Source organism: Streptomyces sp. NPDC050546 (assembly GCF_044457425.1).
Taxonomy (GTDB): domain Bacteria; phylum Actinomycetota; class Actinomycetes; order Streptomycetales; family Streptomycetaceae; genus Streptomyces.
Genome location: NZ_JBITGX010000001.1, coordinates 509,514 through 565,535, shown reverse-complemented (window position 1 = coordinate 565,535; position 56,022 = coordinate 509,514). Strand labels below are relative to the sequence as shown.

The 56,022-nt window shown below is 71.2% G+C and carries 50 protein-coding genes and 4 pseudogenes (2 of these 54 running past the window's edge); 29 read left to right on the top strand and 25 right to left on the bottom strand.

Translation table 11 applies throughout. The annotated features are described in order from the left end of the window. A protein-coding gene (locus ACIBK5_RS02545; RefSeq protein ID WP_399015347.1) for a ketose-bisphosphate aldolase crosses the window boundary here: on the top strand, positions 1-20 show its end. Its footprint begins 841 nt before the window's first position; 20 of the gene's 861 nt are visible here — the last part of the coding sequence; the start codon falls outside the window, past its left edge; its stop codon occupies positions 18-20. On the opposite strand, the gene ACIBK5_RS02540 is transcribed toward ACIBK5_RS02545, so the two are convergent. Further along, positions 10-1,152 (bottom strand): methyltransferase, encoded by a 1,143-nt coding sequence (locus tag ACIBK5_RS02540; protein ID WP_399015345.1) that lies wholly within the window; start codon positions 1,150-1,152, stop codon positions 10-12. The two genes, ACIBK5_RS02545 and ACIBK5_RS02540, sit on opposite strands and share 11 nt — an antisense overlap. 56 nt (positions 1,153-1,208) lie before the next feature. On the opposite strand from ACIBK5_RS02540, the gene ACIBK5_RS02535 reads away from it, so the two are divergent. Both ACIBK5_RS02535 and ACIBK5_RS02530 read left to right on the top strand, forming a co-directional pair. Next, on the top strand, positions 1,209-1,853 hold the full coding sequence (locus tag ACIBK5_RS02535; RefSeq protein WP_399015344.1) for an alpha-ketoglutarate-dependent dioxygenase AlkB family protein: 645 nt from the start codon (positions 1,209-1,211) through the stop codon (positions 1,851-1,853). 36 nt (positions 1,854-1,889) lie between these two features. After that, on the top strand, positions 1,890-3,128 hold the full coding sequence (locus ACIBK5_RS02530; RefSeq protein WP_399015342.1) for an ROK family protein: 1,239 nt from the start codon (positions 1,890-1,892) through the stop codon (positions 3,126-3,128). Here the strand turns inward: ACIBK5_RS02530 and ilvY are convergent. Next, entirely contained in the window at positions 3,121-3,999 is an 879-nt protein-coding gene (ilvY, locus tag ACIBK5_RS02525; protein ID WP_399015340.1) for an HTH-type transcriptional activator IlvY, read from the bottom strand. The two genes, ACIBK5_RS02530 and ilvY, sit on opposite strands and share 8 nt — an antisense overlap. Positions 4,000-4,086: 87 nt before the next feature. On the opposite strand from ilvY, the gene ACIBK5_RS02520 reads away from it, so the two are divergent. The 3 genes from ACIBK5_RS02520 to ACIBK5_RS02510 all read left to right on the top strand — a co-directional run bounded on the left by ACIBK5_RS02520 (position 4,087) and on the right by ACIBK5_RS02510 (position 7,016). Beyond that, entirely contained in the window at positions 4,087-5,559 is a 1,473-nt protein-coding gene (locus tag ACIBK5_RS02520; RefSeq protein WP_399015338.1) for a ketol-acid reductoisomerase, read from the top strand. A 113-nt stretch (positions 5,560-5,672) separates the two neighbouring features. Continuing rightward, positions 5,673-6,572, top strand: a complete 900-nt coding sequence (locus ACIBK5_RS02515) for an NAD(P)-dependent oxidoreductase (RefSeq protein ID WP_399015336.1) — start codon at positions 5,673-5,675, stop codon at positions 6,570-6,572. A gap of 21 nt (positions 6,573-6,593) precedes the next feature. Further along, positions 6,594-7,016, top strand: a complete 423-nt coding sequence (locus ACIBK5_RS02510; RefSeq protein WP_399015334.1) for a PPOX class F420-dependent oxidoreductase — start codon at positions 6,594-6,596, stop codon at positions 7,014-7,016. 18 nt (positions 7,017-7,034) lie between these two features. Here ACIBK5_RS02510 and ACIBK5_RS02505 read toward each other — a convergent pair. The 3 genes and pseudogenes from ACIBK5_RS02505 to ACIBK5_RS02495 form a co-directional block, all read right to left on the bottom strand. Further along, positions 7,035-7,927 (bottom strand): annotated as a pseudogene (locus tag ACIBK5_RS02505) (phosphotriesterase). Then, complete coding sequence (locus ACIBK5_RS02500) at positions 7,924-8,502, bottom strand: DUF4865 family protein (RefSeq protein ID WP_399015331.1); 579 nt, start codon at positions 8,500-8,502, stop codon at positions 7,924-7,926. Before ACIBK5_RS02500 ends, ACIBK5_RS02505 begins: the two are co-directional and overlap by 4 nt. 10 nt (positions 8,503-8,512) lie before the next feature. Next, positions 8,513-9,091 carry a TetR/AcrR family transcriptional regulator gene (locus tag ACIBK5_RS02495; protein ID WP_399015329.1) on the bottom strand — a complete coding sequence of 193 codons (579 nt, stop codon included), beginning with the start codon at positions 9,089-9,091 and terminating at the stop codon, positions 8,513-8,515. Positions 9,092-9,231: 140 nt separating this feature from the next. On the opposite strand from ACIBK5_RS02495, the gene ACIBK5_RS02490 reads away from it, so the two are divergent. Further along, positions 9,232-9,519, top strand: a complete 288-nt coding sequence (locus tag ACIBK5_RS02490; protein WP_399015327.1) for an SHOCT domain-containing protein — start codon at positions 9,232-9,234, stop codon at positions 9,517-9,519. 61 nt (positions 9,520-9,580) lie between these two features. On the opposite strand, the gene ACIBK5_RS02485 is transcribed toward ACIBK5_RS02490, so the two are convergent. Next, positions 9,581-10,117, bottom strand: coding sequence for an ATP-binding protein (locus ACIBK5_RS02485; protein WP_399015325.1), 537 nt, complete (start codon positions 10,115-10,117; stop codon positions 9,581-9,583). 183 nt (positions 10,118-10,300) lie between these two features. Then, the gene (locus tag ACIBK5_RS02480; protein WP_261682162.1) at positions 10,301-10,624 is read right to left on the bottom strand and encodes a hypothetical protein; all 324 of its coding nucleotides are present in this window, start codon (positions 10,622-10,624) and stop codon (positions 10,301-10,303) included. Positions 10,625-11,018: 394 nt separating this feature from the next. On the opposite strand from ACIBK5_RS02480, the gene ACIBK5_RS02475 reads away from it, so the two are divergent. Further along, on the top strand, positions 11,019-12,143 hold the full coding sequence (locus tag ACIBK5_RS02475) for a PLP-dependent cysteine synthase family protein (RefSeq protein WP_399015323.1): 1,125 nt from the start codon (positions 11,019-11,021) through the stop codon (positions 12,141-12,143). Positions 12,144-12,159: 16 nt separating this feature from the next. On the opposite strand, the gene ACIBK5_RS02470 is transcribed toward ACIBK5_RS02475, so the two are convergent. Further along, entirely contained in the window at positions 12,160-12,627 is a 468-nt protein-coding gene (locus tag ACIBK5_RS02470; RefSeq protein WP_399015321.1) for an SRPBCC family protein, read from the bottom strand. A gap of 58 nt (positions 12,628-12,685) precedes the next feature. Continuing rightward, entirely contained in the window at positions 12,686-13,516 is an 831-nt protein-coding gene (locus ACIBK5_RS02465) for a DeoR/GlpR family DNA-binding transcription regulator (RefSeq protein WP_382488087.1), read from the bottom strand. A 292-nt stretch (positions 13,517-13,808) separates the two neighbouring features. On the opposite strand from ACIBK5_RS02465, the gene ACIBK5_RS02460 reads away from it, so the two are divergent. Continuing rightward, positions 13,809-16,199: a hypothetical protein gene (locus tag ACIBK5_RS02460; RefSeq protein WP_399015319.1), complete on the top strand. Its 2,391-nt coding sequence runs from the start codon at positions 13,809-13,811 to the stop codon at positions 16,197-16,199. Here ACIBK5_RS02460 and ACIBK5_RS02455 read toward each other — a convergent pair. The 4 genes from ACIBK5_RS02455 to ACIBK5_RS02440 form a co-directional block, all read right to left on the bottom strand. Next, complete coding sequence (locus ACIBK5_RS02455) at positions 16,169-18,604, bottom strand: right-handed parallel beta-helix repeat-containing protein (RefSeq protein ID WP_399015317.1); 2,436 nt, start codon at positions 18,602-18,604, stop codon at positions 16,169-16,171. The genes ACIBK5_RS02460 and ACIBK5_RS02455 overlap by 31 nt on opposite strands. A 231-nt stretch (positions 18,605-18,835) precedes the next feature. Then, the gene (locus ACIBK5_RS02450) at positions 18,836-19,441 is read right to left on the bottom strand and encodes a hypothetical protein (protein ID WP_399015315.1); all 606 of its coding nucleotides are present in this window, start codon (positions 19,439-19,441) and stop codon (positions 18,836-18,838) included. Between the two features lie 176 nt (positions 19,442-19,617). Continuing rightward, positions 19,618-20,442, bottom strand: a complete 825-nt coding sequence (locus tag ACIBK5_RS02445) for an MOSC domain-containing protein (RefSeq protein WP_399015314.1) — start codon at positions 20,440-20,442, stop codon at positions 19,618-19,620. Between the two features lie 42 nt (positions 20,443-20,484). Beyond that, positions 20,485-20,913 carry a DUF6643 family protein gene (locus ACIBK5_RS02440; RefSeq protein ID WP_215123360.1) on the bottom strand — a complete coding sequence of 143 codons (429 nt, stop codon included), beginning with the start codon at positions 20,911-20,913 and terminating at the stop codon, positions 20,485-20,487. Between the two features lie 297 nt (positions 20,914-21,210). Here ACIBK5_RS02440 and ACIBK5_RS02435 point away from each other — a divergent pair, with 297 nt between their 5' ends. Then, positions 21,211-22,503 (top strand): TerD family protein, encoded by a 1,293-nt coding sequence (locus ACIBK5_RS02435; RefSeq protein WP_399015310.1) that lies wholly within the window; start codon positions 21,211-21,213, stop codon positions 22,501-22,503. 22 nt (positions 22,504-22,525) lie between these two features. On the opposite strand, the gene ACIBK5_RS02430 is transcribed toward ACIBK5_RS02435, so the two are convergent. Further along, entirely contained in the window at positions 22,526-23,719 is a 1,194-nt protein-coding gene (locus ACIBK5_RS02430; protein ID WP_399015308.1) for a glycosyltransferase, read from the bottom strand. A gap of 39 nt (positions 23,720-23,758) precedes the next feature. Between ACIBK5_RS02430 and ACIBK5_RS02425 the strand changes: the two genes are divergently transcribed. Then, positions 23,759-24,544 (top strand): glutamate racemase, encoded by a 786-nt coding sequence (locus ACIBK5_RS02425; protein WP_399015306.1) that lies wholly within the window; start codon positions 23,759-23,761, stop codon positions 24,542-24,544. Positions 24,545-24,659: 115 nt separating this feature from the next. After that, positions 24,660-25,211 (top strand): hypothetical protein, encoded by a 552-nt coding sequence (locus ACIBK5_RS02420; RefSeq protein ID WP_399015304.1) that lies wholly within the window; start codon positions 24,660-24,662, stop codon positions 25,209-25,211. 38 nt (positions 25,212-25,249) lie between these two features. Here the strand turns inward: ACIBK5_RS02420 and ACIBK5_RS02415 are convergent, their stop codons facing one another. After that, complete coding sequence (locus ACIBK5_RS02415) at positions 25,250-26,281, bottom strand: O-antigen ligase family protein (RefSeq protein WP_399016208.1); 1,032 nt, start codon at positions 26,279-26,281, stop codon at positions 25,250-25,252. A gap of 312 nt (positions 26,282-26,593) precedes the next feature. Here ACIBK5_RS02415 and lnt point away from each other — a divergent pair, with 312 nt between their 5' ends. From lnt to ACIBK5_RS02395, 4 genes are all read left to right on the top strand, one after another. Then, a complete protein-coding gene (gene lnt / locus ACIBK5_RS02410) occupies positions 26,594-28,201 on the top strand; it encodes an apolipoprotein N-acyltransferase (protein WP_399015302.1) in 1,608 nt (535 codons plus the stop codon). A 67-nt stretch (positions 28,202-28,268) separates the two neighbouring features. Next, on the top strand, positions 28,269-28,748 hold the full coding sequence (locus ACIBK5_RS02405) for an NUDIX hydrolase (RefSeq protein WP_399015300.1): 480 nt from the start codon (positions 28,269-28,271) through the stop codon (positions 28,746-28,748). Between the two features lie 54 nt (positions 28,749-28,802). Continuing rightward, entirely contained in the window at positions 28,803-29,603 is an 801-nt protein-coding gene (locus ACIBK5_RS02400; RefSeq protein WP_399015298.1) for a 3-hydroxybutyrate dehydrogenase, read from the top strand. Between the two features lie 79 nt (positions 29,604-29,682). Continuing rightward, positions 29,683-31,629 carry a helix-turn-helix domain-containing protein gene (locus ACIBK5_RS02395; RefSeq protein WP_399015296.1) on the top strand — a complete coding sequence of 649 codons (1,947 nt, stop codon included), beginning with the start codon at positions 29,683-29,685 and terminating at the stop codon, positions 31,627-31,629. 47 nt (positions 31,630-31,676) lie between these two features. On the opposite strand, the gene ACIBK5_RS02390 is transcribed toward ACIBK5_RS02395, so the two are convergent. The 3 genes and pseudogenes from ACIBK5_RS02390 to ACIBK5_RS02380 all read right to left on the bottom strand — a co-directional run bounded on the left by ACIBK5_RS02390 (position 31,677) and on the right by ACIBK5_RS02380 (position 34,716). Continuing rightward, positions 31,677-33,065 (bottom strand): MFS transporter, encoded by a 1,389-nt coding sequence (locus tag ACIBK5_RS02390; RefSeq protein ID WP_399015294.1) that lies wholly within the window; start codon positions 33,063-33,065, stop codon positions 31,677-31,679. Positions 33,066-33,726: 661 nt separating this feature from the next. Further along, positions 33,727-33,974: pseudogene (locus tag ACIBK5_RS02385) on the bottom strand (VOC family protein); the annotation flags it as partial. Positions 33,975-34,008: 34 nt separating this feature from the next. Beyond that, the gene (locus ACIBK5_RS02380; RefSeq protein WP_399015292.1) at positions 34,009-34,716 is read right to left on the bottom strand and encodes a TetR/AcrR family transcriptional regulator; all 708 of its coding nucleotides are present in this window, start codon (positions 34,714-34,716) and stop codon (positions 34,009-34,011) included. A 152-nt stretch (positions 34,717-34,868) separates the two neighbouring features. Between ACIBK5_RS02380 and ACIBK5_RS02375 the strand changes: the two genes are divergently transcribed. The 6 genes and pseudogenes from ACIBK5_RS02375 to ACIBK5_RS02350 all read left to right on the top strand — a co-directional run. Continuing rightward, positions 34,869-36,551: a CocE/NonD family hydrolase gene (locus tag ACIBK5_RS02375; RefSeq protein ID WP_399015290.1), complete on the top strand. Its 1,683-nt coding sequence runs from the start codon at positions 34,869-34,871 to the stop codon at positions 36,549-36,551. Then, positions 36,548-39,160 carry an ABC transporter substrate-binding protein gene (locus ACIBK5_RS02370; RefSeq protein ID WP_399015289.1) on the top strand — a complete coding sequence of 871 codons (2,613 nt, stop codon included), beginning with the start codon at positions 36,548-36,550 and terminating at the stop codon, positions 39,158-39,160. The genes ACIBK5_RS02375 and ACIBK5_RS02370 overlap by 4 nt, the downstream gene beginning before the upstream one ends. After that, positions 39,157-40,041: an ABC transporter permease gene (locus ACIBK5_RS02365; protein WP_399015287.1), complete on the top strand. Its 885-nt coding sequence runs from the start codon at positions 39,157-39,159 to the stop codon at positions 40,039-40,041. Before ACIBK5_RS02370 ends, ACIBK5_RS02365 begins: the two co-directional genes overlap by 4 nt. Further along, the gene (locus ACIBK5_RS02360; protein WP_399015285.1) at positions 40,038-41,045 is read left to right on the top strand and encodes an ABC transporter ATP-binding protein; all 1,008 of its coding nucleotides are present in this window, start codon (positions 40,038-40,040) and stop codon (positions 41,043-41,045) included. Before ACIBK5_RS02365 ends, ACIBK5_RS02360 begins: the two co-directional genes overlap by 4 nt. Continuing rightward, complete coding sequence (locus ACIBK5_RS02355) at positions 41,042-41,884, top strand: ABC transporter ATP-binding protein (protein ID WP_399015283.1); 843 nt, start codon at positions 41,042-41,044, stop codon at positions 41,882-41,884. Before ACIBK5_RS02360 ends, ACIBK5_RS02355 begins: the two co-directional genes overlap by 4 nt. Before the next feature lie 82 nt (positions 41,885-41,966). Next, a pseudogene (locus tag ACIBK5_RS02350) lies at positions 41,967-42,104 on the top strand (transposase); the annotation flags it as partial. A gap of 612 nt (positions 42,105-42,716) precedes the next feature. Here the strand turns inward: ACIBK5_RS02350 and ACIBK5_RS02345 are convergent. Both ACIBK5_RS02345 and ACIBK5_RS02340 read right to left on the bottom strand, forming a co-directional pair. After that, on the bottom strand, positions 42,717-43,181 hold the full coding sequence (locus tag ACIBK5_RS02345) for a hypothetical protein (protein WP_399015281.1): 465 nt from the start codon (positions 43,179-43,181) through the stop codon (positions 42,717-42,719). A gap of 40 nt (positions 43,182-43,221) precedes the next feature. Next, positions 43,222-44,196, bottom strand: coding sequence for a hypothetical protein (locus ACIBK5_RS02340; RefSeq protein ID WP_399015279.1), 975 nt, complete (start codon positions 44,194-44,196; stop codon positions 43,222-43,224). A 236-nt stretch (positions 44,197-44,432) separates the two neighbouring features. Between ACIBK5_RS02340 and ACIBK5_RS02335 the strand changes: the two genes are divergently transcribed. Next, complete coding sequence (locus tag ACIBK5_RS02335; protein WP_399015276.1) at positions 44,433-45,353, top strand: LysR family transcriptional regulator; 921 nt, start codon at positions 44,433-44,435, stop codon at positions 45,351-45,353. A 523-nt stretch (positions 45,354-45,876) separates the two neighbouring features. On the opposite strand, the pseudogene ACIBK5_RS02330 reads toward ACIBK5_RS02335, so the two are convergent. Continuing rightward, positions 45,877-46,264 (bottom strand): annotated as a pseudogene (locus ACIBK5_RS02330) (transposase). A gap of 493 nt (positions 46,265-46,757) precedes the next feature. Here ACIBK5_RS02330 and ACIBK5_RS02325 point away from each other — a divergent pair. Continuing rightward, positions 46,758-46,988, top strand: coding sequence for a hypothetical protein (locus ACIBK5_RS02325; RefSeq protein WP_399015274.1), 231 nt, complete (start codon positions 46,758-46,760; stop codon positions 46,986-46,988). On the opposite strand, the gene ACIBK5_RS02320 is transcribed toward ACIBK5_RS02325, so the two are convergent. Beyond that, the gene (locus ACIBK5_RS02320) at positions 46,960-47,775 is read right to left on the bottom strand and encodes an IS5 family transposase (RefSeq protein ID WP_399015271.1); all 816 of its coding nucleotides are present in this window, start codon (positions 47,773-47,775) and stop codon (positions 46,960-46,962) included. The two genes, ACIBK5_RS02325 and ACIBK5_RS02320, sit on opposite strands and share 29 nt — an antisense overlap. A 598-nt stretch (positions 47,776-48,373) precedes the next feature. Here ACIBK5_RS02320 and ACIBK5_RS02315 point away from each other — a divergent pair. The 4 genes from ACIBK5_RS02315 to ACIBK5_RS02300 all read left to right on the top strand — a co-directional run bounded on the left by ACIBK5_RS02315 (position 48,374) and on the right by ACIBK5_RS02300 (position 52,739). Further along, a complete protein-coding gene (locus ACIBK5_RS02315) occupies positions 48,374-50,353 on the top strand; it encodes a polymorphic toxin-type HINT domain-containing protein (protein WP_399015269.1) in 1,980 nt (659 codons plus the stop codon). After that, on the top strand, positions 50,354-50,860 hold the full coding sequence (locus ACIBK5_RS02310) for a hypothetical protein (protein WP_399015267.1): 507 nt from the start codon (positions 50,354-50,356) through the stop codon (positions 50,858-50,860). A 132-nt stretch (positions 50,861-50,992) separates the two neighbouring features. Then, complete coding sequence (locus ACIBK5_RS02305) at positions 50,993-51,385, top strand: hypothetical protein (protein ID WP_399015266.1); 393 nt, start codon at positions 50,993-50,995, stop codon at positions 51,383-51,385. 343 nt (positions 51,386-51,728) lie between these two features. Then, the gene (locus ACIBK5_RS02300; protein ID WP_399015264.1) at positions 51,729-52,739 is read left to right on the top strand and encodes an aldo/keto reductase; all 1,011 of its coding nucleotides are present in this window, start codon (positions 51,729-51,731) and stop codon (positions 52,737-52,739) included. 862 nt (positions 52,740-53,601) lie between these two features. On the opposite strand, the gene ACIBK5_RS02295 is transcribed toward ACIBK5_RS02300, so the two are convergent. Continuing rightward, a complete protein-coding gene (locus ACIBK5_RS02295) occupies positions 53,602-54,633 on the bottom strand; it encodes an SGNH/GDSL hydrolase family protein (RefSeq protein WP_399015261.1) in 1,032 nt (343 codons plus the stop codon). 417 nt (positions 54,634-55,050) lie between these two features. Between ACIBK5_RS02295 and ACIBK5_RS02290 the strand changes: the two genes are divergently transcribed. Then, the gene (locus tag ACIBK5_RS02290; protein WP_399015259.1) at positions 55,051-55,251 is read left to right on the top strand and encodes a hypothetical protein; all 201 of its coding nucleotides are present in this window, start codon (positions 55,051-55,053) and stop codon (positions 55,249-55,251) included. 189 nt (positions 55,252-55,440) lie between these two features. Here ACIBK5_RS02290 and ACIBK5_RS02285 read toward each other — a convergent pair whose 3' ends face one another. Beyond that, the gene (locus ACIBK5_RS02285; protein ID WP_399015257.1) at positions 55,441-55,662 is read right to left on the bottom strand and encodes a helix-turn-helix domain-containing protein; all 222 of its coding nucleotides are present in this window, start codon (positions 55,660-55,662) and stop codon (positions 55,441-55,443) included. Next, positions 55,662-56,022, bottom strand: the 3' portion of a protein-coding gene (locus tag ACIBK5_RS02280; protein WP_399015256.1) for a DUF2975 domain-containing protein. It continues 131 nt past the right edge of the window; 361 of the gene's 492 nt are visible here — the last part of the coding sequence; its start codon lies off the right edge, out of view; its stop codon occupies positions 55,662-55,664. Before ACIBK5_RS02280 ends, ACIBK5_RS02285 begins: the two co-directional genes overlap by 1 nt.

Here is a 56,022-nt window from a genome sequence, read left to right as displayed (position 1 = left end):
TCGGTCCTGCTACCGCCTGACGGCCTTCAGCACCACGAACTTCGAGTCACTGGCGACCAGCCGGCTGTTGCCGAAGATCCGCCGCAGCGTGACGTGGTAGCCCAGATGCCGGTTGCCGATCACCCACAGCTCGCCGCCCGGCCGCAGCGCGCGCCGCGCCCCGGTGAACATCCGCCGGGCCGTGGCGTCCGTCGTCGCCTGGTGGGAGTGGAACGGCGGGTTGTTGAGGACCAGGTCGACGCTGCCCGACGGCACGCCGGCCAGCCCGTCGCCGACCCGGAACTCGGCGTGCCCCGGCACCCCGTTCGCCTTGTACGTCGCCTCCGCCGAGGCCACGGCCTGGAACGACTCGTCCACGAACAGCACCTCGGCCTCCGGGTCGGCCAGCGCCACCGCCGTACCGACCACGCCGTTGCCGCACCCCAGATCAACCACGCGTCGACTCCGGCCGTTCGGCAGCTGCCCGAGGAAGAACCGGGTGCCGATGTCGAGCCGGTCGGCGCAGAAGACCCCCGCGTGGTTGACGACGGTGGCTCCCGACGCCGGGCCGATGCCGTCCGGCAGCGTGTAGACGTACGGCCATGGACTGGCGGGCCGCTCCAGCGCGGGATCCGGCGCGCAGAAGATCAGCCGCGCCTTCCTCTCGGCGAGCGAGGTGCGGGTCGGGCCGAGGATCCGCTCGAACAACTGGAGCGTCGAGGTGTGGATCTCCTTCACCATCCCCGTGCCCACGACAACGGTCCCCGCGTGCACGGCCGGCGCCAGCCGCAGCAACTGGTCCTCCAGCAGCGCCAGGCTCTTCGGCACCCGCACCACGAGCACGTCGACGCGGTCGGGCGGCGGATCCTGCGTGGTGAGCAGCCGGACCGCGCCGGGCTCGACGCCGTGCCGCGCCAGGTTGGCCCGGGTCGCCTCCTGGGTCAGATGGGAATCCGTGATCTGTGTCGGCCCGTGCTCGGCGAGCGCCGTCACCAGCGCGCCCCACCGGTCCCCGACGACCACGACCGTGCCCGACAGCGGGACCCGCTCCCGCTCCAGGTGCCTCAGCACGTACTCGTCGGAAGCGTCCCAGGCACGCAGCCTGTCACGCGGGTCCTCGGGGAAACGGGTCAGCGCGAACTCGCCCCACGGCGTCGTCATACGGTCGTTCATCGTGCGTCAAGGCTAGCCGAGCCGCAGCTCAGGCCGTGTCGGGCAGGATGGGAAGCATGGACGGCGAGCTGTTCCCCAGGGCCCGGACGCAGGTGGCACCCGGCGCGGTGCACCTACCGGACTGGCTGGACGCCGAGCGCCAGCGGGAGCTGCTGGACGCCTGCCGGGAATGGGCCCGCCCACCCGCCGGGCTGCGCACGGTCCGCACACCCGGCGGCGGCACCATGACCGCCCGGCAGGTCTGTCTGGGCTGGCACTGGTACCCGTACGCCTACGCCCGCACGGTGGCCGACGGCGACGGCGCCCCGGTCAAGCCGTTCCCCGAGTGGCTCGGTGAGCTGGGCCGCCGAGCGGTCCGGGACGCCTTGGGCGACCCGCTGACGGCTGCCCACGACATCGCACTGATCAACTTCTACGACGGCGACGCCCGCATGGGCATGCACCGCGACAGCGACGAGAAGTCGGACGCGCCGGTGGTGTCGCTGAGCCTCGGCGACACCTGCGTCTTCCGCTTCGGCAACACCGAGACCCGTACCCGGCCCTACACCGACGTCGAGCTGCGCAGTGGCGACCTGTTCGTCTTCGGCGGCCCGTCCCGGCTCGCCTACCACGGCGTTCCCCGGGTACACGGGGGCACGGCGCCGCCCGGACTAGGCCTGGCCGGACGGCTCAACATCACGCTCCGGGTCAGCGGTCTGTAGGCCGCGGGTCCGGCGGATCATGGGAGACTCGCCCTCATGAGCGGGAAGGCGGACCCCCGGCCGGCGGGGGACGGGAGCACCTCGAGGACGCGGCTGGACCGGGGGCGCGGAGCGCTCGGACCCGCGCTGGAACTCGTCCACACCGGACGCGCGCCGACCCGGGCCGTACTCACCGCCGAGCTCGGAGTGACCCGGGCGACGGCCGGCGCGGTCGCCGCCGAGCTGGAGGCCCTCGGGCTGATCCGCGTCGACGCCCGGCCCGGCGCGGCGGCCGGATCCCAGGGCAGGCCCTCGCACCGGCTGGCCGTCGCCGAGAACGGGCCCGTCGCCCTCGCCGCGCAGGTGCACGCCGACGGGTTCCGGGCGGCGCTCGTCGGGCTGGGCGGCCGGATCGTCGCCACCGCGCCCGGCTGCGAGGTCGTCGACGCGGACCCGGCGAAGGTGCTCGCGTCCGTCGTCACGGCAGGCGCCGAGTTGCTGCGGGAGACGGGGCTCCGCTGCGTGGGCGCCGGACTCGCCGTCCCCTCCGCGGTGGCCGAACCCGAGGGCCTGGCGCTCAACCCGCTCCATCTGGCCTGGCCCGCGGGCGCGCCCGTCCGCGACATCTTCGCCGAGCAGGTGCGCGCGGCCGGCATCGAGGGACCCGCCTTCGCCGCGAACGACGTCAACCTCGCCGCGATCGCCGAGCACCGGCACGGCGCCGGGCGGGGCGCCCGCGACCTGCTGTGCGTCGCCACCGGCCACCGGGGCGTCGGCGGTGCGCTCGTCCTCGACGGCCGCCTCCACAGGGGCAGTTCGGGCCTCGCCCTCGAGGTCGGACACCTCACCGTGCACCCCGAGGGCCGCCCCTGCCACTGCGGCAGCCGCGGCTGCCTCGACGTGGAGACCGACCCGCTGGCCTTCCTCACGGCGGCGGGCCGCGACCCGGGCCCCGAGATGTCCCTGCTCCAGCAGTCCATCGACCTGGTCCGCCACCACTACGACGACCCGGGCGTACGCTCCGCCACCGAGGCCCTCATCGACCGGCTCGGCCTCGGACTCGCGGGCCTGGTCAACATCCTCAACCCGGACCGCATCATCCTCGGCGGGCTCCACCGCACCCTCCTGGACGCCGACCCCGACCGCCTCCGCGCGGTCGTCGCCGACCGCAGCCTCTGGGGCCAGAGCGGCGGCGTCCCCATCCTGCCGTGCACCCTCGACCACAACAGCCTGGTCGGCGCGGCGGAACTGGCGTGGCAGCCGGTGCTGGACGATCCCCTCGGTGCGCTCACCTAGGGCCCAGGCCACTCGGCGCGCTCACCTGGGCCAGACTCCACAACGCCGCCACCGACGGCCGCCGCAGATCGGCCCGCCGAACGCACAGCCCGATCGGAAACGGCTCCGGCGCCGGATCGGCGGGCACCACCACCAGCCGGTCCCGCACCGCACTGTGCTCCAGCACCAGGCGCGGCACCACACCCGTACCGCAGCCCAGCGCGACCAGCGTCAGCAGCCCTTCGTGGCCGTCCGGTTCACAGGCCACGTCGGGTGCCGTACCCCGCGTGCGGAACCACCGGTCGGCCGCATCGCGGACCAGACCGCGCTGGGGGAGCACGAACGGACCGTCGAGTCCGGGATCGGGACGGTCCCTGGCCGTGACGAGGACCAGATCCGTGACCGCGACCGTACGGCTCACCAGCGCTTCCGGCAGCCTCGGCGGGATCCCCGCGACGGCCGCGTCCACCTCACCCTCGTCCAGCCGGGCCAGGGCCGCCGCCGCGTCACCCGTGCGCAGATCGAGCCGGACCCGGGGATGCGCGGCACGGAAGGGACCCAGCAGGTCCGGCAGCAGCGCCTGGCACGCCGTCACCGTGGCGAACACGGCCAGGCGGCCGGTGAGCCGGGCCGGGTCGGGGTGCTCCTCGCGGTACGAGCGCCACAACTCCAGGGCCTGGACGGCGTACTCGCGAAACCGGTGCCCCTCCGCCGTGAGCGACACCCCGCGCGGTCCGCGGTCGAACAGCCGGTGCCCGAGGCCGGCCTCGAGCCGCTGCACGGTCCGGGTCAGCGTCGCCGGGCTGACGTGGCAGTCCAGGCTTGTCCGGCCGAAGTTGAGCGTCTGCGCCAGATGCAGGAACAGCCGCAGCTCCCGATGATCGTCCCGCACGGGTGACCTGGCCCTTTCACTGGGTGCAACACCGCGCTGCACAAGTTGCGCTTGCTGCAAGGATCCGGCCGAGCCTACAACTCGACCATGACCTCGACGACCACGTACACCTCCCGCGTCTTCCCGCTCGACACCATGGACGTGCCCGGCGGCACCGAGACCGTCCTGCACGGCGGGCGGCACCTCTTCCCGCTCCTCCCGCAGGCATTCGCCGGTGTCCGCCGCATCGGCGTCATCGGCTGGGGCCCTCAGGGACGGGCCCAGGCCCTCAACCTGCGCGACTCCCTAGCCGGCACCGGCATCCGGGTCACCGTCGGGCTGCGCCCCGGCTCCGGCTCCCGCGCCGACGCCCGAGCCCACGGCTTCACCGAGGACGACGGCACGCTCGGCGACTGGCTCGAGGTCGTGGCGGGCAGCGACCTGGTGATCCTGCTGATCGCCGACGCCGCGCTCGCCGCGCACCACCAGGAGATCTTCGCCGCGTTGCGGCCGGGGGCCGTCATCGGCCTCTCGCACGGCTTCCTGCTCGGCCATCTCCGGGAAACCGGCGGGCAGTTCCCGTCAGGGCACGGGGTGATCGCCGTGTGCCCCAAGGGCATGGGCGACTCCGTGCGGCGCCTCTACGAGCAGGGCACGCACATCAACGGCGCCGGGATCAACAGCAGTTTCGCCGTGCACGCCGATCCCGACGGGCGGGCCGTCGACCTGGCGCTCGGCTGGTCCGTGGCGCTCGGCTCGCCCTGCACCTTCCGCACCACCCTCGACAGCGAGTACCGCTCGGACATCGTCGGCGAACGCGCCATCCTGCTGGGCGCCGTCCACGGCATCGTCGAGAGCCTGTACACCCGCTGCCGCCTGGCCGGCGACGACGAGGTGACGGCGTACGAGCGCTGCTGCGAGAACATCACCGGCCCCATCGCCCGCACCATCTCGCAAGCCGGGCTGCGAGCCGTGCGCGAGAGCCTCGACCCGGCCGGCCGGGACGTCTTCGACCGGGCGTACACGGCCACGTACACCCCCGCGCGCGAGATCGTCGCCGAGATCTACGACGAGGTCGCCGACGGCACCGAACTGCGCAGCGTGACGCTTGCCGAACGGCGGCTCGGCGCCCGCCCGATGAGCGGGATCGGGGGATCCCCGATGTGGTCGGTGAGCGACCGGGTGCGGGCCCGGCGCGGCACCCGTGACCTGCCCGTCGACCCGTTCACCGCCGGCGTGTTCGTCGCCACCATGACGGCCCAGGTCGACGAGTTCGCCGACCGCGGACACCCCTGGTCGGAGATCGTCAACGAGTCCGTCATCGAGGCCGTCGACTCCCTGCTGCCGTACATGCACGCCCGGGACGTGGCGTACATGGTCGACAACTGCTCCCGCACGGCCCGCCTCGGCGCGCGTCGCTGGGGTCCCCGCTTCCAGGCGGCGTACGAGCAGATCGCCTACCCGGCCGCCGGGCACCCGGCGGATGCGGCTCTCCTGGACGCTTTCGACAGTCACCCCGTGCACGAGGCGCTGGCCGCGGCGGCGAAGCTGCGGCCGTCCGTGGACATCTCGGTGAGCTGAACCGGCACAAAGGCGTGGTGGGACAGGCGTGCCCGCGCCGCTTCCGGGAAGGCTCGCCGCTGAGCGGGCAGGCTGGTTCGCAGGCAGTACGCCGCACCGCACCACCGAGGAAGTTGAGCGCAATGACCGACAAGCTCACCGTGAGCGTCCTGGGCACCGGCATCATGGGCGCGGCCATGGCCCGCAACGTCGCCCGGGCCGGACACACCGTCCGCGCCTGGAACCGCACGCGCGCCAAGGCCGAGCCGCTGGCCGCCGAGGGCGTGCGGATCGTCGACACGCCCGCACAGGCGGTGCGGGACGCCGATGTCGTCCTGACCATGCTCTACGACGGCCCGGCCGCCCTGGAGACGATGCGCGAGGCCGCCCCGGCCCTGCGCCCCGGCATCGCGTGGGTGCAGTCCACCACCGCCGGTGTCGAGGGCATCGCCGACCTGGCCGCCTTCGCCCGCGAGCACGGCCTGGCCTTCTACGACGCGCCCGTCCTGGGCACGCGTCAGCCCGCCGAGGCCGGGCAGCTGACCGTGCTCGCCGCCGGCCCCGCCGAAGGACGGGACAGGGTGACGCCGGTCTTCGACGCCGTCGGGGCCCGCACGGTGTGGGCCGGCGAGGACGGGGCCGCGGGCGGCGCCACCCGGCTGAAGCTGGTCGCCAACAGCTGGGTCCTCGCGGTCACGGCCGCCGCCGGTGAGGCCCTGGCGCTGGCCAAGGCCCTCGACGTCGACCCGCACAGCTTCTTCGACATCGTCGCCGGCGGCCCGCTCGACATGGGCTATCTGCGCGCCAAGTCCGAGCTGGTCCTCGGCGACCGGCTCACGCCGCCGCAGTTCGCGGTGACCACCGCCGCCAAGGACGCCCGCCTGATCGTCCGGGCCGGTGCGGACAACGGCGTCCGACTGGACGTCGCAGAGGCGGCCGCCACCCGAATGGAGCGTGCCGCCGCCCAGGGCCACGGCGACGAGGACATGGTCGCCGCCTACTTCGCCAGCTTCGACGAGAAGCCGTCCACCTGATCGACCACGGAGGTTCCCCGTATGTCCAAGCCGCCGCTGCCGCCCGAGGCCGACGCCCTGCTGAGCCGGCCCAACCCGTGTGTCATGGCCACGCTGCGCTCCGACGGGACGCCCGTCTCCACCGCCACCTGGTACCTGTGGAAGGACGGCCGCGTCCTGATCAACCTCGACGAGGGCCGCGTTCGCCTCAAGCATCTGCGCCGTGACCCGCGCGTCACCCTCACCGTGCTCGCCGGCGACGACTGGTACACCCACGTCACCCTGATCGGCCGGGTCACCGAGATGTACGACGACGAGGGCTTGGCCGACATCGACCGCCTAGCCCGGCACTACATCGGAAAGCCCTACCCCGACCGGGTCCGCCCCCGGGTCAGCGCCTGGATCGAGGTCGACCGCTGGCACGGCTGGGGCGAGCTGAAGGACAGTGACCAGGCCGGAGGCTGAGGCCCACGACCCCGCCGGTCAGCGCCACTCCACCGCGAACGCCCGGCCCGGGTTCTCCGTGAGGATGCGCCCCACCAGATCCTCGCCCACGGCATGGACCAGCCGGGGCCGCACCCGGCGCAGCAGATACGGCATCCCGGGGCCGCCGTCCACCGAGCGGGCGGCGGCCGTGGTGGTGTCGGCGCCCAGCAGCACCCGGTCGCCGAACCCGGCGTCGGCGAGGGCCCGTACGGCGTCAGGCATCCGCCAGTCCGTGGCGTGATGGGCGTGTGACGGCCCGTCGAAGGCCAGATAGCAGCCGGACTCCGCCGCCTGCCGATGCGTCACGAGGTCGGGGGAGCGGTTGAGATGCCCGAGCACCACACGGTGCGGCGGCACCCCCAACTCCCCGCACAGCAGGTCCAGTACGTCGAGCGCGCCCGTGCCCAGCTCCAGATGCACGGCGACGGCCGCCCCCGTGGCGTGATGCGCCTCGGCCGCCGCCGCCATGGTCCAGCGGGCATGGGCGTCCAGGGCGTGGAACCCGCCCGCGACCTTGACGAGACCCGCCCGCACCCCCGACACTCCGATGCCCTCGGTGAGTTCGGAGACGAAGAGGTCGGCGAGCCGGCCCCGCAGCCCGGCGAGTGTGTCCTCGTCGTAGTGCACGGCCTGGTGCAGACCCGTCGCGGCGACCATGTGCACGCCGGTCTCCCGGGACAGCGGCGGCAGATCGGCGGCCCGTCGCCCCAGCCCGTACGGCGTCCACTGCACCACGGACCCGCCGCCCCGCTCCCGGAACGCGGCCAGCTCCCGCTGCGCAGCTCCTGGCCGGGCAGCCGGGGGCTGCCGAAGAACAGATGGTCGTGGGCGTCGCACACGCCCAGGTCTCCAGGGGGTACGTCCCCCAGCACCGTGCGTATCGCGGTCACCACTGGCGCCCTCGGGGCAGCCGCTCCCGGCCCGGCGCCGACAGGTGCAGCACCTCGAAGACGTCACCGTCGGCCTCGGGCGTGTCGTGCTCCCAGAGCGAGAAGTGCACCAGCTCCCACCGGCTCGTGTCGACGGCGGCCGCGGCGAGCAGGACCCCGTCCTCCGCCGCCAGCCGCCGGGTCTCGCCCACCGCGTCCGCCACGACATCGGCCAACAGCCCTCCGTCAGGTACCCGTTGGCGGTTCCGCACCGCGAACCGCGCCCGAGACCCGCCCCCTTCCTCGTACGCGAGCCCCGTCCACTGCCGCACGGACGGCCGTCCGAAGTCGTCACCGAACCGCTGGAACCCACCGCCCCACAGGAAGGAGTTCATGCCTTCCACGGTGTTCCACAGATAGCAGGGCGCGTACTGATTGACCGGCGAGCCGCGCAGACCGCGCTCGCGCACCAGATAGGCCTTGAGGCCGAGCCCGTCCCAGTCGTCGAGCAGCCGCCCCACACGGGCGACCCGGGCGCGGATGACGCCCATGTCGTAGTCGGCCGGCAGGGTGAGTTCGTACTGCATGGCGTGCACGGAAGCCTCCTCAGGCGGGACGGGGTGCCAGCAGCGAGAGCAACCCCCGTACCCCCGCGTCGAACGCGGCGGGGGAGCCGGAGGCGCGGGCGAGGACATAGCCGCCCTGGACCGTGGCCACGACCGCCGCCGCGATCTCCTCGCCGTCCAGCGAGGACACGAACTGGCCCTGCTCCTTGCCCTCCTCGACGAGCCCGGCGATCCGCCCCCGGATCCAGTCCAGGGTCCCCTCGACCGGGGCGCGCAGTTCGTGGCTCGCGATCACGTCCGGGTCCATGGTCAGCCGGCCGATCGGGCAGCCCCGCAGCACGTCCCGCTCGCGGCGCAGATACGCCTCGACGCGTTCGTACGGCGTTCCGGGGCCGTCGAGTACTCCCTCGGCGGCAGCCCGCAGCTCCTCGGCGGTCCGCCGGATCGCGGCCAGTGCGAGGTCGGGCTTGCCCTTGAAGTGGTGGTACATGCTGCCCTGCCCGGCGTCCGCGCGCTCCAGGATCGCCTTGGGGCTCGTGCCCACATAGCCGCGCTCCCACAGCAGCTCGCGGGTGGACTCGATCAGCCGTTCCGAGGTGCTCATGCCCTGACTGTACATACTGGTAGTTACAGAGACCAGTACTCCCGGTGGGGTACGCGTACTGCCGCTGTCCGTACGACGACCCGGGGCCCCTCACGGGGCGATCCTCGGAAGCGCACACGGAACATCGCGGCAACGCATCCGAGGAGTTGGACGACATGCAGACCCTGGCGAACTTCGGTGACGGCGGGCCCGGCCCCTGGATCCTGTTCTTCCCGTTGATCTGGGCGCTGGTGATCGGCGGCGGCGTCGTGCTGCTGCGCCGCACCGTGTGGAGCGGACGCCGGGGCGCCCCCTGGCGGCAGCCCGCCGTCGAGAACGACTCGCCCATCGCCGTGCTCGGCCACCGCTTCGCCTCCGGCGAGATCGACGAGGACGAGTACTGGCGCCGACTGTCCGTACTGAACGAGGAGTTCGGGCGCTCGGCCAAGGGCGGTGGCGCCTGAGCACCCTGACCGAACACGTCGACTCGGAGTGACCGCCGTGCGAGGGGTGGTCACCGCCCGGTCAACCGGCAACGGCGGACCGGGCGGGAGTATGGTCGGGCCGCAGCCCGTCGGCGGAGGGCCCGACTTCCGCGAACCTGCGCGCGGGCTTGTCCAGGACGGCGCGGCGCGCCCGGCGCGACGGCGCCGCCACCACGGCGGTCGGCAGGGTGAACCACACGACCTTGCCGGACTCGCCGTCGGGCCGGACGCCCCAGCTCTCGCTCATGGCGGCCACCATCGCGAGCCCGCGCCCGCAGGTCGCCAGCGGCGCGATGTCCTGAGGATCCTCCACCACGGGCATCCGCGGATCGTGGTCGTGCACCGAGACCGTGAGCCGGTCGAGGAGCAGCTCTATCTCCACGGTGCAGGTCTTGTCGGGCTGGGCATGCCGGTGGACGTTGGACAACAGCTCCGTCACACCGAGCGAGGCCCGGTCGATCAGGGCGTCCAGATGCCAGTAGCGCAATTGCGCAGATACGATTCTGCGGACCTGGCCGATCCGCGACGGCAAAGCTTGAAGCTCCACCGTGCAGTGTCTGCTTGGGTAGCTGATCACGGCTGCGACTCCCCGACGTGAGGTCCGGAAGAACACGGAGTTCGGATCCAGCAGGGCGCCTTCATGGCACTGCCGCCCGCTGTCGTGGCCGGCGGGCTGGTTCGCAGCGTTATCGCCGGTAAACCCAGAGTGACGTGAGACCAGAGTGACGCAGGGGGTGAGGTACCGCAACTCGCGGACATCTCAGTCGCCACGCCCCGCCGCTCGGCGCACGGCCTCGATGAAGCGCCGTGCCGCGGGCGGCCCCGGCTCGCCCGGGGCGGGGTCGTGATCGCCCAGGGTGAGCAGGTATCGATTGCCGTTGAGATCCGCCGTGGCCCGGTCATCGGGGCCGAACCAGGGCTTGGACGCGCGCACCGCCTGTACCGGCGCGCTGTCGATCTCACTGCCGTAACTGGTCAGCAGCTCGAGCCGGCCGTCGCTGATCCGGACCTGTCCGGCCCGGGTGAGCGAACGCAGCCGCTTCCCGATCCGCACGCCCGTGGCCCTGAACTCCGGCTCCGCCATGCCACCCGCCCCCTTGTGCGCCTCGGTGTACCGGCCCGCGCTCCCCGCGGCGCCCGGTACGGCTCGTCTTCTGATCCAGTGTGCCTCGGAAGGCTGCTCCGGCGGTGCGTCGCACCCTGCCGGTACCCCGTGCGGGGCCTTGGTCCCGCGGTGAAGTCTGCCCGCACCCGGCGTCGAGCACCAGTGCGTGCGACCCCCTCGCCGGGGGCGCCCGCAGCACATCCGCGAATGCGCCCCCGGGACCGCGCGCCCCCTTGCCCCGGCCTCTGCCCCAGGGGGCGCTTTGGGGGGCTCAAAGATGCGTTTATGCAGGTGAGAAGCGTGCGGAAGCTGCATATCATCGAGGTGTCGGCCGCGCGACGTGCCGTCGGCGCGCAGCGTTAGGAGCACCCTCGTGAGCACTCCCCAGCAGACCCGGACCGGCGTGACCCTCGACGTCGACCACAGCGACGCCGGCTACCGCGCGTGGCTGAAAGAGGCCGTCCGCAGGGTCCAGGCCGACGCCAACCGCTCGGCCGACACACATCTGCTCCAGTTCCCCCTGCCGGAGCGCTGGGGCATCGACCTGTACCTGAAGGACGAGTCCACCCATCCCACCGGCAGCCTCAAGCACCGGCTGGCCCGCTCCCTCTTCCTCTACGGCCTGTGCAATGGCTGGATCCGGCCGGGCAGACCCGTGATCGAGGCCTCCAGCGGTTCCACGGCCGTCTCCGAGGCGTACTTCGCGAAGCTCATCGGCGTTCCCTTCATCGCCGTCATGCCGCGCACGACGAGCGCGGAGAAGATCCGCCTCATCGAGTTCCACGCCGGACGGTGCCACTTCGTGGACGACCCTCGCACGATGTACGAGGAGTCCGCCCGTCTCGCGGCGGAGTCCGGCGGCCACTACATGGACCAGTTCACCTACGCCGAGCGGGCCACGGACTGGCGCGGTAACAACAACATCGCCGAATCCACCTTCCGCCAGCTGCGCCTGGAGCGGTATCCCGAGCCGGCGTGGATCGTCGCCACGGCGGGCACCGGCGGTACCTCGGCGACCCTCGCGCGCTACATCCACTACATGCAGTACGACACGCGCGTCTGCGTCGCCGACCCGGAGAACTCCTGCTTCTTCGACGGCTGGACCACCGGTGATCCGCATGTCGCGTGCGACTCCGGCTCCCGGATCGAGGGCATCGGCCGGCCCCGTATGGAACCGAGCTTCGTGCCGGGCGCGATCGACCGCATGATGAAGGTGCCCGACGCGGCCAGTGTCGCCGCCGTACGGGCACTGGAGCGCGCCATCGGCCGCAGGGCGGGCGGCTCCACGGGCACGGGTCTGTGGGGCGCGCTGAAGATCGTCGCCGAGATGGTGTCCGAGGGGCGGCAGGGGAGTGTCGTGACCCTGCTGTGCGACCCGGGGGACCGGTATCTCGACAAGTACTACTCGGACAGCTGGCTGGCCGCCCAGGGGCTGGACATCGCGCCGTACACCGCCGCGATCGACTCGCTGCTGGAGACGGGCGTCTGGCCGGACTGAGACCGGCCCCGCGGCGTCAGGCCGCCAGCCTCCGGTCCAGCGCCGTCATGGCATCCCGGAAGGCGCGCGCCTGGGCGATCCGTATCGGCTTCATGGCGAGCCGGTACGCGGCCGTCCCGTCGGTGGCGAAGGTCCACCGCACGCGGGTGCCGTCGCCGGCCGGCGCGAGCCGCCACTCCTCGACGATCGCCCGCACCCCGGGCACGTTGGTGACGTCGACTCGGTAGGCGTACACCTCGGGTTCCTTCGCCGCGATGACGGACTCACGGAAACGGACGCCCCCGCTGAGCGTGATGTCGCGGCCCGCACCCCCGTCGATCTCGCGGGCGGCCGTCACCTGGGGAAACCAGTCGACCCAGCCGGGCACGTCCGCCAGCGCACGGTAGACCGCTTCGACCGGAGCCGAGATCACCATCGCGGAGACATGCCGCACGGGCGCGATCCCGGCGAAGTCGAGCCCGACGGGGCGCAGACGGTGAGGCATGGACGAGGCCCTCCTCGCACGGGCGATGACCGGATGCGTCACCCTAGCTGGCGGCCCGTCAGATGTCTGCCCCCTCCTCGGGCTCCCCGGCCACCACCAGTCGCCGCAGATGCTCCACGACCACGCCGCGCGCCTCGTCCGGCAGGCCGGCGTCCGTCACGAGCGTGTCGATCCGCTCCAGCGAGGCGAACGAACTCAGGCCCACCTTGCCCCACTTGGTGTGGTCGGCGACCACCACCACCCGCCGGGCCGACTGCACCAGCCGCCGGTTCGTCTCAGCCTCCGCGAGGTTCGGCGTCGACAGACCGGCCTCGACCGATATGCCGTGCACACCGAGGAACAGCAGGTCGAAGTGGAGCGCCGCGATCGCCTGGTCGGCCACCGGCCCCACCAGCGAGTCGGACGGAGTGCGCACCCCACCGGTCAGCACGACCGTGGCAGCTCCCTGCCGAGGGCCCGAGGTGCGCTGCGCCGCGTGGAAGACGTCCGCCACCCGCACCGAGTTGGTGACCACGGTCAGATCCGGCACGTCCTGCAACTGGTGAGCGAGCGCGAAGGTCGTCGTCCCGCCGGACAGGGCGATCGCCGCGCCCGGCGCGACCAGCTTGGCCGCGGCCCGCGCGATGTCCTCCTTGGCCGTCAGCTCGAGGCCCGACTTGGCCTCGAAGCCCGGTTCGTGCGTACTCGCCTCGACCACCGGTACCGCGCCGCCGTGCACCTTCTCCAGCACGCCCTGACGGGCCAGCGCGTCGAGATCGCGGCGGACCGTCATGTCCGACACGCCGAGCTTGCGGGTCAGCTCGTTGACCCGTACACCGCCCCGGCGGCGGACCTCGTCGAGGATCAGGGATCGCCGCTGCTCCGCGAGGAGGTTCTGATTCTCGCTCACGTACGCTCCGGTCCTTTCGCCTCAATGCCGTCCGACTCGCCCAGCACACCCGCCCCCACTAGGACATTCTCCCCCGGGCTCCGGTGCGCGGACGTCTCATCCTCGCATGTCGCGGAGCGGGCGGCGCCACCGACCACTCGTCGCGCACATGTCACTTGGGGCTCAGCTGTCGCTGCCCCGCATCACGGATCGGGGAGATTCCGTGACAGGAGGTGTGCGGCGCCGCAGAAGTGGAGATCCTTGTGCCCGCACGGACAGAGCCGACGGCGTGTCACGGGGGAAGTGCGAATCAGTGGAACGCGCGCAGGAACATGTCTCGACCGGCGGGCCGGACCAGCCCGCCCGGCGGCCCGGCGAGACCGGGACCGCCCTGGAACTCCTGGTCCACGGTGTGGGCGGCACCACGCCGCAGGACATGCTCAACGATCCGCGCACGGTGCGGATCACCGGCGACAACATCGCGGCCGTCTTCCGCCGCGCCGACGACGTCGACGCGGAGACCAGCCCCGACGCCCACCGCCGCGACGGACCGGTGCCCGAGGCCTACGTCTGGTGCAACCTCACCTCCGGAAACGGCACCCGCGCCCTGTGGCTGTTGCTGCTGCCGTTCATGGTCGTCAACCTCGCCCACTGGATGCGCCCCACCGCCCGCGGCCGAAGACGCACGGTGCGCCTCTACGGCCTCCTGGTGCGGCTGGCGGGACTCACCCTGACCGTGCTGCTCGTCGCGGCGGCCTGCGAGGTCGCCCTCGACCTGGCGGCATGGCAGTGCGCGGGCACCTTGGCGTGCGCCGACCGCCACTCCTGGCTGGGCTTCCTCTCACCCACCGTCTCGGACGGCGGCTGGTGGAGCAGCCCCGGCCGCAGGCTCGCCCTCGCCGCCTTCGTCCCCACCGCGCTGACCGCCCTGCTCTGGTACCTGTCCAAGCGCACCTGGACCGACTACGAGTCCCAGCAGCCGATCGAACGCGACCCCGAGCCCCACGACGACGGCAGCCCGACCGCGCTGGGCCGGCCCGGGTTCTGGTACGGACGCCGCCTGGTGGCCCGGCTGCGCGCCGCGCACACCGCCGCCGGACTGATCACCGTCGCGGCCGCGGTCGTCGGCGCCGCAGCCCGCCGCGACCGTGAGCCCGGCGGCCCCGCCGTACTGAACATCCTGGGCCTGCTCCTGGAGGCGGCCCTCGCGGCCTGCGCGGTCGCCGTGGTCTGGGTCGTCTGCCGCCGGGGCCGCAGCGAGCGGCGCCTCGACCGGCAGCTCGACGAACGTTTTGTACGACGCCTGCCGCTCGCCGCGCTCGTCCTGCTCGGCCTCGCCCTGCTGTACGCCGGGTGGGAGCGCCCCGGCTGGGAATCGGCCGGGCGGCTGCCGGGCGACCTGACCTTCGGCGGCATCGCGCTGGTACAGGGGCTTCTCGTGATCGTCCTCGCCGGCGTCGCCCACGCCCTGCACCGCACCGACCCCGACCGGCGGGCCGTGCTGCGCGGCCTCGGCGGACCGGCCGTCGCGATGCTCGCCTGCGCCCTGGGCGGGGTGATGTCCGGCGGTGTGTCCCAGCGCGTGTCCGACTGGCTGGACGGCACGGGCACGTCGATCGACGGCCCACCGGTCCTGCTGACCTGGCAGGCGTCCGTCATCCCGCCCCTGATCGTGGTGCTCCTGGTGCTCTTCGGCTGGCTGGCCCGGCGCGCCTGGCAGCTGGCCCGGGCCGAGCGCGAGGCCGTGGCACGCGACTACCCGGACGAGGCCCAGGACCGCGCCCGCACCCGCCGTATCGCCTACACCCGCGCGATGGCCGCGCTCACCGACCGGGGACCGCGCATCGTCGCCGTCACCTCCGGTGTCACCCTGCTGCTCGGCGCCGGAGCCCTGGTGGGCGCCCTGACCACCGATGAGACACCCGGGGAGGCCGCACAGGGCGCCTACCCCGTCGTCCACGGCGCCGCGGAGACCGCCCAGGCCCTCGGCTCCTGGCTGATCGGCCTCGGCTTCATACTGTTCGTCACCTGGGGCCGGCGCGCCTACAAGGACGCGGCGGCCCGCCGCACCATCGGCATCCTCTGGGACGTCGGCACCTTCTGGCCGCGCGCCGCCCACCCCTTCGCCCCGCCCTGCTACGCCGAACGCGCCGTGCCCGACCTGACCTGGCGGATGGCGACCTGGACCCGGACCACCGGTGGACGGCTGGTCATCTCCGGGCACTCGCAGGGCAGCGTGCTCGCCGCGGCGGCGGCCTGGCAACTCGCCCCGTCCGCCCGCAAACGCGTCGCCCTGCTGACCTACGGCTCCCCGCTGGAGCGCCTCTACGGCCGCTGGTTCCCCGCACACTTCGGCCCCGCCGCGCTCAGCTCACTGCACCGGGAGGTCGACTGCTGGCGCAACCTCTACCGGCTCACCGACCCCATCGGTGGCCCGATGCGCCTGCCCGGCGACAGCGGCCACCAGGTCGACCACGGCCCTCTGAAGGACCCCCTCGCCTACGGCCGCACAGATCTGCTGCCGCTGCCCGCGCCGATCCTCGGCCACTCCGACTACCAGGCCGACCCGGCGTTCGCCGAGGAACGCCGCAAGCTGCTGGCCCGACTGCGGCCGGGCCTGCCGGCACCCCGGCATCCCGGCGAGCCGCCCTGCCCGGGCCCTGAGGAGGACCCTCAGAGCAGCTCGGGCAGATCCTCGTCGTAGAGCAGCGTCAGATCGTCCGTGCTCGGCTCCGCGACCTGGGCGACCCGGCTCGCGTGCCGCTCCACCATCGCCTCGAACGTCTGCCGCGCGGTACGGCCGTTGCCGAACGCCGGGCCCTTGGGGAGCTCCGTGAAGTACTTCCCCAGGGCCTCGGCGGCGCCCGGCGCCAGCCGGTACTCGTGCTCCTCGGCCTGCTGCTCCACGATCCGCAGCAGGTCCTCGGGGCCGTAGTCGCTGAAGGTGATGGTCCGTGAGAAGCGGGACGCGACACCCGGGTTGACCGACAGGAAGCGCTCCATCTCGGCCGTGTAGCCCGCGACGATCACCACGACCGCGTCCCGGTGGTCCTCCATCAGCTTCACCAGCGTGTCGATGGCCTCCTTGCCGAAGTCGCGGCCCGCGTCCTCGGGGGACAGCGCGTACGCCTCGTCGATGAACAGCACGCCGCCGCGCGCCTTCTCGAAGGCTTCCTGGGTGCGGATCGCGGTCGAGCCGATGTGCTCGCCCACCAGATCGACCCGGGACACCTCGACCAGGTGACCCTTCTCCAGCACCCCGAGGGAGGCGAGGATCTCGCCGTACAGCCGTGCGACCGTCGTCTTGCCGGTGCCGGGGGAGCCGGTGAAGACCAGGTGCCGCTTGACCGACGCCGCCTTCAGGCCCGCCTGCTGCCGGCGCCGGCCGACCTCGATCATGTCGGTGAGGGCACGCACCTCGCGCTTGACGCTCTCCAGGCCCACCAGCGCGTCCAGTTCACCGAGGACGGCCTTGGAGGTGCGGGACGGCTGCTCGGGCTCCACGGCCGGGGCCGGGGGCGCGGGTTCGGCGCGCTGCTCCGGGAGGGCGCCCAGCAGACCGGGGGAGTGGTTCACCGTCTGCACGGCCGTCTCCCGCGCGGCGGGCGCTCTGAGCCCCGCGCTCTCGTCGCTCGTGCAGTCCTCCACCACGGGGCCCGTGCCGGACGTCGCGTCCGCGCCGCTGTCCGCGAACTCGTAGCCGCCGCGCGTGCACCGCTCCGTGCGGCACTTCCTGAGCGTCGTACGGCTGCCGTCGATCACATGGAAGCCGTAGCCGCCGCTGCCCGTCACCCGGCAGTTCTGGAAGCTGCCGCGGCCGCCGGCCGAGACATAGACCCCGGCTTCCGCGGGGGAGTCGATGGTGCAGCGCTCCACGGTGGGGTCGGCGCCCTTGGTGACGATGACGCCGGTCTGGGTGCCGTCCAGCGTGCAGTTGCTCAGGGTGCCGCCGCTGCCGTGGTCGCGGAACCAGGCGCCCGTCGCCGCGTCCCGGATCCGGCAGTCGTCCAGCTGGGCGGTCGCGCCGTCGCTCACCGACACGGCCGTGTTGCGCACCTGCGACAGGTCGCTGTCGACGACGTCCGCGCGCGAACCGCGGTCGAGGACGAACAGCGCGTCCGGTACGTCGTGCACCCGGCACGAGTCGAGCACCGCCGTGGCACCGTCGCTCACCCACACCGCCGGGTAGTCGCCCGTGCTGTCGAAGATCTCGCACTGGTTGGCGTCCACGCGTGTGCCCGGGTCCCACACCGACAGGCCGTTGCGCCCGAACTGCCGCACCGTGGTGCGCGTCAGCGTGAGGACCGAACGCGAGCGCAGATCGACCGCGTTCTCCGGGATGTCGTGGATACGGCAGTCGGCGAGCGTCAGCACGGCGTCCGTGTCCAGCGTGACGCCGTCGGCCGTCGTCCGGTGCACATCGCAGTCCGTGAGGTGCGCGGTGGCCCGGCCGGTGATCTGCACCCCGCTGCCCCGGACCTCGTAGATCTCGCAGCCCACCGCCTCCAGCGCCGAGTTCTCCCCGGTCGCCGAAAGGCCCGAGCCCGAGGTGTGGTGCACCCGGCAGCGCTCCAGACGGGGATGGGCGCCGCCGCGCACCGCCACGCCCGCCTGACCGGCCGCGACGACCTCACACTCCTCGAACACCCCGCCCGCGCCGTCGAGTACGGCGATGCCGACGCCCGCCGGATTGTCGACCGCGCAGCGCCGGACCGTGGGACGGGCGCTGCCGCGGACCTCGATCCCCGCCGCCGAGCGCGTGACGACCCGCACGTCCCGCAGCTCCGGTGTGCCCTCCTCCACCAGTACGGCCGGGGTGGCCGAGTCCTGGCCCTCCACATGCAGGTCCTGCACCACCGCCGAGGCACGCACGGTCAGCGGCACCCCGTCCACCGGCGCGATCCGCACCGAGCCGGGGGAGCCCTCCGGCCCCCGCAGGGTCACGGCGCGCTGTACGACGAGGTTCTCCCGGTAGGTGCCGGGGGCGACGGTGAGGACGTCTCCGTCGGCCGCGGCCTCCAGGGCGGCGGCGAGCGATGCGTACTCACCCGTGCGGCGCCGCCACCGCGACGTGCCGGTGTGCGTCACCTGGACCGTGCCCTGTGCCATGGTGTAGCTGTGCCCCCACCTCGGTCGTACTGATGGCTCGTTCGCCCTCGGGGCGCTTCAGCCCGTGTCGTGAGTCGCGGCCGTGCTCGGCCTCTCGGGCCTGCGCGCGCACGCGGCAGCGACACCGGCGCGCCCCTCCTGCTCGCTCGCGCGCGGGTTGTGCCGATCGTCTCGGCCGGACCACCGTAGCGTGCGCGCGGGTGGTGGGTTGACCAGAGTCGGAAGGCCGTCTCAGCTGCCGGCGCCCGTCCTGCCCCAGTCCGGGCCCGCCTTGTCCCATGCCTGGTCCCAACGGGCGTACCTGCGGCGGACCATGCGCCAGACGATCAGCCGCCTGCCGCCCTCCACGAGGCCGCCTGCCGCCAGGGCCGCCCCGATGCCGCCGAGGACCGCGTGCGTCGACGCCGTCGCGGAGTCGAGCGGGCGGGCCACCATCCGGCCGTGCCGGTCGGTCCATATCCGGAACTCGTCGCCCTGCTGCGGATCCTTGAGGCCCGCCAGGACCGGGCCCTGGTGCGCGGTGCCGTCCGGGGCGGTCCAGTCGGCGAGGACGCGGTTGCGCAGATCCCTGCCCGTCGAGGTCTCCGGGTCGGCGTCGAGCGGGGAGCGGTCCAGCTTGCGGACCACCGTGGCCGTCACCGGATGCCGCGCCTCGTGCTGGGTCCGGACGGACTGCTGCAGTGTGTCCTGGGCGGCGCCTCCGACGAAGGCCCCGGCCACCGGGGCGACCAGCAGGATCAGCAGCAGGGCGGCCAGCGCCACCCATGCCTCGGTCAGATCGGTCGCACGGCACAGCGGATTGCGCCGCCAGCGCCAGAGCCCCCTGATCGCTCGCACCGACCGCACCCCCTTCCCGCTCCGTGATAACCCCCGGCCGAGCTGTCCACGCGCCGATCCGTCGAAGAGAGAGCCACATCACCTCTCACGGGTCTCTCATGAACTTCTCACACAAGGCCAACGCCCGGGCCCGTGGGGCGGTTCCCGAGGCCGTCGGAGACCTTCTGCCCGCGCTGTCAGAGGACCTCGACAGGGTCCCCGACCCGGATCGTGCCCCGGGACAGGGGCACCAGGTTCTGGCCGAAGACCAGCTTGCCGCCGAGCCGCCGGTGCCGCCCCAGGGTGTACAGGGGCTCGCGGCCGCGCTCGCCCGTGCCCTGGTCGGTGGTGGTCACCACGCACCGGCCGCAGGGCTTCGCGACCCGGAAGGACACCTCCCCGATGGCGATGCGCGACCACGCGTCCTCGGCCCAGGCGGCGGTGCCCGCCACGACCACGTTCGGCCGGAAACGATTCATGGGCAGCGGGCCCTCGTCCGCGTGGTCGCCTTGCGCGATCAGGGTGTTGAGGGCCTCGAGCGAGGTCGTCGTCGTGAGCAGCAGCGGGAAGCCGTCGGCGAAGGAGACGGTCTCGCCGGGCCGCGCGTACTCCGGGTCGACGGGCCGGCGCGTGGCCGGATCGGGCATGTACACGAGACGCGCGTCGATACCCAGAAAGGCGCTGCACCAGGCGTGCGCGGCTTCGTCCTCGGCCGGGACCGCCTCGACCTTGTCGCGGAAGATCTGCACCGGCACCGTGCCGACGGGCCGGGGAACGGGCACCGTCAGAGGCTCCATACCGGGCGCGGACAGCCGGACGCCGCCGTCCGGCAGGAGGTCTGCGGCGGCGGGTGCCAGGCGCGGCTGCCGGCGTTGTGTGAGGACCATTCCCCCGTCGTCGATCAGCACCCAGCGCCGGTCTCCGGCCAGCCCCCAGGGCTCCACGACGGCCTTCCGGGGCGCCAGGCCCCGGAAGGCCTTGACCGGATGGACGTGAATCGAGTGCAGCTGTGCGTTCCCCATGGGGTCATCGTGCCAGCCGGCACGGACAACCCCTGGGGGCGCTCAGTAGCCGCGGTACTGCTGGTTGTTGTACGGGTCCTGATAGGGAGCCGGTGCGGGCCGGGGAGCCGCGGGGCGCATCGCCTCGTAGCCGCCGGGCGCCGCCGGGCGCGGCTGCTGGGGCTGGGGGCCGGGATAGCCGCGCGGTGCCGAGGCCTGCTGCGGGATGTACGCCGCGGGCGCCTGCTGGAGCGGGGCGGGCTGCTGCGCCTGCGGATAACCGTAGGCGGGCTGGGAGGGGGCTGCCGGCAGGGCGGGCAGCGCCGACGGGAGGGCGGGCAGGTTGCTGCCGGGCATGTCGTACTGCGCGGGGACCCGGATCGGGGCGATCTGCGGGGTGCCCCGCTCGGCGACGAGCCTGTCGTAGATCGGAGTGTCCGGGAAGGAGGCGGAGTAGTAGCCGCCGCCATAGGTGGAGCGGGGGGAGGTCATGCCACATAAGTTAAGCCAACGATGTGCTGGTTGGGGAGACCGATAAGAGGGTTGTTTTCCGCGCCCGCAGTGACCTGGGATCCCCAATGCGAGCGAACTCGCCAAAAAAGGGCACCGAACCGGGTTCTGATCGTGTAAAGGCCGAGTTCCGGGCGGGTTACCAGGGGTTGGCCGCCGGATCTTCCGGTGGCGGCGCATGGGAGTTCGGCGCGGGGAGGAATAGGTTGTCCGCACGGAACTCGACGGACGGCCGGGATGTGCCTGGCGCGGTGATACGCGATGGGGGCGGACATGCAAATGCTGAAAGGTTCAAACACTCCTGTGCCTACCGCGGCGCTGCGGGTGGAATTGGGCTGGCGGACCGGACCTGGTGTGCCCGACGCGGATGCCTCCGCTTTGCTGCTGGTAAGCGGGAAGGTGCGTTCCGACGCGGACTTCGTCTTTTACAACCAGCCCGCGCACTCCTCCGGCGCGATCCGTCACGAGGGCAAGCGGAACTCCGACGGCCGGGTGACCGACACGCTCCTCGTCGACCTCGCGCGTGTGGAGCCCTCGATCGAGACGATCGTCCTCGCCGCCTCCGCCGACGGCGGCACCTTCGGACAGGTCCCGGACCTGTACATCGAGGTCCAGGATGCCGACCGGAGCACCCCGATGGCCCGATTCGACAACCCGGGCGCCACGACTGAAACCGCTTTCGTGCTCGGTGAGTTCTACCGCCGCCAGGGCGCCTGGAAGTTCCGCGCCGTCGGGCAGGGCTACAGCAGCGGGCTCGAAGGTCTGGCCACCGACTACGGCATCACGGTGGACGAACCGCAGCAGACGGCCCCGGCCGCCGTGCCGCCCGTGGCCGCCCCGCCGCCCGCCGCGCCCCCGGCACCCACGCCCCCGCCGATGACGCGGCAGGCGCCCCCGCCCCCGCCCGCCGCGCCCCCGGCGGCACCGGCACCGGTCCGGCTGACCAAGGTGACGCTCACCAAGGCGGCCCCCTCCGTCTCGCTCACCAAGCAGGGCGGCACCTCCGGCGCCCTCCATGTGAACCTCAACTGGGAGGTGCACAAGCAGTTCTCGGGGTGGAGCAGCAAATTCGGCCGCCCGGCCGCGACGCACTCCGACCTCGACCTCGACCTGTGCGCGCTGTTCGAACTCACCGACGGCAGCAAGGGCGTCGTACAGGCCCTCGGCAACACCTTCGGGGCGCTGCACCAGCCCCCCTACATCCACCTCGACGGCGACGACCGCACCGGCGCCGTGGCGGCCGGTGAGAATCTCACCGTCAATCTCGACCACAGGAACGCCTTCCGGCGCATCCTCGTCTTCGTCACCATCTACGAAGGCGCCCGCTCCTTCGCCGACCTGAACGCCACCGTCACGCTCCAGCCGCAGTACGGAGCCCCGATCGAGTTCTCCCTCGACGAGTGCACCGTCCCCTCGCCCGTGTGCGCGCTCGCGCTGATCACCAACACCGGCGGCGACCTGGTCGTCCAGCGGGAGGCGCGCTACCTGGTGCCCGAGCGCGGGGTCAGCCCGCAGCGCACGGTCGACTACGCCTACGGGTGGGGCATGAACTGGACCCCCGGCAGGAAATGACCGGCCTTCCCAACGGCGGGGGTCAGCCCTCGTCGGGCACGGTGTCCGGACGGGCGTAGGTGCGGCCCTTCCAGGCCGCACCGCGTCCCCGGTAGTGCTGCACCGCCGAGTCGACCGTCATGAGGAGATAGAGGAACGCGGTGAACGGCAGCAGGGGGGCGAGCCACAGCGGCTGCCGGTAGTAGCGGAGCATCGGGACGTACGTCCCGGTCATCACCAGCCACGCCAGTCCGCCGGTGATCGCCGCCGCCGCGCTCCCCGCTGCCAGGCCGGTCACGACCGCCACCGGCGGCACCAGGTACACCAGCGCCAGCCCCGCGACCGTCCCGGCCAGCAACAGCGGATTGTGCCGCAGCTGGGCGTACGCGCTGCGCGACACCATCCGCCACAGGTCGTGCAGCCGTGGATACGGCCGCACGCTGTCCACGCGGTCGGCGAGGCCCAGCCAGACGCGCCCGCCGCCGCGCTTGACGGCCCGGGCGAGGGCCACGTCGTCGATGACGGCGTGCCGGAACGCGTCCGGGACCCGGACCCGCTCGGCGGTCTCCGCCCGCAGCAGGACGCAACCGCCGGCCGCGGCGGCCGTCCGCGTTCCCTTCCTGCCGATCCGGCGGAAGGGATAGAGCTGCGCGAAGAAGTAGACGAAGGCCGGCACGACGAGCCGCTCCCAGGAGCTCTCCACCCGCAGCCGGGCCATCTGCGAGACCATGTCGAACCCTCCGGCGCGGGCAGCCGCCACCAATTCCCGCAGACTGTCCGGCGCGTGCGCGATGTCGGCGTCCGTCAGGAGCAGATACTCGGGATCACGCGCGCGTGCCAGGCCGATGCCGTGGCGCACCGCCCACAGCTTCCCGGTCCAGCCCGCGGGCGGCTCGCCCGGCGAGCCCACGGTCAGCGGCAGCCCGCCGTGCCGGCGCGCCAGATCCCGAGCGAGATCACCGGTGCCGTCCGAACTGCCGTCGTCGACGAAGAAGACCTCCGCCCGCCCCGGATAGTCCTGCCGGAGCAGCGACGGCAGCGCGTCGGGCAGCGTCGCCGCCTCGTCGCGGGCCGGGACGACGACGCACACGGACGGCCACGCGTCCGGGTCCCGGCGCGGCGGCAGTCGCACATCCGTGCGCCAGAAGAAGCCCTGACAGAGCAGCAGCCACAGCCAGGCGAGAAGCGATCCAGCGGCAGTCCACACAACGGCGCTCACGCGCGCAGTCTGCCCCACCGGACCTGGCCGGGAAGGCTCATCGTCTATCGTGATCGGGTGAAGATCGCGCTGATGGACTCCGGAATCGGTCTGCTGGCGGCCACCGCCGCGATGCGGCGGCTGCGCCCCGACGCCGATCTCGTGCTTTCCCTCGACCCCGACGGCATGCCGTGGGGACCGAGGACCCCGGAGGACCTGACCGAGCGCGCCCTGGCCGTCGCCGAGGCGGCCGCCGCGCGCCGCCCCGACGCCCTGATCGTCGGCTGCAACACCGCGACCGTGCACGCGCTCACCGCCCTGCGCGCCCGCCTCGAACCGGAGCTCCCGGTCGTCGGCACCGTCCCGGCGATCAAGCCGGCGGCGGCAGGCGGCGGGCCCATAGCCATCTGGGCCACCCCGGCCACCACCGGCAGCCCGTACCAGCAGGCCCTGATCCGGGACTTCGCCGGCGGAGTGCCCGTCGCGGAGGTGCCCTGCTGGGGCCTCGCCGAGGCCGTGGAACACGCGGACGAGGCGGCGATCGACACCGCCGTGTCAGCGGCCGCCGCGCTGACTCCCGACGACGTGACGACCGTCGTCCTCGGCTGCACCCACTACGAACTGGTCGCCGAGCGCATCCGGGCCGCCGTCCAGCGCCCCGGGCGCCCGCCTCTCGTGCTGCACGGCTCCGCGGGCGCCGTCGCCGCCCAGGCCCTGCGCCGGCTCGGCGAGCAGCCCGCACCGGGAGCCACGCCCCACGGCACCCTGACCGTGCTGCTGAGCGGACGCGAGGGCACGCTGCCCGCGCCGGCCCTGGCGTACGACGAAGGGCGGCTGCTCCAGGCGGTCACGCCCGCCCGCTGACCGGCACCGGTCACCGGACGCCGTCGCCCGGGCCGGGCGGTCCCGCCGCCCGGTCGGCGCAGTCACGCTCCGCCACCGGCTACCGGCAGAGCGAAACCTGAGTAACCTCATATGCATGAGGGTCGACCCCCACGGCGAGAACGCCCCCCACTCGCACCCCGATGTCTGGACCGGCCGTGCCACCAACCGGGTCCAGTGGCTGCTGGCGCTCGTCGGCGCCGCCTGCATGGCGCTGGGCATCGAGCTGGCCGTCGACTCGGCGTGGACGTCCGGCGCCGCGCTGGTCATGGCCGTCGTCGGGTGCATCGCCGCCGGGCTGCTGGTCCTCTTCGGCACCCTCGCCTTCGTGCACGTCGCGCTCCGGGTCGACGACGAGCACCTCGAGGTGCGCTGCGGCCACATCGGCCTGCCCCGCCGCCGCATCCCGCTCTCCCAGGTGGCGGGCGCCACGTACATCTCGCACGTCACCCCCCGCCACTGGGGCGGCTGGGGCTACCGCTGGCGGCCCGAGAAGGGCACCGCCGTGGTCGTGCGACAGGGCGAGGGCGTCGTGCTGGAGCTGTGGGACGGACACACCTTCACGGTCACCGTGGACGACGCGGAGGCGGCCGTACAGGTGATCGAGGCACGGCTGCGACCCACGAAGCCGGGCGCTCCCGCGCACTGAGTCCGGAGGCACGCGGCCGTGATCACCGGGGCGGCCGGTCACCAGGCAGGGGTGCGTCCGGCTCCGCGCGGGTGCGTGTCCGGGGGGCGGGTCGACGGTTCGTCGGCCCAGGGGCGTGCCGTGGCCATGCCCGCCAGCAGGCCCGCACCCACCGACACGGCGGTGAAGCTCAGCGCGTTGCCGATCGCGGCGATGGCGGCGAGCGCCGTCAGGGTCGCGCCCGCGGTGAGCACCACCGGCGTCGGGCGCGGGCCGCGCCACAGGGCGTACAGCACCCAGCCGAACGCCGCCGCCAGCAGGGCCACGCCGACGATGCCCTGCTCGGCCGCCTGCTGCAGGGGCGCCGAATGGGGCTTGCCGTCGGACACCAGTGACTGGGCGGCCGTCGTGCTCAGCTCCCCGAAGCGGCCCGGGCCGACCCCTAGGGCGGCGTCCTCGCGCAGCAGCTGCCACGCGTCCTCCCAGAGCTGTACGCGGTGCGGCGTCAGCCGTCCTTCGAGGGCGGCCACGAACCCGCCCGGCACGGCCCGCGCGGCGACCGCCCAGGCCAGGCAGGTCACCAGGGCCGCGACCGCGGCCAGTACGGCGAGGCCGGCACCGCGGTGCCGGGTGCGTCCTGCGGCGAGCGAGCACAACAGCACCGCCGTACAGGTGACGCAGCCGGTGGTCGAGCCGAGCACGGCCGCCAGCACCGCGGTGCCGGCGGCCAGCAGGCGCAGGGCGATCCGGACGGCCGGAGCGGCCGCGGCCCAGGCCGCGCAGCACGCGGCACCGGCCGACAGCGTCAGCACGGCCGCGGTGGCCCCGGCGTGTCCCAGGGGCGCGGTGATCTGCGGGCCCGGGGCGAGGTGCGGAACGGCCACGGTCAGCGCGACACCCGCCAGCGCCCCGGCGCACGGCGCGCCGACCGGCAGCAGCGACCCGCCGATCCGTCCCGCGGCGTACCCGGCCGCCACGGCCAGGATCGCGAGGAGCACGCCCTCGGGCCGGCCCTCGTGCACCGCGGCCGTGATCAGGGACCAGCCGGCGCAGGCCCCCAGCACCACGACGCCCGCCGCATCGGAAACGATTCTTCTCTCGCCGTCCGCGTCCAGCCCGGACGCAGACGTCAGCCCACGTGAACCCACCCCGCCCCGCCCCCCGCACCACGTCGCCCCCGACCTGTGAAGACCCCGGCCGCACCGGCCGCCACCGGCCGCACGACTGAGGCTTCGGCACACCGTAGCCGCTGGTGGACGGTTTGTGGATGTGTCGTGACGAAATGAGCAGGAACGATGCCGCGGACGCGGGCCGACGCCGCGCGCGGGCGCCCGAACGGCGTGGTGCCGCCGCCCCGGGGACCGCGCTGTCGGCCTCAAGGTCACTCGTCTTAGACTCCGGGAGTGACCGTCACCGCAACCTCCGTCGGCGAGTCGGACCAGTTGGAGCCGCGGAACGCGCCCGGGGCGCGGACGTGGGCCCGGCGTCTCGTTCCGGCCGCCGCAGCCGCGCTCTCCGGCCTGCTCCTCTATGTCAGCTTCCCGCCCCGCACCCTCTGGTGGCTGGCCCTGCCGGCCTTCGCCGTCTTCGGCTGGGTGCTGCGCGGCCGGAGCTGGAAGGCAGGACTGGGCCTCGGCTATCTCTTCGGCCTCGGCTTCCTGCTGCCGCTGCTGGTGTGGACCGGAGTGGAGGTCGGGCCGGGCCCCTGGCTCGCCCTGGCCGTCATCGAGGCGATCTTCGTCGCACTGGTCGGCGCGGGCGTCGCGGCCGTGTCGAAGCTGCCCGGCTGGCCGGTGTGGGCGGCCGCTGTGTGGATCACCGGAGAGGCGGCACGCGCGCGCGTGCCGTTCGAGGGCTTCCCCTGGGGGAAGGTCGCGTTCGGGCAGGCCGACGGCGTGTTCCTGCCGCTAGCGGCCGTGGGCGGCACCCCGGTGCTCGGCTTCGCCGTGGTCCTGTGCGGCTTCGGACTGTACGAGGCCGTGCGTCTCGGTCTGGAGAGGCGGGCCACCGGGGTCGTGCGGCACATGGCGGCAGCGGTTGCCGTGTTGAGCCTGGGCGTTCCGGTCCTGGGGGCGGTGGCCGCCCGGACGCTGGTCAGCGACAAGGCGGAGGACGGCAGCGTGACCGTCGCCGCGATCCAGGGCAACGTGCCCCGCGCGGGCCTCGACTTCAACTCCCAGCGGCGGGCCGTGCTCGACTACCACGCGCGCGAGACGGAACGCCTGGCCGCCGAGGTCAAGGCCGGCAAGGTCGCCCAGCCCGACTTCGTGCTGTGGCCGGAGAACTCCTCCGACATCGACCCCTTCGCCAACCCCGACGCCCGCGCCGTGATCGACAAGGCGGCCAAGGCCATCGGGGTGCCCATCTCGGTCGGCGGCGTCGTGGAGCGCGACGGCAAGCTGTACAACGAGCAGATCCTCTGGGACCCGGCCAAGGGCCCCGTCGACACCTACGACAAGCGTCAGATCCAGCCGTTCGGCGAGTACCTGCCGCTGCGCTCGTTCATCGGCGCGATCAACAAGAACTGGACGGCGATGGTCCGCCAGGACTTCAGCCGCGGCACCGAGCCGGGCGTGTTCACCATGGACGGCGCCAAGGTCGGGCTCGTCACCTGCTACGAAGCCGCCTTCGACTGGACCGTGCGCTCCGAGGTCACCGACGGCGCCCAGATGATCTCCGTGCCGAGCAACAACGCCACCTTCGACCGCAGCGAGATGACCTACCAGCAGCTCGCCATGTCCCGGGTGCGCGCGGTCGAGCACAGCCGGACCGTGACGGTGCCGGTGACCAGCGGCGTCAGCGCGATGATCATGCCGGACGGGAAGATCACGCAGAAGACGGGCATGTTCGTCGCCGACTCGCTGGTGCAGAAGGTGCCGCTGCGTTCCTCCCAGACCCCCGCAACACGGCTGGGAGTCCTGCCGGAGATCGCCCTCGTGCTGGTCGCGGCCGGCGGACTGGGGTGGGCCGTCGGCGCCGGTCTGCGTGGACGACGCGCCGGTGACGTGTAGCCGTACGCCCGTCGCACGCTGCCTGAATCGCGCGGGACACCGCGAACGGCCGATTAGGGTCGTCGCCATGGCTACTCCTGACTTCATCCGCACCCTCCGCGCATCGGCCGGCCATCAGCTGCTCTGGCTCCCCGGAGTCACCGCCATCGTCTTCGACGACGAGGGCAGAGTGCTGCTCAACCGCCGGTCCGACACCGGCAAGTGGTCCGTGATCGGTGGCATCCCCGACCCGGGGGAGGAGCCCGCGGCCTGCGCCGTGCGGGAGGTCCACGAGGAGACGGCCGTGCACTGCGTCGCCGAACGGGTCGTCCTCGTCCAGGCGCTCAACCCCGTCACATACGACAACGGCGACACCTGCCAGTACATGGACATCACCCTCCGCTGCCGGGCCGTCGGCGGCGAGGCACGGGTCAACGACGACGAGTCGCTGGACGTGGGCTGGTTCGACATCGACGCACTGCCCGAACTGAACGAGTTCGGCCTGCTCAGGATCAAGCAGGCTGTGTCGGACGCCCCCACATGGTTCGACCCCACTGCCTCCAGCTGAACTATGGGGCGTGACCACATGGGGCGAGGCAGGGGCGCTTCCTAAGGTCGACGCATGACCGTGCCCCGTGTCTCCCCGGCCCCCCACGCCTCCTCGCTCGACCTCGGCGGCCGCACCGCGCTCGTCACCGGCGCCGCCGGCGGCATCGGCCGCGCCTGCGCGCTGCGGCTCGCGGCCGCCGGGGCCGAGGTGAGAGCCGTCGACCGCGACGCCGCGGGCCTGGAGACACTCGCCGAACAGGGACACGATCTCGCGGGCACCGTGGAACCGCACGTCCTCGACCTCACCGACCTGGACGCCGCCGAACGCGCCGCCGCGGGCACCGACGTCCTAGTCAACAACGCCGGGCTCCAACTGGTGCGCCCCATCGAGGAGTTCCCGCCCGACGCCTTCCACCTGGTGCTCACCGTGATGCTCGAGGCACCGTTCCGGCTCATTCGCGGCGCCCTGCCCCATATGTACGGACAGGGGTGGGGCCGCATCGTGAATGTGTCGTCCGTCCACGGGCTGCGCGCCTCGGCCTACAAGTCGGCCTATGTGGCTGCCAAACACGGCCTGGAGGGACTCTCCAAGACCGCCGCCCTCGAGGGCGCACCCCACGGTGTCACCTCGAACTGTGTGAACCCCGCCTATGTGCGCACCCCACTGGTCGAGAAGCAGCTCGCCGGCCAGGCGCAGGCGCACGGTATCCCCGAGGAACGGGTCCTGTCCGAGGTGCTGTTGCAGGACAGCGCCGTCAAGCGGCTCATCGAACCGGAGGAGGTCGCCGAGGCCGTGGCGTATCTGTGCGGTCCGCAGGCGTCCTTCGTCACCGGCACCTCGCTCGTGCTCGACGGTGGCTGGACCGCCCATTGACCGCCTGGCCCGGCTGTGTCGGTTCCTGGGTTGTCCACAGGCCTGACGGGACGGCCCGGTCATGGTGAATCCTGTGAGCATGTCCAGCGATCACGTGCAGTCAGCCGAGCGCTCCGCCGGCGCCGCCGAAGCACCGCCGGCCGACGTCGAGACGCCGTTCCTCGAGCTGCTGGCCCGGGGCGCCTCCGCCGACGCCTATGAGCAGCCGGTGCTGCTCGCGCGCGCCGAGGGCCGGTCCGCGGAGTGGATCGCCGCGCTCCAGCGGGCCAAGCCGCTCGCGTTGCGCGTGCGCTCGGAGCTGGAGGGACGGCGTCGGCGCGAGGCCGAGCTGTCGGCCCTGTTCGAGACCGCCCACGACCTCGCCGGGCTGCGCGATCTCGACGCCGTGCTCCAGGCGATCGTGCAGCGCGCCCGGTCGCTGCTGGGCACGGACGTCGCCTACCTCAGCCTGAACGACCCGGTCAGAGGCGACACCCACATGCGGGTCACCGAGGGCTCGGTCGCGGCCCGGTTCCAGCAGCTGCGGCTCGGCATGGGAGAGGGCCTCGGCGGCCTGGTCGCGCAGACCGCCCGCCCTTACGTCACCGACGACTACTTCAAGGACGACCGCTTTCAGCACACCCTCACCATCGACGCGGGCGTGCGGGACGAGGGGCTCGTGGCCATCCTCGGAGTGCCGCTGATGCTCGGGCACCACGTCATCGGCGTGCTGTTCGCCGCTGACCGCCGCGCCCGGGTCTTCGAACGCGAGCAGATCGCTCTGCTCGGCTCCTTCGCCGCCCTCGCAGCGGCCGCCATCGACACCGCCAACCTGCTCGCCGAGACCCGGTCGGCGCTCGCCGACCTGGAGCTGGCCAACGAGATCATCCGGGACCGCAGCGGCGTCATCGAGCGGGCGTCCGACGTGCATGACCGGCTCGCCGAACTGGTCCTGCGGGGCGGCGGGGTGCACGACGTGGCCGCGGCGGTCTCCGAGGTCCTCGACGGCACGGTCGTCTTCGCCGAGGCCGCCGCCACACCGGCCGAGGCCCTGGAGTCGTCCCGCGCGGACGGGCACGCCGTGCGGTTCGAGGACGACTGGATCGCCGCCGTCGCCGCCGGCGGGGAGCTGCTCGGCGCCCTCGTGCTGCGCGGCCACCCTGGGCTCGACCCCGTCGACCAGCGCACCCTGGAGCGGGCCGCCATGGTCACTTCCCTGCTGCTCCTCGCCCGCCGGTCCGCCGCCGAGGCCGAACAGCGCGTACGCGGCGAACTGCTGGACGATCTGCTGGACGCGCGTGACCGTGACCCGCGCCTGCTGCGGGAGCGCGCGGCCCGCCTGCACGCCGACCTCGACGCCGTCCACGTGGTGCTGGCAGCGCGCCTCGAAGACGCCGCGGCCGACGCCGACCAGGAGGCGGACGCCCGCCGACGCCTGGCGGCCGCGGCGTCCCACCTCGCCGCGACCCGGCACGGCCTGGCCGCCGCGCGCGACGGCGGCACCGTCCTGCTGCTGCCCCTCGGCTCCGGCGACAGCGCCACCGACCTGGCCCGCCGCGCCGCCCGGCAGTTGGGCACAGCGGTCCACACACCGGTCACCGTCGGTGCCTCCGCACCCGCCGAGGACCTCGCCACCCGCACCGACGCCGTGGCCACGGCCTATGCGGAGGCCCGGCGCTGCCTCGACGCCCTGCGGCTGCTCGGCCGCTCCGGGGACGGGGCCGCGGCCGAGGACTTCGGCTTCCTGGGGCTGCTCCTGGCCGGCGACCGGGACATACCCGGCTTCGTCGACCGCACCATCGGCCAGGTCGTCACGTACGACCGGCGACGCGGCACCGAGCTGCTGCGCACCCTCGACGCGTACTTCGCCTGCGGCATGAGCCCCGCCCGCACCAAGGACGAACTCCACGTCCATGTGAACACGGTCGCCCAGCGCCTGGAGCGGGTCGGCCGCCTCCTCGGCGAGGACTGGCAGACCCCGGCCCGCGCCCTGGAGATCCAACTCGCCCTGCGTCTGCACCGGTTGTCTGAACCCGGACGGCACTGACCCCCGTACGTGGCCGGCACGGACGTACGGGGGCGGGGCCGGCGGGATCAGCTGGTCCGGGCGTCCGCCGCCGGGGCGGCCGTCGTCCGGTCCGTGTCGGCGGGCGCGGCGACGTCGGCCAGGTCCCGGTTGCGTGTCTCCTTGGCCGCCGCCACCGCGACGACCGTGAGCACGGAGGCGGCGATGACGTACAGGGCGATCGGCGTGGAGCTGCCGTAGTCGGCCAGCAGCGCCGTCGCGATCAGCGGCGCGGGCGCGCCCGCCGCGACCGAGGCGAACTGCGCGCCGATGGAGGCTCCGGAGTAGCGCATGCGCGTCGCGAACATCTCGGAGAAGAACGCGGCTTGGGGGGCGTACATCGCCCCGTGCAGCACCAGGCCCACCGTGACGGCGAGGAGCAGGTTGCCGAAGCCGCCGGTGTCGATCAGTGAGAAGAACGGGAACATCCACAGCCCGACACCCACGGCACCCATCACATAGACGGGACGGCGACCGATCCGGTCGGACAGCGCGCCCCAGGCCGGGATGACCACGAAGTGCACCGCCGAGGCGATCAGCACCGCGTTGAGCGCGGTCTGCTTGGAGACACCGGCCGAGGTGGTGGCGTAGACGAGGATGAACGCGGTGATCACGTAGTAGCTGATGTTCTCCGCCATGCGCGCGCCCATCGCGACCAGGACATCACGCCAGTGGTGCCGCAGCACGGCGACGAGCGGCAGCTTCTCCGCCTCCGCCCCCCGGTCCGCCTTGCGGGCCTCGGCCTGCGCCAACGCCTGCTTGAAGACCGGAGATTCATCGACAGACAGACGAATCCACAAACCGACGATCACCAGGACCCCGGAGAGCAGGAACGGTATCCGCCAGCCCCAGCTGCCGAACGCGGCGTCCGACAGCAGGGCCGTCAGCAGGGACAGCACACCGGTCGCGAGCAACTGCCCCGCCGGCGCGCCGGTCTGCGGCCACGAGGCCCAGAACCCGCGCCGGCGCGCGTCCCCGTGCTCCGACACCAGCAGCACGGCACCGCCCCACTCACCGCCGAGCGCGAACCCCTGGACCAGCCGGAGCACGGTGAGCAGGACCGGCGCGGCCGTCCCTATCGTGGCGTGCGTGGGCAGCAGCCCGATCGCGAAGGTCGCCCCGCCCATCATCAGCAGACTCAGCACCAGCAGCTTCTTGCGCCCGATCCGGTCGCCGTAGTGCCCGAACACCAGCGCGCCGAGGGGCCTGGCGGCGAATCCGACCGCGTACGTCAGGAAGGACAGCAGAGTGCCGACGAGCGGGTCGGAGTCCGGGAAGAACAACTTGTTGAACACGAGCGCGGCGGCGGAGCCGTAGAGAAAGAAGTCGTACCACTCGATCGTGGTGCCGATGAGGCTGGCGGTGACGATGCGTTTGAGGTTGGCGGGGGGTGGGGGAGCGGTCGCGGGGGAGGACATCGGCACCACTTCCAGGCGGTTGGCGGGGACGGTTGTGTGTCGCCATACCGTAGGAACGTGCAGGTCAGAGGCGTATGTGGTGGGACACCATAGTTGTGGGCCTTGGAGTGCGCGTGTACACCATGAAGTTGCTGACGGGGCGTCGCCCATGGCCCCAATGAGGCCGCGAAGGGTACTGTCTGACTTGCGCCGTTCGGGCATGATTTGGAGCTGCCGTGCTGACTCCCGTGCTGGTTTGGTGCCGACTAAAAGCCCACGTCATCACCCGTTCCCACCCCTCCCGTGCTGACTTGGTGCTGACTGTGCTGCGTTGAACCTCGCCATCTGGGGCGGATCGGACAGGTGCCTCCGTCTGGCCCGGCGTGGAGTGGGCTTGCGGACGGTTTCGTCGTAGGCCGAGCGCCGAGTCGGGTGCTGGAGAGGTGCAGTTGACGGCGACCGCACGATCTGCCTCGGTAGCGCCGTTGGAAGCGTGCTGACCCGTACGCGCAAGCGCCGTCTTGGGCTGGACAAATCGCCGTGCTCGCTCAATCGAGCATCGCGAGCGGCTCGACGTGCTTCGAGGCGCAGGGCCGCACTGGCCACTACCCGCACCGCTCTTTCAGTACCAGATTCGCGTCGAACCGGTCGCCTGTGCGGACCCGTTCCGGCAGGACAGCGGGTTGAGCGGTCCGGCGGCAATCGCCTCGGGGGCGAGGAACTTCGTCAGCTCCAGCTTGCCGTGGCCGTCGGGGTGCGCATCATCGCGATGGCGCTGCGGACCCCGTCGAGGCCGAGCATCTGGTCCGCGCCCATCCCCTCGATCTGCGCTTCGCCCTCCAGCTCCATGCCGAGCTCGGTGAAGTAGGCGACGGCAGCGTCCAGGTCGTCGACGACGATGCCTACGTTGTCCATCCGCTGAATCGTCACGAGGTGCTCCCCCTTTCGCGTAGTCCGCCGGTGCCTAACCTTCCGGTGAGGGGACCTCCATGACCGGCGCACCCGACACCGTCGCGCGAATCGCTTGGATGTGGAGTTCGATCTGGGCGGTGAAGAGGGCGTCGTCGTCGGCCGTGACGGCGAGAGCCGGCACCCGGTTCAGTCTTGGTTCCTCACGGGCCACATTGGCGTAGAGGGCGGCGAGCGCGGCGTCGTCCTTGCGGCGGATGTCCGCGTCGAGGGATTCACGCATGGCGTCCACCGTCAGCAGCCCCATCAGCGTGTCCGTGAAGAGCTGGTAGTGGAAGAGAGCCTGCTCCTGCGTCAGTCCGGCGTCCAGCAGCACCCGAAGCAGGGCGAGGGCCACAGCCTGGTCACCCGGGCCTCCGGTGTTGCGGTATCCGAGCCAGGCGAGGGTGACGGCATGGCGGCGGCCCACCTCACGGCCGAGATCGGCCATGCGGTGGAGATCGGCGGCCCAGTCTTCCCCTGGCGTGAAGCGGTCGGCGATCTCCACGAAGATCTGGTCGGCCAGGGCGAGCATGAGCTCGTCCTTGTCGCGGAAGTGCCGGTACAGCGCCGTCGCCACCACGCCCAGCCGGCTGCCCAGGGCGCGGAAGGTTACCCCCGCCGGCCCTTCGGCGGTGCTGATCTCCACCGCGGCCTCGATGATCTCCTCGCGGGTGAGCGTGCTGCCCCGGCCACGCCCTCGAACGGTTCCTGCTTCCCGCACGTGCTGTCCCTCCCGGTGCCTGCCCCGGCCGTGCCGACCTTCGCTGCTGTCGGTGATCCTAGGGAAAAGGTGAGTACACAGTCTAGACAACAGTGTTCACATCACTGTTCAATCCTCGGCAAGCCAAGCCCCACCGCCACGCTGGAGCAGCGATGCCGATTCCCGTACAGCGCGCCGAACCCGCCCCCGTCCCCGACACCGCGACCCAGGTCATGGTCGCGATGCGGGACGGGGTACGCCTGGCCACCGACGTCTACTTGCCGCCAGGCCCCGCCCCGGGCCGCCGGCTGCCGACGGCACTGGTCCGACTGCCCTACGACAAGAACAGCCGCTACGTCTTCATGGACCGCATCGCCGCCTACCTCACCGCGCGCGGTTACGCCGTGGTGGTCCAGGACGTGCGCGGCAAGTTCCGCTCCGAGGGCGAGACCATGCCGTTCGTGCACGAGGCCGCCGACGGATACGACACCCTTGACTGGATTGCCGGACAGGCCTGGTCCGACGGCCGGGTGGGCATGTTCGGCGACTCGTACTACGGCGCGACGCAGTGGGCGGCCGTGTCGGCCGGCCATCCGGCCCTGCGGGCGATCGCCCCCCGGGTCACGGGCGCCGACGGCATCCGCCCCGACTACTGGCAGCGCGACGGGATCACCCAACTGTTCGGGGCGCTCTACTTCGCCGCCTACTGGACCGACCGATGGGCCTACGAGTTCACACCCGATCTGACCCGGCGGCCCCTGGCCGATGTGATGGACGCGATCGCGGAGGGCATCGGAGCCAGGCCCGCGATGTGGGACGCCTTCTTCCCCGAGGTCAGGACGCTGCCCGCGTTCCCCGACGGGCACCCCTTCGAGGGCCGTCCGATCCCGGTGCTGCACCAGGCCGGCTGGTTCGACAACTGCTTGCAGCCGAGCATCAACGACTGGGCGGAGCTGGCTGCCCGCCCGCAGTGGGCGCCGCTTCAGTACCTGCACGTCGATTCGATCGACCACGAGGGATACCACCTGGACGACGTCCCGGTGCCGCCGGAACTGGACCACGCGATCGAGGACACGGCGGTGGAGCGCCTGTTGCCGCGTCACCTCGATCCGCTGGTGGAGTTCTTCGACGTCTTCGTCAAGGAGCAGCGGCCCGCCGAAGGCCTGCCGCGGGTGCGCTGGCACCACGGCCATGTCGGCGACCGCACGGCATCGTCCTGGCCGCCACCGGGAGCCCGTACGCTCCGGCTTTACCTGTCCGAAGCGACGAGGGCGTCCCTCGACGACCGCGGCGGCGCGCTGACCGCGGACACGCCGGTCGGGGAGCACTCCGCGCGCTGGGTGCACGACCCCGCGGATCTCGTGCCCAGCCTCCTGGAGGACTCCTTCTCCGCGGTCCGCCATCACCTGGACGAGTCGCCGCTGCACAGCCGCCCGGACGTGCTCACCTTCACCACCACGCCCTTCACCGAGCCGCTCGACCTGGCGGGCCCGGTCCGCGCCACGCTGAGCGTCGGCACCGACGGACCGGGCGCCCACATCTACCTCAAGCTGCTGGATGTCGCTCCCGACGGCTCCGCCCACGTCCTGGTCCGAGGGCAGCGGTCGATACCGGGCGGCTCGCCGACCCCGGCTGCCTTCGACCTCACCCACACCGGCTACCGGGTACGGCCCGGGCACGCCCTGCGCCTGCACATCGCCTCCAGCGACTACCCCACCTATGTGCCCCACCCGGGCACGGAGGAGAACCCCTGGCTCGCGGCGTCCGGCAAGCCCACCACGCAGACACTCACCGTCGGCGGTGATCAGCCCTCCCGGCTCTCCCTGACCGTCGTCGGCTCGGAGGTTCCGTCATGAGCGCCCCGGCCCGGTGGCGGCGCCTGCTCGCCGTGACCGCGGCGGCGTCGGCGCTGGCCCTCGGCGCGGCCGGCTGCACCGGACTGCCGCCCGCCACACTGGGCAGCGAGACCCTGCGGTCCACCTCGGACCCGGCCGGCGGGCGGCTGTCCTCGCTGGTGTGGGACCTGCCGATGGGCGAGCCCACCACCCTCGACTACCAGCAGGCCGGCGACTTCTCCCCGTACCACGTGGTCAGCAACCTCTGCGACAGCCTGCTGCGCCTCAACCCCGACTACAGCACCTCACCCGGCCTCGCCAGGTCCTGGGAGCAGCCCGACGATCGCACCCTGGTGCTGCACCTGCGCGACGACGTCACGTTCTGGGACGGCACCCCCCTGACCTCGGCGGACGTGGTCTACAGCCTGAAACGGCAGCTCGCCCCGAGCGCCGTCGCCGGCTCCTTCTTCGTCAACGTCAAGACGATCGAGGCGACCGGCAGCCACACCGTCACCGTCCGCTTCACCAAGCCCGACGAACTGTTCCTCAAAGAACTCGCGACCACCGCCGGGACCGTCGTCCAGGCCCGCCAGGCCCGGCGGGCGGGCAAGAAGTTCGGCACGGCCACCGGGGGCATGATGTGCTCCGGACCGTTCGAACTGACCAAGTGGACCTCCGGGTCCAGGATCGAACTCAAGGCCAACCGCCACTACTGGGACCCTGCCTACCGGGCCCGGGCCGACAAGGTCACCTTGCTGTTCGTCACGGACACCACCGCCCTCACCCAGGCCCTCGCCAGCGGCGCCATCGCGGGGGCCTACGAGGTCCCCAACTCCGCCCTGCCCACCCTCAAGGGCAGCCCTCGGGGACAGCTGTACTTCGGCCCCAGCCTCAAGTCGCTGCAGATGATCCCCATCCAGCCCACCGGTATGTCCGCCAACCCGGACATCCGCCGGGCCCTCAGCCTTGCCGTCAACCGCGAGGAACTCGCCCGCACCGTCTATCGCGGCGCCGCCGCCCCCAGTACCACCGTGCTCCCGGAGACCGGCTGGGACCCCGAGGCCGAGGACGCCTACCGGGCCGCCGCCAAGTCGATGCCCCTCGCCCACGACGTCCCCACCGCGGCGGACCTCAAGGAGGCCAGGGCCCTCGTCGCCAAGCACCGCGACGACCTTCGCCCCGCCGTACTGGCCGTACAGGCCGGCGCCCAGGACCTCATCAGCACGGCGACCGTCATCCAGCAGGCCGCCGAGTCCATCGGCATCAAGCTCACCGTCCGCCAGCTGCCCGCGCTCCAGTTCTCCAGCGTGTTCTACGACCCCTCCTACCGGAAGGGCCTGGACTTCGCGCTGGCCGAGACGTTCCTCGACATCCCCGACCCGCTCGACTGGGTCCCCAACCTGGCCCTCACCGACGGCATCTTCAACTGGGCGGGCTACTCCGACCCGGCCGTCGACTCCGCTGGCCAAGGCACAGCAGACCAGCGACCCGAAAGCCCGCGCCGCCCTCATCATCGGGGCACAGCGCCGGTGGGAGGCCAAGACGCTGGCCGTCCCGCTGCTCTCCCTGCACGAGGTGACCTACATGAACAACGGCATCACCGGCGCTCCCACTTCCTTCGCCTACATCTTCTCCCCGTCCCTCGCCCGGATCGGACGCAGGTGAGCGGCATGCCACCTCTCGCCCGTTCCCTGCTCACCTGGCCGCTGCGGCTGCTGGGCCTGGCCGCCACCATGCTGGTCGCCGCCTTCGCCCTGTTCGCCGCGCTGAACCTCGCCCCCGGCGACCCCGCCACCCGGCTGGCGGGACCACGCGCCTCGCAGCGCACCCTGGAGGCCGTCCGTCACCAACTCGGCCTCGACCAGCCCCTGCCGACCCGCTTCTGGGACTGGCTGGGCGGCCTGTTCCAGGGCGACTTCGGCACCTCGCTCACGTACCGCCAGTCCGTCTCCTCCCTCCTCGGCCCCCGCGTCACCGACACCGTGCTCCTCGTCGGATACGCCGCCGTCCTGATCGTCGTCTTCGGTGTGGGCCTCGGCGTCTGGTCCGCGCTGTCCCGGCGCATCGGCGGCGTCATCACCGCTTTCACCAGCGTCGGCCTGGCCGTCCCGGCGTTCGTCGCGGCCTCCGCGCTGGTCGCCCTGCTGTCGGTGCAGGTGCACTGGTTCCCCGCCCTCGGCGGCGGCGGGCCGTCACTCGCCGACCGGCTCTACCACCTGACCCTGCCCGCCATCACCCTCGCCCTCGCCTGGGCCGCCTACCTCGCCCAGATCACCCGGGCCTCCGTCCGCGAGGAGGCCGGCCGGGAGTACGTGGAGACGGCCCGCAGCCGCGGCCTGCCCGCCCGGCGGGTGCTGCGCCACCACATCCTGCGCAACGCCATGATCCCCATCAGCACCGCGGCCGGACTGACCGTCGGCGGACTGATCGCCGCGGACGTGGTCGTCGAGCAGGCCTTCGGCCTCAACGGCCTCGGAGCGGCCCTGGTCTCCGCCGTGGCCCAGAAGGACACCCCCGTGGTGCAGGCGGTCGGCCTGCTGATGGTCGTCGTCTTCATCGTCGTCAACGCCGCCACGGACGTGCTCCAGGCGGCACTGGACCCGAGAATCCGGGCGGTGAGCTCCCGATGAGCAACGCTTCCGGCGCCGCGCACGCCGTCAGGATCGGCACCCGCGGCCTGTCCCTGCGCATCCGCCTGCGCAGCCTCGCACCCTCCACCACCGCCCTGGCCGCGCTCGCCGGGCTCCTCGTGCTCCTCGCAGCCCTGGCGTCCGTCCTCGCCACACACGACCCCGACACCGTGGACATGGCCGCCGCCAGCCAGGACCCGTCCGCCGCGCACTGGCTCGGCACCGACGCCCTCGGCCGCGACCTGTACTCCCGGCTGCTGTACGGCGCCCGCATCAGCCTGCTCGGGCCCGCCCTCGTCATCGCCGGAGCCACCGTGGGCGGCGTCGCCGTCGCCCTGGCCTGCGCCTGGCACGGCGGCTGGCTCGACCGGGTGATCAGCCGCGTCAACGACGTGCTGTTCGCCTTCCCCGGCCTGCTGCTCGCGGTCCTCGCCGTGGCCGTCCTCGGTCCCGGCCTCACCGCGCCCGTGGTGGCCCTGGCCGTCGCGTACCTGCCCTACATGGCGCGTATCGTGCGCGGCGTCGCCGTACGCGAACGCCGCATGCCCTACATCGCCGCCCTGGAAGCCTCAGGCATGTCCGCCTGGCGGATCAACCTGCGGCATCTGCTGCCCAACCTGACCCCGTTCATCGTCGCCCAGGCCACCGCCGCGTTCGGCTCCGCCCTGATCGACCTCGCGGGCGTGTCCTTCCTCGGACTGGGGGTCCAACCACCCATCTCCGACTGGGGGTTGATGGTCTCCGAGGGACAGTCGTCGCTGCTCGCCGGGGCACCCGGGCAGAGCCTGATGGCCGGCGGACTGATCGTCGTCACCGTCGTCGTCTTCAACCTCCTCGGCGACACGCTGATCGCCCGCACCGACCAGGAGGACGCGCGATGACCGCCACCCCACTCCTGCGGCTCGACCACCTCGGCATCGACCTGCACCGCCGGAGGCGCGAGCCCCGGCCGCTCGTCCTCGACGTCAGTTTCGACCTCGCACCCGGGGAGGCCCTGGGCCTGGTCGGCGAGTCCGGCTCGGGCAAGTCGCTCACCTCACGCGCCGTCATCCGGCTGCTCCCGAAGGACACGCGGACACACGGCACCGCGGAATTCGAGGGCGAGAACGTCCAGGCGCTACAAGGGGAGCGGCTCACCCGGTACCTCTCCCGCGAAGCCGCGATGATCTTCCAGAACCCCCGGGCCCACATCAACCCGGTACACACCCTCGGCGACTTCCTCACCGAACCACTCGTCTGCCACCACGGCCTGACACGCCCTCAGGCCGAAGAACGCCTCGTCCCGCTCCTCGCGCAGATCGGCGTCCCCGACGGCCCGCGCCGCCTCTGCCAGTACCCCCACCAGCTCTCCGGCGGACTGCTGCAACGCATGATGATCGCCTCCGCGCTGATCACAGAACCCCGGCTTCTCCTCGCCGACGAACCCACCACCGCCCTCGACGTCACCACCCAGCAGGACGTCATGGCCGTCCTCGACGAACAGCGCCGCGAGCGGGAACTGGCGATGCTGTTCGTCACCCACGACCTGGAACTCGCCACCGCCACCTGCGACCGCGTCGCCGTCATGTACGCCGGAACCATCGTCGAACAGCGCCCAGCCGCAGGGCTGCACACGGGCCGCCGCCACCCCTACACCGCCGGACTGCTCGCCGCCCGGCCGGGCCTCGGCGAGCCGGGGGAGCGGCTGCCCGTCATCCCCGGCCGCCCGGCCGCCGCCCACGAGACCGGCGAAGGCTGCCCCTTCGCCGCCCGCTGCGCCTTCGCCGAGGACCGCTGCCGTCTCGAACGTCCCGTACTACGCCCGGACGAGGACGGCGCGGTCGCCTGCCACCGCGCCCACGAACTCGCCGGCGATCTGGACCGCCCGAAGGAGCCCGCCTCATGACCGCGGCCGCGCCCGAGAGGGCCGCACCACTTCTTGACGTCCACGGCCTCACCAAGCGATACCCCACGCGCCAGGGCGAGGTCACAGCCTGCGAGGACATCGGCTTCCGCATCGCCCCGGGCGGCGCTCTCGCGCTGGTCGGCGAGTCCGGCGCGGGCAAGTCCACGGTCGTTCGCCTGATCGCGGGCCTGGAGAAACCGACCTCAGGCCAGATACGTCTCCACGGCCAGCACACCGGCGACCGCCCGCGGGGCCGATCCGCCCGCCTGGCCCGTGCCGCCGCCGTGCAGATCGTGCACCAGGACCCGTACTCCAGCCTGGACCCCCGTCAGCCCATCGGCGACGGACTGGCGGAACTGCTGCGCCTGCACGCCGGCCGGCTGGCCGGTGGCCTCGGCGAACGGTCCGCACGACGGGACCGGGTCACCGGTCTGCTGGACACGGTCGGCCTGCCCGGCCTCGCCGACGCCCGGCCCGCGCGGCTGTCCGGCGGACAGCGCCAACGCGTCGCCATCGCCCGCGCCCTGGCGCTGGAACCCGAGATCCTGCTCCTGGACGAGGCCGTCGCAGCGCTCGACGTCTCCGTTCAGGCACAGATCCTCAACCTCCTCGCCGACCTGCGCGAACGCACGGGCACGACACTGCTGTTCGTCACCCACGACCTGGCCGTCGTACGGCAGTTGTGCCAGGAGGCGGTGGTCATGCGCGGGGGCCGGGTCGTCGAGGCCGGACCGGTCGGCCGTGTCCTCACCGCTCCCCAACACCCCTACACCCAGGCTCTGCTGGACTCCGTGCCCAGGCCCGGCTGGCGACCGCGGCGGATTTCCCCTCCCGTGTGAGGCGGGTATCGCAGGTGGAGAGCCGGTGGCCTCCGCCAGGCCGCAGCCGGTGAGGTCACCACCTCCTGCGTGACGCCTCCCCGTGCTCGAGGCCCACCCTCTTTCCCCGGTCCTGACGTCGATGCCCGGCGTCGGCGTCGGGACCGCCGCCGTCCTGCTGGTCACCGTCGGCGACGCAACCAGCTTTCCCACGGCCGCCCGTGTCGCCTCCCACGCCGGCCGGCCCTGACCACGAAATGGCAAACCACGCTTCGGGCGAGGTTGCCGACGAAGCAGTGGACGATGCGGTCCGGCGTGAATATCCGGGTGAACCAGCGCTCTCGCAGCTTCCCTCCCACGCCTTGCGTTCCGTACTGGCGCAGGTACTTGCGGCGGAACCCGTCGGCCTTCCATTGGTCGAGACCGTCGCAGCGAACGTTGTGGAGTTCCACTTCAGTGTATGAACTCCACCATTTCGCTGACCTGGGAAAACGCGAAACAGCACGCACGCCCCATCACCGCTGTCGCCCCGCACCGTGAGTCACACGGCCTCAAGGCGGCTCCGTAAGTTGTTGGGTGGCCCGGTCCTCGGAAGCAAGGTTGCCCAGACATGTGTCAGGACCGGTGGACGCGGCTTCGTCACTACGCTCGCGCTCGGTTTCGGCTGCGGAACGGTTGCAGGCGTGACCCACAACGAAGCCGATCGGTGTCCTTTCTGCAGAGGTGAAGATGATCGCGTCCACAGTGTTCCCCCAGACCGCCAGACCGCCAGACCGCCGGTCCGCCACGACGGCCCGGCGGGTGCAGAGGGCTACGGAGGGCCCTCAGGGCCCTCCGTAGTTCGAGTGAACAATCAGCAGCTGTCCGTCCAGCTGTGGGAGGCAATGTTGTTGTTCACGGACTCGCCATAGCCGTCCCACCACGGCAAGCCGTGGCTGAAGACTTCGCGTCCGAGCGTCAGGTCCAACCACATGTCGCCGTTGCCGAGACAGGCGTACGGACCGCTCTGGTCCTCGTTGTAGTACAGGTCGACGTCGTCGTAGCCGCCGGCGTATCCCCGGTTCTCCACCGAGGAAGCGAGGTTGCGCATCGGCTGGCACCCAGGGCCCGGATAGTCCCAGTTGCGGTTGGCCCCGCTCCAGGCGCAGTGGGCGCCGCCTCGGTAGGGCTCCGTCCAGGCGTGGAGCTTGCCGTCTGCTGCGGCCGCGGTGAGCGTGCGGGACTCCGCCGGTCTCGGTTCAGCGGCCTGAGCCGTGGGAGCGGTGAGTGCGACGGCCGTCAGGGCGACCACGCCGGCGAGTGAAGCGAGCTTACTCATGTCCTGTTCCTGTTCCTCTCGTTGTCTGCTGTCGGGTTGATCAGCCGCGGCGGACGATGTCGCGGGCACGGCTGAGCGCCTTGTATTCGAGCAAGGCGCGGTTCTTTACCTCAGTGGGATGGCGGGAGTCCATCCGCTGGCGATGTGCACGGCTCAGTTCTCGGAGCGTCGCGGCAAGGCCCGTCGATCGCGCGCAGACGGCCTCAGCCTGAGCCGTGGCGAACTCACCGGCCTCGGGGCGAGGCCCGAAGTGTTCGCGTGTCTTCTGAGGCATGTCGTAGGGGAGGCCTCGTTCATGCATGCAGGTGGCCCACTGCCGGGTTGCGGGAAGAAGTTTGGGATCGCCTACGACCGCCACCCTGGCCGTTCGGTCAAGGGCGTCGGTGACCTTCTTGGCCCGGTACCAGGCACTCAGGTCGGTGTAGAGCTCACGCTGGGCGTAGGAGACGCATCCTTTGTCGCTGTGCCGGATCCTGCCCATCCCGGGGACGTCGGCTTCCAGCCCTTCCGGGGTCGGCCCGTTGAGTGCCGTGATCGCGGCCGCTTTGCGGTCGGTGGAGAGCCGGTCGAAGTAGCGGCGGTTGGGGTCGTTGCGAGCCGATGCCTCCCGGCGTTCTCGGATGCCGCGGCCGTAACCATTCGCGGCGGCCCACTGCTTGTCGTCGATGACGTACGGGAACCGGCGCTCCAGAGGTTCGGGGAGTTCCGGGGTGACCCAGAAAGAGAAACCCTCTCTTCTCATACAGTCACGCGTGAGAATCTTCTCCGCCTGGGCCAGAACCTCTCGTTCCGCGATGGTGAGGAGTCGTGGCGAATCCCGCTGTACCTGAGCTGTCTGCGAGCCGTTGGGTTCGCAGGCCGTAATCCATGCGACCGCCACGGACAGGAGTGCGGCAAGGAACGCCTTTCGGCCGGAACGCCGGATGCGATGGGCGCGCCAGGTTGCGTCGCTGTTGCCTGCGGCTTGCCGGGATGTGCGGTCATGGGCTTTGTGCAGGCGAAGTTGCGCGGACATTAGTGGTGGCCCCCTGTGTCACCATCCCCGGATCGGTCGGGGGACATTCGCTTGGTTGCGGGAATCAGCCGCGCTTCGGCAACCGTCTTTCGACTGATGACAGAGTGCTGTTCCCCGCGCATTGACTATCACATGGTCGACTCAGTCATGTCACCGATGCCGGGAGGCACGATGTCTGCTGATCGATAAGGAATTCGTTATGGCTGCAAGTCGAACCGGCGAAAGGGTTCACGGCAATGGGAGCGTCCCTGGCAAGGGAACCGAGCATCCATCAGCTTCGGCTCTACCTCACACTGAGCGAGGAGCTTCACTTCGGAAACGCCGCGGTGCGCCTGTTCATCACGCAGCCGGCGCTCAGCCAGCAGATCAGAGAGCTGGAGAAGCGCCTGGGGGTGCGTGTGATCGAGCGCACGAGTCGGACGCTCGCCCTGACCGAGGAAGGAAGAGCCCTGCTTCCTGAAGCCCGTGCCGCGGTCGAAGCTGTCGATCGACTGAAGCGCGTCGCCGGCGCACAGCAGCGACAGATCTCCGGCCGAGTCATAGTGGGAACCATCGGTGCTGAGGCCTCAATGGCGCACACCCGCGCAGTGCTGGGCCTACTCAGAGATCGCCACCCTCAACTGACCCTGCATCTGATGAACCTCAGTTTCGCCGATCACATGGCGGCGCTGGCACATCAGCAGGTCGATGTGGTTTTCCTCCGTCCTCCCGCGACGGACGACATAGAACTGCAGCACCTGGCCACCGAACCGCGAGTGGCCTGTCTCCCTGCCGACCATCCATTGGCAGTCTTGCCCCAGCTCACTCTGGCCCAACTCGCCGATATCCCGGTGGTCGGCATGCCCGAGCAGATTCCACGGCTGTGGCGGGACTTCTGGGCGGTTGACCCACGCCCTGACGGCAGTCGCGTTCGATATGGTCCCGTGGTCACCGACATGGAATCGCTGATGCACACGGTGGCTACCGGAGAAGCAATGTACTTTCTGCCGGCGGCCGCCCGCGAATACTTCCCACGCCCAGGTATCCGATACAGCACGGTGGTTGACCTCCCGCCCTCGACATCCGCTCTCGCCTGGCTACGGCGAAGACGTTCCGAACCCACGATCAGAGCTGTGCGCCATGCTGCGCGACAAGTCACCTGCAAGGCTGAAAGCTGAGTTCGCGAGGGTCTCAGGGAGGCGAGGTGTGGGTCGAGATTCGCGCTGCTGGGTTGCGGTGGCGTGGGGAGCTGCGACGCCGAGACGGTCTCGGTGAGCTGCTGAATGTAGGCGTCTGCGAACGAGAGTCATTCCTCGATCTCGGTCCTTTCCTGCCCGGGCAGCAGGCAGGGCCCCGGCGTTTGCCGGATACATCCGGTTTCATCACGTGACGGCGTAGAGGGTGCGCGGCAGGGAACAAGCCTCCGACCCCAGGGGATTCTTCGGTGTGGTTCGCCCTGAGGCCGGGGACGAATGGATCACGCGACAGCCGACGCTCTCTATGGTCTTGGCATGGCCAAGGTCTGCGTCTTCTGCGGGTGCACTCCTCTGACGAAGGTCTGCTCCGACTGCAACAGCGGCTGGATGAACCAGTTGGAGGAGCACATCAGGTACTTCCTACCTGACCTCATCCGCGGAAACCTGTGCACCGTCGACGCTGAGGCTCAGCGAGCGCTTGCGGCATGGTCTCTACGACGTCATTTCATTTGGCGAGTCTGCGGTGGCATATGAGGGTCGCGGCGATGGCGGTGAAGGCAAGGAAGTGTTCCGGCTTGCGCTCGTAGCGGCGGTGGAGGCGTCGGCAGCCGGAAAGCCAGGACACGGTCCGCTCCACGACCCAGCGGTGCCGGCCCAGGCGTAGCCCTTGTCTCCGTGCAGCTTGCCGGGCCGCCGATGTCGCGGGCCGCGGCGGGAACGGATGGGCGGGATGTCTCGGACCAGCGGGATGAGGGCCTGGCTGTCGTGGAGGTCGGCGGCGGGCGGCCAGCGCCTCGCGGTTCCCCTCGTCGGCGGTGCCCTCCACCCTGCGGACGAACCGGTGCCGGCGGCACCACCCGCTGGAACAACGTCCACAGCTCTTCCGGTGCCATCCGCTCGACAAGCGCAGCAGTCGTCACCCCAGACTGCTGCAATATCACGCCAACTGAAATGGCGTCCAAGAGATGCCGCGGGTAGGAGCGCCGTCGCGAGCGCCGCGATACCGGCGCCCGGACCAGCGGAATCTCTTAGACGTCATCCGCTTTCCGAACGTGATCGTTTAGTTCGGGTTGGGTGGGCATGAACTCCGACTGGCGGCGGGAGAGATGGGTGTGTTCGTCCGCTCGTCTTGCTCGTGGAGGTGGCTGGTGGCGTCGGTGCTCGGTCTGCTGGAGGCTCGGGAGAAGAGGGTCCGGGAAGAGATCGCCCGGTTGCGGGAGGAGGCCGAGCGGGTGCAGGCCGCGCTCGGTGCCGCGGAAAGTGCTTGAGCGGCTGGTGGATGCTCGTGCAACGGTCGCCGAGGTACTGGCTGAGCCGGCTTCCGAAGTTGCGGAGCCGGTGTCTGGAGCGGTGGCGGGGGCGGTGGTGCCGCGGCGGACCGGGGACATGGCTGTGTCGGTCCTCGCCCCGGACTACCAGCAGATCTTGTCGGTGCTGGAGTCGGAAGCGGGCCGGGAGGGCATGCGCTGCCAGCAGTTGGCCGTCGCTCTGGGGCTGGATGCGGTGCCGACGAAGGTGGAGGGGCTGCGGTCGAAGGCGAAACGCCTGGTGGAACGGGGGTGGGCTCTGCAGGTGCGGCCGGGAGTGTTCACCGCTCTCGCGGTGCCGGCCGTCTGAATCCGGCCGGGCGGCGTCCGGCCAGGCGGCCGCTCATGAGCATGGTCATCGACCACAGCACCATGGCTTCGTGCATGGCGGGCAGGGTTTCGTAGTCGCGCACCAGGCGACGCGAGCGCATCAGCCAGCTCAGCGTCCTCTCCACCACCCACCTGCGCGGCAGCACCACGAACCCCGCTGTGTCGTCGGTGCGTTTGACGATCTGAAGGGTGAGCCTGAGCTTCTCGCGGACCCAGTCGACGAGCCGGCCGGCATAGCCTCCGTCCGCCCACACCAGCCGGATGGAGAAATACTGCCCTCGCAGCTGCTGAAGCAGCGGGACGGCGGCGTCGCGGTCCTGCACGCTCGCCGCGGTCACCGCGACGGCCAGGACCAGGCCGAGGCAGTCCACCACCAGGTGCCGCTTACGGCCGCACACCTTCTTCCCGCCGTCCCAGCCGGACGTCGGGCGGGGGATGTTCGCCGCCGCCCGCACCGACTGCGAGTCCACGATCGCGGCCGTCGGGTCCACCGCACGGCCCTCCTTCCGGCGGACCAGATCGCGCAGCCGGTCGTGGAGCTCGGCGAGCAGCCCCGTGACCTGCCAGCGGCGGGCGAAGGCGTGCACGCGCCGATACGGCGGGAAGTCCGCGGGCAGGTTGACCCACTTCACACCGTTGTCTACGACATAGCGCACCGCGTCCAACATCACGCGGTGGCAATAGCCCTCCGGCCGCCCGCCCCGACCCTCCAGCCAGGCCGGAACCGGCAGCAGTGGCCGCACCACCCGCCACTCCGCCTCCGTCATGTCGGAGCCATAACTCGAAGTGCGCTCCGGCCCATCCGCCGCGTTGCCGAACCTGTGCGCGAGGCAGTCACACGACGGTGGCAGCGAGTTGGACTCCGCACACGCGGACGCGAAAGACTGCGGCAACAGGGCCTCCTGGTACTCGGTTGGGATCGCACCCCCGAACTACCAAGAGGCCCTGCTGTCATGCGCCGACCCTCGCGTGATCACCCGATCAGGAACCCTGTTCGACCAGACCAGCCCCGTCATCGATAAGCGGATGACGTCTCAGACGGTGAAGTGCTCAGTCACGCACCCGGCCCCAGTCGTTGTTGACTGCCACGGGGCGCCATTCGCGTTGCCGTCCGGCCTGGTGTGGTGAGGTGGCCGGGGCTCAGGACGGACAGGGTGGCCGTACCGTCGCCCACCGCTGCCCGTTCGTCCGATCGCCGCCCACAGAGTCCTCGATGCTTGGGATGCGGGGGAGTTCGCCGCACCTAGTAAGCTACCGATCGGTAATTTTCAGGGGGAGTTCTCGTCCGGGAACTCTGGGCTCGCGCGACGGTCGACCAGCCGTGTATCCGCGGGCTCTTGACGTAGGACGTATATGCATCACCGTATGACGCGGCACGCTGTCGCGTTTCTGATGGCCTTGGCGGTCTTCTTCTGTCCGGGGCTGGGGGAGAAGACCGCTGCGGCGGCCCAGGGAATCGAGAATCGTAAGGCGGCCGTGGGCGCCGCCGAAGAACTCACAGAAATCGTCACGGCCGCAGCCAAGTACTCCGGCTGCAGCGGCAAGCCGCTGCTCGAAAAGCCCGCTTGCTACCGCGAGTTCGCCGACAAGGCGATCCGGGTCGGCGTCGGCGTGGGTGTGGCGGGGTATGTCATCCACCAAGTGCACAAGGACAGCACCCAGCACTTCGCCAACCTCCGCAAGGAACTTGCCGGGTTTGAGGAGCTGAAGAAGGCGGTCGTGCAGGACCCTGCCGCCATCAGCGACCCGGCACTGCGGGCCAAGGCGGAGAAGCAGATCCGCGCCGCCTTCGCCGCTGCGCAGGCGGATGTAGACCACCGGCGGGCGAAGATCAACGAGGCCATACAGACCGTGGTGGTCCTGGCCGAGGTCACCGTCGCATTCCTGCAAATGATCTTCGCGTTGGCCGCGCTCGTCGGCGATCCGGAGTTCCAGGAGGCGGCGCGCAGCATCAAGACTGGCCTCAAAGGCATGGGTAAGGACCTCGACCGGATCAACGCCGGCCTCGAACAGACGAGTCGCGGCCTCGACACCATGAATGAGGCCATGGCTGAGGTGAACGGCGCGCTGGCCCAGATGAACCGGGGGGTCGACCGCGCCAACAAGGGCATGAAGGAGATGAACCGGGGCATCGCCCAGGCCAACAAGGGCATGGACGAGCTCAACAAGCACGTGCCCGGCATCAAGAAGGGTGCCGAGAAGCTCAAGGAAGTGCCCGGCATTGAGTTCGACTTCTCGCACCTCAAGGACACTTGGGGCTCGGGGACTTCCGGGCTCGACACCGATAAGCAGCAGCGCCGCATGGGACTGCTCATGGACCTGCTGCCCGGCATCGGTGATGGCAAGGGCATCGTCGAGGCGGTGATGGGCAAGGACCTCGCCACCGACGAGGAGTTGAGTGGATTCGAACGGGCCACGGGCGCACTGGTCGTGCTGCGCTGGCTCAAGACGGGCAAGAAGGCCCTCGACGGCGACGACGTGCGGGCCGCCCGCAAGGGCGCGTGTACCTCCGCGAGCGTCACTGACAACAGCTTCCCGGCCGGGACCACGGTCCTCATGGGCGACGGCGGCAGCACGCCGATCGAGCGCGTACACGAGGGCGACAAGGTGCTAGCCACCGATCCCGCAACCGGCCTCACCCGGGCGGAGCCTGTGACCGACCTGATTACGGGATCGGGGGAGAAGCGGCTGATCACGCTCGTCGTGGACACCGACGGAGAGGCAGGGGACCGCACCGACACGATCACAGCGACGGACCGCCACCCGTTCTGGACGCCTGGCCCGGGAGTGTGGACCGATGCCGTCGACCTCGCTGCGGGGATGCGACTGCGTACCGGCACGGGCGCGGACGTGGAGGTCACCGCAGTCGGGACGCGCACCGTCGAGCAGACAGTCCACAACCTCACCGTCGCCGGCACCCACACGTACTACGTGCTCGCCGGAAGCACGCCCCTCCTGGTCCACAATGCCAAGAAGAACAAGTGCAGCCTCGAGATTGACCACGTAGGCCAGGTGGACCAGGACTGGGTCACCAAGGGCGCTCACGTCAACATGAAGGACGGCATGGAAGTGGCACTGCGCCCGGACGGCAAGGGCGGCATCCGGGGCGAGGCGATCCGATTGAAGAACGGCACCGCCACGCAGAAGCAGGTCGACGCCGTCATCGCGACGATCAAGTCCGACCCCAAGGTGCGCGCTGACATGATCAGGGTGACGAAGGCCGCCAAGGAGGTCTTCGAGTCCAGCGCCAAGGCTATGAAGGAGGGCCGCAACCCTCAATGGCGCTTCAGTAACGACCGCACAGCCGAACTGCAGGCCCTGATCGAGGCGATGGAGAAGATGTAGATGTCGGACCTGGACTTCTACGCCCACGTCGCCACCCGCGGCGACGTGTTGGGCGTGGGCATCGGCGCGCAGCCCGCCGAGTGGGAGACCAAGCTCGGCGCCGACTTCCTCGACACCGAGGACGGGGACCTGCTGCGCCGGGACTACGGGCTCGTGGAGCTGTCGTTCCAGGAAGAGGGCAGCGCTTGGCCCTGCTTCGGGGTGAGCGTGCAGGTGCATCGTCTGCGGTCGGACACCGAGTCGTCCGTACCGGCAGCCCTGCGCGGCGCGTACGGCGAATTCGCTCCCTCGACGCGCTTCGAAGACCTGGCCGCGGCGATCGTCGGCCTCGGCTCCTCGGTCGAACCCGAACCGGACGACGGCGGCACAACCGGGGACTTTCACCGCTACCGGGTCCGCGAGTCCGGCGTGAGAATCTTCGTCCGCGCGGACGAAGGCGCCCAGGGGCAGGCGGGTGTGGTCTGGAGCCTTAGCGTGTCTCCCTCGTGGTGGCGTGAGGCGGGCTGATCTGGTCCTCGGGGTCGGCGATACCACCAGATGGGCCGACCACCCTGCCAGGTGGTCGGTTCCAAGGATTGCCCGACCCCGGAACGGGCTGCCCCCCTGATCCGTAGCGACGCATGCCGACAGCGATGGCCTGTGAGCCTCAAAGGTTCACCGCTCACCGACCTCATCGCCGTCGCCGAGCGGCACCCGCAGATCGCGGCCATGACCGTGATCCGCCGTGACGGCCACGCCCTGGCGCGCCACGAGGCTGGCGGCGCCGGGCGGGCTTCGTGGGCACTGACCGCGGAACGGCTCCGCCCGTACACCGAGCAGGAGGCTGGCGCGTTCCTCCGCCTCCACCAGGTGCTGCGCCGGGCGCTGCCCCGGCACCGGACCGAGCTGGACGAGATCGCCGCGCTCGCCCGGCCCTTGATGCCGCCTCGGGTGCAGTCGGCCCGGATCGACCGGCCGCACACGCCCATCTGGCCCCTGGTGCTGAGGAGTTCGGGCTACAACTCCCTGAGCGCGTTCAGCCGGGCCGCGTAGAGGGCGGCGATCCGGTCGGCCTCCTCCGGGTCGGCGGTCGCCAGCTGCGCCTGGTCGGCGAGCGCGGCCTAAACGATCACGTTCGGAAAGCGGATGACGTCTTAGTGATCGAGCGATGATCGGTCGTGGCGACGGGACCCGCGAGGGCGGTTTGCCGTCAGGGGGCTGAGTAGTGCCCCACGCGCTCGGCCGAGAATTGACAGTTTGTTACCTGCTACCACTGGGTTCGCTGACGTCCGGCTGAAACGGTCGAAGCTGACAGGGCGCACATGCCACCCGTCTCCGAATTCCGGACCGAGACGTATTTGCGTCAGAGCGCACTCCAACTCCTAGGTTCGGAAGCATGCGATACATCAAACTCGGAACGACCGGACTGGAAGTCTCCGCCATCACCCTCGGCTGTATGAGCTTCGGCGAGCCGGACCGAGGTGGCGAGCCCTGGTCGCTGGGCGCGGACGCCAGCCGGGACATCATCAAGCAGGCCCTCGAGGGCGGCGTCAACTTCCTCGACACGGCCAATGGGTACAGCGCCGGAAGCAGCGAGGAGATCGTCGGCGGGGCGGTCAAGGACTTCACCCGGCGCGAGGAGGTCGTTCTCTCCACCAAGGTCTGGATGCGGATGCGACCCGGCCCGAACGGCGCCGGGCTGTCCCGCAAGGCGATCTTCGCCGAGCTCGACGCCTCCCTGAAGCGACTGGGGACCGACTACATCGACCTGTACCAGATCCACCGCTGGGACTACGACACCCCGATCGAGGAAACCCTCGGGGCGCTGCACGACGCGGTCAAGTCCGGGAAGGTCCGCTACATCGGAGCCTCTTCCATGTACGCCTGGCAGTTCGCCAAGGCCCTGTACCTGGCTGACCTGAACGGCTGGACCCGGTTCGTGTCGATGCAGGACCACTACAACCTCATCCACCGGGAAGCAGAGCGGGAGATGATCCCGCTCTGCGCCGACCAGGGCATCGGCGTGATCCCGTGGAGCCCGCTGGCACGGGGCAGGCTGACGCGGGCCCGGGACGCCGCCACGGCGCGTGCCGAGACCGACGCGGGCGGCAAGATCCTCTACCGCGAGGAGGACCAGTCGGTGGCCGAGCGCGTCCACGAGATCGCGGGCAGGCGGGGTCTGTCTCCGGCCCAGGTCGCCCTGGCCTGGGTCATGCGCAACCCGGCGGTGACCTCGCCCATCGTCGGGGTCACCAAGCCGGCCCAGCTGGCCGACGCGGTCGCCGCAGTGGACGTCGAACTCGACGAAGACGAGGCCGCCTACCTGGAGGAGCCCTACCAGCCGCACGAGGCCGTCTACCTGGAGGAGTCCTTCTACAAGCAGCGGCCTGTGGCGGACTCCCGGTAGTCCGGGCTATCGCCGGGCCTTCGACGAGTCCTTGGTCCCGGCCTTCACAGCCCTGTGGTCGGCCCGGCGATGCTTGCGGGCGGTCGCGCGCAACTGCATGATCCGCGCGCTGCCCGCCCAGCGCGGTGAGCAGGATGCCCCCAACCGCGGCCAGCAGCAGGGCCACGCGCAGCGGAACGTGCCCGTGGGCATCGAAGTAGCTGACGTCCACCGACTGCTCCTGAGTTTGGTCAATTGGTCAAACCACTTGGTGTTGACGGACCTGCACACCTTGCCGTGTTCCAGATCGACCTCATCCGTTCCTACCGGTCCTTCCTCGCCCGACGGCGCCGCGTTCGACCGGAGGCTGAATACCGGGACCCGACCGACGAGGAATGGCGCGAGTTCCAGCAGCATTTCGCGCTTCGCAAAGTTGAGTTGGGCACCTGCGGGCGCCCCTACGGGACTCCCTGCAAACACGAACACGACCGAGTTGATGCCCGAGCGCTCGGCGGCCTCTAAGCAAGGTGCCCGCGCGCGGCCCGGCTGTACCTCGGGCCATGATCCGAGGTACACAGCACGGTGGCGTATGCCGGAATAGGGGCCTGCGCCAGCCCCGTTCTCGTCGCCGTGATCGTCGCGCTGCTCGCCATGCCCTTGTGCGCCATCAGGCAGGTCGGCTGACCCCTCGGCGGTGTCATCGACGTGGACCCCACTGTCGGCACAGCGCGAAGGTCAAGCAACTCGTGGTGTCCGGTCCGGGAGGCAGCCGCACGTCGAAGCCCCAGGCCGATGGCCTGGGGCTTCGCTGAGGGGTGAGGGCGGGAGCCGGACCCGCGCGCGGCAGGGATGCGGGAGCGGTCTCCAGCAGGGGCTGTGGCTCTTACCGGTTGAGGATCTGCTCGATCTTGGTGGCCACGTGCTGGGCCTGGATGTCACGGCCCTTCTCGTTGGGGTGTGCGTACCACGGGATCGGCTGGCCGAGGAGTTCGAGCTTGGAGTTCTCCAGCAGGCCGCCGATGCCCCGGTCGGCGCCGTCGCACGCCGTGTTGTTCCCGGTGTGGTCGTAGAGGTCCACGAAGTCGGCACCGTCATCCGCGGCGGCCTTCTTCATGACGTCGTCCAGCCGCTTCTGGACCTGGTCCAGGACCGGCAGCGCGTCCTGGGGGATGTCGGCGAACGGTGGTTCCGTCTGGCCAGGGGCCGCGGTCAGGCACTGGGTCGTGTCCTTGGGCACGAGCCGGGGATAGCCGACCAGGACACGCTCGGCGTCCGGAGCCAAGTAGCTCATGCGCAGGAGCATCTCCTCCAGGTCCCCTTCGACCCGCTGGAACTGGTAGTCCAGCCATGCTGTTCCGTCTTCCGACTCGAAGAACTCCCGGCACTCGCCCGCTGGCTTGTCCGGGTCCAGCGGATACCCGGGCAGCAGTGCTCCCTCGTCGCCCCGGAGCTTGGCGGAGCACTGCTTGAGGATGCTGGTGAAGCCCAGCGTGTTGCCGCCCATACCGCCCACGACCAGCTGGGTGTCCTCCTTGAGCGCGTCCTGCTGCGCCGGGAGCGTCCCGGCGCCGAAGGGCAGCTGCTGCTCCTTCCAGAAGTGTTCGACGAGCGCGCCTCCGCAGGAGACGTCCGACTGGACGTCGAGGGTGATGCCGTTGTCGGCCAGGCTCCGGGTGGCGACGGCGGGATAGTTCTCCGTGGCCTGGAAGCACCAGCCTCTCTCGTTGTCCATGTTGTTCACGGGGGCGATGCCGAAGTTGGCGGTGTAGGAGTCGCCGAAGAAGACGGTCGGCACCGGGTCGGCGGGTGCCGCGCCGGCGGGTGCCGCCGGGACGGCGAGTGCCAGGAAACTGCCCAGCGCGACTGCTGCGGCGGCCAGCCGCCGTGCCCTGGGAGTGGTTGTCTTCTTACGCATGGCCGGAGGCATGCCTGTGCCCTTTCGTCGAGGCCCACGCGAAACGGGGCGAGAGAGCGCTACGCTCCGCATTCACTCATGCGCGGAATGTGATATTCCAGGGGTGGTGAACCGCAACCGGGCGTTCTCGGACAATCTCTTCACTCATGTCCATCTCGCCTGTTCAGCAGGGGTGTTGGCAAGGCGCGGCCGATGCGTCCGGATGTGAGCCTGACCCGAAGGGGGGAGGAGCTTGCCCGCTCGCCGTGCGGACCCGACGGCGTGACCGTGTACGGGGGGCACAAGTGCCTGGCGTACGGTCGGCCATGCCGCACAAACGAGCCTCTGCCGAAGATAGGTTCCGTGGTCGACGTGGTCGCCTTCGCGTACTTGGCCAGAAGTCTGCCTGATCCCTGGACCTAGACCGGCGGGCCGCAGATGGGGATCTCGGACGAGCAGTTCTGCCCCGCCCCCGAGAACTGGGTGGGGAGATTCAAGGAGCCTCATCAGCGCTCCCGGACCACCGCCCGGCTCGAGACCAGCGACCACGACCGCTTCCCCGCCCGCATCCGCTTCAAGTCCAAGGGCGACGACGGTGCCTGGTGCCTGGAGCGGGTGAGGGTCGCCGCCTGTGGATGAGCGACCTCCAGAGCACCTGCGCCGTACCGGCGGTGACGGCTGACCTGTGGTGCCCGTGCCGGGACTTGCCTGGGAAGGTTCGGGCCCGGCCGGGTCGTGCCAGTCCACATCGAGCGGTACGACGGCTGATCGAAGTCTCTGGTCGCCCTTGTGGTAGCTCGACGCGTGGCAGGGGCTTGGAAGGGCGCGTCATTCGCCTGCGGTGTCCTCGGCTTCCCAGCGCAGCAGGTCGCCCGGCTGGCACTTGAGTACCTCGCAGAGTGCGGCGAGCGTCGCGAAGCGCACCGCCTTGGCGCGGCCGTTCTTGAGTACCGCCAGGTTGGCGGGCGTGATCCCTACGAGGTCCGCGAGCTCGCCCACGGACATCTTCCGTCTGGCCAGCATCACGTCGATGTCGACAGCGATCGGCATCAGATCACCTCGTTCAGCTCGGCCTGCATCTGCGACGCTTCGATGTCGCGCGCGACGGCCTGGGCGAGCAGCATCCGCAGCACGAGGACGATGAGCGCGACCCCGAGGATGGCCACACCGATCCCGCCCATGATGACGGTGACGCCCGGGTCGTCCCGCTGGCCCGGCGCGTTGATGACCGTGACCGCGAACCACAGGACGGCAGCCCCGACGATCGAGCCGATCACGCCGTCCACGTACCGGAAGGCGGCGTGGGAGAACACGGTTGCGCGTCGCACCATCGTCACCAGCCGCCATACGCAGATCAAAGCGACCTGGGCCGACAGCATGCCCAGGATCGTGATCACCCGCAGCGCGGTC

Excerpts from the sequence above, each read along its gene's own strand:
- ACIBK5_RS02540 (WP_399015345.1), bottom strand. The coding sequence starts at position 1,152 with ATGAACGACCGTATGACGACGCCGTGGGGCGAGTTCGCGCTGACCCGT.
- ACIBK5_RS02535 (WP_399015344.1), top strand. The coding sequence starts at position 1,209 with ATGGACGGCGAGCTGTTCCCCAGGGCCCGGACGCAGGTGGCACCCGGC.
- ACIBK5_RS02530 (WP_399015342.1), top strand. The coding sequence starts at position 1,890 with ATGAGCGGGAAGGCGGACCCCCGGCCGGCGGGGGACGGGAGCACCTCG.
- ACIBK5_RS02520 (WP_399015338.1), top strand. The coding sequence starts at position 4,087 with ATGACCTCGACGACCACGTACACCTCCCGCGTCTTCCCGCTCGACACC.
- ACIBK5_RS02510 (WP_399015334.1), top strand. The coding sequence starts at position 6,594 with ATGTCCAAGCCGCCGCTGCCGCCCGAGGCCGACGCCCTGCTGAGCCGG.
- ACIBK5_RS02495 (WP_399015329.1), bottom strand. The coding sequence starts at position 9,091 with ATGTACAGTCAGGGCATGAGCACCTCGGAACGGCTGATCGAGTCCACC.
- ACIBK5_RS02490 (WP_399015327.1), top strand. The coding sequence starts at position 9,232 with ATGCAGACCCTGGCGAACTTCGGTGACGGCGGGCCCGGCCCCTGGATC.
- ACIBK5_RS02480 (WP_261682162.1), bottom strand. The coding sequence starts at position 10,624 with ATGGCGGAGCCGGAGTTCAGGGCCACGGGCGTGCGGATCGGGAAGCGG.
- ACIBK5_RS02470 (WP_399015321.1), bottom strand. The coding sequence starts at position 12,627 with ATGCCTCACCGTCTGCGCCCCGTCGGGCTCGACTTCGCCGGGATCGCG.
- ACIBK5_RS02455 (WP_399015317.1), bottom strand. The coding sequence starts at position 18,604 with ATGGCACAGGGCACGGTCCAGGTGACGCACACCGGCACGTCGCGGTGG.
- ACIBK5_RS02445 (WP_399015314.1), bottom strand. The coding sequence starts at position 20,442 with ATGGGGAACGCACAGCTGCACTCGATTCACGTCCATCCGGTCAAGGCC.
- ACIBK5_RS02440 (WP_215123360.1), bottom strand. The coding sequence starts at position 20,913 with ATGACCTCCCCCCGCTCCACCTATGGCGGCGGCTACTACTCCGCCTCC.
- ACIBK5_RS02435 (WP_399015310.1), top strand. The coding sequence starts at position 21,211 with ATGCTGAAAGGTTCAAACACTCCTGTGCCTACCGCGGCGCTGCGGGTG.
- ACIBK5_RS02420 (WP_399015304.1), top strand. The coding sequence starts at position 24,660 with ATGAGGGTCGACCCCCACGGCGAGAACGCCCCCCACTCGCACCCCGAT.
- ACIBK5_RS02405 (WP_399015300.1), top strand. The coding sequence starts at position 28,269 with ATGGCTACTCCTGACTTCATCCGCACCCTCCGCGCATCGGCCGGCCAT.
- ACIBK5_RS02400 (WP_399015298.1), top strand. The coding sequence starts at position 28,803 with ATGACCGTGCCCCGTGTCTCCCCGGCCCCCCACGCCTCCTCGCTCGAC.
- ACIBK5_RS02395 (WP_399015296.1), top strand. The coding sequence starts at position 29,683 with ATGTCCAGCGATCACGTGCAGTCAGCCGAGCGCTCCGCCGGCGCCGCC.
- ACIBK5_RS02390 (WP_399015294.1), bottom strand. The coding sequence starts at position 33,065 with ATGTCCTCCCCCGCGACCGCTCCCCCACCCCCCGCCAACCTCAAACGC.
- ACIBK5_RS02375 (WP_399015290.1), top strand. The coding sequence starts at position 34,869 with ATGCCGATTCCCGTACAGCGCGCCGAACCCGCCCCCGTCCCCGACACC.
- ACIBK5_RS02370 (WP_399015289.1), top strand. The coding sequence starts at position 36,548 with ATGAGCGCCCCGGCCCGGTGGCGGCGCCTGCTCGCCGTGACCGCGGCG.
- ACIBK5_RS02365 (WP_399015287.1), top strand. The coding sequence starts at position 39,157 with ATGAGCAACGCTTCCGGCGCCGCGCACGCCGTCAGGATCGGCACCCGC.
- ACIBK5_RS02360 (WP_399015285.1), top strand. The coding sequence starts at position 40,038 with ATGACCGCCACCCCACTCCTGCGGCTCGACCACCTCGGCATCGACCTG.
- ACIBK5_RS02355 (WP_399015283.1), top strand. The coding sequence starts at position 41,042 with ATGACCGCGGCCGCGCCCGAGAGGGCCGCACCACTTCTTGACGTCCAC.
- ACIBK5_RS02345 (WP_399015281.1), bottom strand. The coding sequence starts at position 43,181 with ATGAGTAAGCTCGCTTCACTCGCCGGCGTGGTCGCCCTGACGGCCGTC.
- ACIBK5_RS02340 (WP_399015279.1), bottom strand. The coding sequence starts at position 44,196 with ATGTCCGCGCAACTTCGCCTGCACAAAGCCCATGACCGCACATCCCGG.
- ACIBK5_RS02335 (WP_399015276.1), top strand. The coding sequence starts at position 44,433 with ATGGGAGCGTCCCTGGCAAGGGAACCGAGCATCCATCAGCTTCGGCTC.
- ACIBK5_RS02325 (WP_399015274.1), top strand. The coding sequence starts at position 46,758 with ATGGCTGTGTCGGTCCTCGCCCCGGACTACCAGCAGATCTTGTCGGTG.
- ACIBK5_RS02320 (WP_399015271.1), bottom strand. The coding sequence starts at position 47,775 with ATGACGGAGGCGGAGTGGCGGGTGGTGCGGCCACTGCTGCCGGTTCCG.
- ACIBK5_RS02315 (WP_399015269.1), top strand. The coding sequence starts at position 48,374 with ATGACGCGGCACGCTGTCGCGTTTCTGATGGCCTTGGCGGTCTTCTTC.
- ACIBK5_RS02310 (WP_399015267.1), top strand. The coding sequence starts at position 50,354 with ATGTCGGACCTGGACTTCTACGCCCACGTCGCCACCCGCGGCGACGTG.
- ACIBK5_RS02300 (WP_399015264.1), top strand. The coding sequence starts at position 51,729 with ATGCGATACATCAAACTCGGAACGACCGGACTGGAAGTCTCCGCCATC.
- ACIBK5_RS02295 (WP_399015261.1), bottom strand. The coding sequence starts at position 54,633 with ATGCGTAAGAAGACAACCACTCCCAGGGCACGGCGGCTGGCCGCCGCA.
- ACIBK5_RS02290 (WP_399015259.1), top strand. The coding sequence starts at position 55,051 with ATGGGGATCTCGGACGAGCAGTTCTGCCCCGCCCCCGAGAACTGGGTG.
- ACIBK5_RS02285 (WP_399015257.1), bottom strand. The coding sequence starts at position 55,662 with ATGCCGATCGCTGTCGACATCGACGTGATGCTGGCCAGACGGAAGATG.